At 45.2% G+C, this 57,671-nt stretch carries 48 protein-coding genes (1 of these 48 only partly in view); 25 read left to right on the forward strand and 23 right to left on the reverse strand.

Annotated features, from left to right (window positions below):
• Nucleotides 1–95: 95 nt before the first annotated feature.
• The 3 genes from R7O13_RS05520 to R7O13_RS05530 all read left to right on the forward strand — a co-directional run bounded on the left by R7O13_RS05520 (nucleotide 96) and on the right by R7O13_RS05530 (nucleotide 4,895).
• The gene (locus R7O13_RS05520; RefSeq protein ID WP_005375484.1) at nucleotides 96–767 is read left to right on the forward strand and encodes a YoaK family protein; all 672 of its coding nucleotides are present in this window, start codon (nucleotides 96–98) and stop codon (nucleotides 765–767) included.
• A 455-nt stretch (nucleotides 768–1,222) separates the two neighbouring features.
• Entirely contained in the window at nucleotides 1,223–2,587 is a 1,365-nt protein-coding gene (locus R7O13_RS05525) for a YjiH family protein (RefSeq protein WP_005385171.1), read from the forward strand.
• A gap of 436 nt (nucleotides 2,588–3,023) precedes the next feature.
• Entirely contained in the window at nucleotides 3,024–4,895 is a 1,872-nt protein-coding gene (locus tag R7O13_RS05530) for a methyl-accepting chemotaxis protein (protein WP_318303238.1), read from the forward strand.
• Between the two features lie 144 nt (nucleotides 4,896–5,039).
• Here R7O13_RS05530 and R7O13_RS05535 read toward each other — a convergent pair whose 3' ends face one another.
• The 3 genes from R7O13_RS05535 to R7O13_RS05545 form a co-directional block, all read right to left on the reverse strand.
• Entirely contained in the window at nucleotides 5,040–5,387 is a 348-nt protein-coding gene (locus R7O13_RS05535) for a hypothetical protein (protein ID WP_017821612.1), read from the reverse strand.
• 232 nt (nucleotides 5,388–5,619) lie between these two features.
• Nucleotides 5,620–6,777 carry an amino acid permease gene (locus R7O13_RS05540; protein ID WP_053303777.1) on the reverse strand — a complete coding sequence of 386 codons (1,158 nt, stop codon included), beginning with the start codon at nucleotides 6,775–6,777 and terminating at the stop codon, nucleotides 5,620–5,622.
• A gap of 722 nt (nucleotides 6,778–7,499) precedes the next feature.
• Nucleotides 7,500–7,811 (reverse strand): hypothetical protein, encoded by a 312-nt coding sequence (locus R7O13_RS05545; protein WP_005375472.1) that lies wholly within the window; start codon nucleotides 7,809–7,811, stop codon nucleotides 7,500–7,502.
• A gap of 141 nt (nucleotides 7,812–7,952) precedes the next feature.
• On the opposite strand from R7O13_RS05545, the gene R7O13_RS05550 reads away from it, so the two are divergent.
• Complete coding sequence (locus R7O13_RS05550; protein WP_005375470.1) at nucleotides 7,953–8,285, forward strand: helix-turn-helix transcriptional regulator; 333 nt, start codon at nucleotides 7,953–7,955, stop codon at nucleotides 8,283–8,285.
• A 110-nt stretch (nucleotides 8,286–8,395) separates the two neighbouring features.
• Here R7O13_RS05550 and R7O13_RS05555 read toward each other — a convergent pair whose 3' ends face one another.
• The 3 genes from R7O13_RS05555 to R7O13_RS05565 form a co-directional block, all read right to left on the reverse strand.
• Complete coding sequence (locus R7O13_RS05555) at nucleotides 8,396–8,776, reverse strand: hypothetical protein (protein WP_005375467.1); 381 nt, start codon at nucleotides 8,774–8,776, stop codon at nucleotides 8,396–8,398.
• Nucleotides 8,777–8,924: 148 nt separating this feature from the next.
• Nucleotides 8,925–9,329 carry a GlcG/HbpS family heme-binding protein gene (locus R7O13_RS05560; protein ID WP_005385161.1) on the reverse strand — a complete coding sequence of 135 codons (405 nt, stop codon included), beginning with the start codon at nucleotides 9,327–9,329 and terminating at the stop codon, nucleotides 8,925–8,927.
• A gap of 9 nt (nucleotides 9,330–9,338) precedes the next feature.
• Entirely contained in the window at nucleotides 9,339–10,307 is a 969-nt protein-coding gene (locus R7O13_RS05565) for an aldo/keto reductase (protein WP_318303241.1), read from the reverse strand.
• A 141-nt stretch (nucleotides 10,308–10,448) separates the two neighbouring features.
• Between R7O13_RS05565 and R7O13_RS05570 the strand changes: the two genes are divergently transcribed.
• Nucleotides 10,449–11,324, forward strand: coding sequence for a LysR family transcriptional regulator (locus tag R7O13_RS05570; protein ID WP_318303242.1), 876 nt, complete (start codon nucleotides 10,449–10,451; stop codon nucleotides 11,322–11,324).
• A gap of 9 nt (nucleotides 11,325–11,333) precedes the next feature.
• Here the strand turns inward: R7O13_RS05570 and R7O13_RS05575 are convergent, their stop codons facing one another.
• Nucleotides 11,334–13,091, reverse strand: a complete 1,758-nt coding sequence (locus R7O13_RS05575) for an SgrR family transcriptional regulator (protein ID WP_318303244.1) — start codon at nucleotides 13,089–13,091, stop codon at nucleotides 11,334–11,336.
• 564 nt (nucleotides 13,092–13,655) lie between these two features.
• Between R7O13_RS05575 and R7O13_RS05580 the strand changes: the two genes are divergently transcribed.
• The gene (locus tag R7O13_RS05580; RefSeq protein ID WP_104980833.1) at nucleotides 13,656–14,195 is read left to right on the forward strand and encodes a redoxin domain-containing protein; all 540 of its coding nucleotides are present in this window, start codon (nucleotides 13,656–13,658) and stop codon (nucleotides 14,193–14,195) included.
• Between the two features lie 511 nt (nucleotides 14,196–14,706).
• Nucleotides 14,707–15,390, forward strand: coding sequence for a hypothetical protein (locus R7O13_RS05585; RefSeq protein WP_054865852.1), 684 nt, complete (start codon nucleotides 14,707–14,709; stop codon nucleotides 15,388–15,390).
• Nucleotides 15,391–15,585: 195 nt separating this feature from the next.
• Here R7O13_RS05585 and R7O13_RS05590 read toward each other — a convergent pair whose 3' ends face one another.
• Together R7O13_RS05590 and R7O13_RS05595 are read right to left on the reverse strand one after the other, a co-directional pair.
• Complete coding sequence (locus R7O13_RS05590) at nucleotides 15,586–15,951, reverse strand: winged helix-turn-helix transcriptional regulator (protein WP_005375456.1); 366 nt, start codon at nucleotides 15,949–15,951, stop codon at nucleotides 15,586–15,588.
• Nucleotides 15,952–16,118: 167 nt separating this feature from the next.
• Entirely contained in the window at nucleotides 16,119–16,703 is a 585-nt protein-coding gene (locus tag R7O13_RS05595) for an NAD(P)H-dependent oxidoreductase (RefSeq protein WP_318303246.1), read from the reverse strand.
• A gap of 270 nt (nucleotides 16,704–16,973) precedes the next feature.
• Here R7O13_RS05595 and R7O13_RS05600 point away from each other — a divergent pair, with 270 nt between their 5' ends.
• Nucleotides 16,974–17,315, forward strand: coding sequence for an ArsR/SmtB family transcription factor (locus R7O13_RS05600; protein ID WP_064354579.1), 342 nt, complete (start codon nucleotides 16,974–16,976; stop codon nucleotides 17,313–17,315).
• Between the two features lie 85 nt (nucleotides 17,316–17,400).
• Nucleotides 17,401–18,456, forward strand: a complete 1,056-nt coding sequence (arsB, locus tag R7O13_RS05605) for an ACR3 family arsenite efflux transporter (RefSeq protein ID WP_005385145.1) — start codon at nucleotides 17,401–17,403, stop codon at nucleotides 18,454–18,456.
• 36 nt (nucleotides 18,457–18,492) lie between these two features.
• Here the strand turns inward: arsB and R7O13_RS05610 are convergent, their stop codons facing one another.
• Nucleotides 18,493–19,272 (reverse strand): AraC family transcriptional regulator, encoded by a 780-nt coding sequence (locus tag R7O13_RS05610; RefSeq protein WP_017635229.1) that lies wholly within the window; start codon nucleotides 19,270–19,272, stop codon nucleotides 18,493–18,495.
• A 19-nt stretch (nucleotides 19,273–19,291) separates the two neighbouring features.
• Nucleotides 19,292–19,825, reverse strand: coding sequence for a YbhB/YbcL family Raf kinase inhibitor-like protein (locus tag R7O13_RS05615; RefSeq protein WP_017635230.1), 534 nt, complete (start codon nucleotides 19,823–19,825; stop codon nucleotides 19,292–19,294).
• A gap of 187 nt (nucleotides 19,826–20,012) precedes the next feature.
• Here R7O13_RS05615 and R7O13_RS05620 point away from each other — a divergent pair, with 187 nt between their 5' ends.
• The 4 genes from R7O13_RS05620 to R7O13_RS05635 all read left to right on the forward strand — a co-directional run bounded on the left by R7O13_RS05620 (nucleotide 20,013) and on the right by R7O13_RS05635 (nucleotide 23,990).
• Nucleotides 20,013–20,804, forward strand: a complete 792-nt coding sequence (locus R7O13_RS05620; protein WP_115386742.1) for a PhzF family phenazine biosynthesis protein — start codon at nucleotides 20,013–20,015, stop codon at nucleotides 20,802–20,804.
• Between the two features lie 207 nt (nucleotides 20,805–21,011).
• Nucleotides 21,012–21,962 carry an HlyD family secretion protein gene (locus R7O13_RS05625; RefSeq protein WP_373417462.1) on the forward strand — a complete coding sequence of 317 codons (951 nt, stop codon included), beginning with the start codon at nucleotides 21,012–21,014 and terminating at the stop codon, nucleotides 21,960–21,962.
• A 4-nt stretch (nucleotides 21,963–21,966) separates the two neighbouring features.
• Nucleotides 21,967–22,893, forward strand: coding sequence for an ABC transporter ATP-binding protein (locus R7O13_RS05630; RefSeq protein ID WP_041056887.1), 927 nt, complete (start codon nucleotides 21,967–21,969; stop codon nucleotides 22,891–22,893).
• On the forward strand, nucleotides 22,893–23,990 hold the full coding sequence (locus R7O13_RS05635) for an ABC transporter permease (protein WP_318088624.1): 1,098 nt from the start codon (nucleotides 22,893–22,895) through the stop codon (nucleotides 23,988–23,990). Before R7O13_RS05630 ends, R7O13_RS05635 begins: the two co-directional genes overlap by 1 nt.
• A 109-nt stretch (nucleotides 23,991–24,099) precedes the next feature.
• Here R7O13_RS05635 and R7O13_RS05640 read toward each other — a convergent pair whose 3' ends face one another.
• Both R7O13_RS05640 and fdhF read right to left on the reverse strand, forming a co-directional pair.
• Entirely contained in the window at nucleotides 24,100–24,471 is a 372-nt protein-coding gene (locus tag R7O13_RS05640) for a hypothetical protein (RefSeq protein ID WP_248486213.1), read from the reverse strand.
• 383 nt (nucleotides 24,472–24,854) lie between these two features.
• Entirely contained in the window at nucleotides 24,855–29,093 is a 4,239-nt protein-coding gene (gene fdhF, locus R7O13_RS05645; RefSeq protein WP_318303251.1) for a formate dehydrogenase subunit alpha, read from the reverse strand.
• Between the two features lie 315 nt (nucleotides 29,094–29,408).
• Here fdhF and R7O13_RS05650 point away from each other — a divergent pair, with 315 nt between their 5' ends.
• The 7 genes from R7O13_RS05650 (at nucleotide 29,409) to R7O13_RS05680 (ending at nucleotide 39,418) form a co-directional block, all read left to right on the forward strand.
• A complete protein-coding gene (locus R7O13_RS05650) occupies nucleotides 29,409–29,831 on the forward strand; it encodes a hypothetical protein (protein WP_222711935.1) in 423 nt (140 codons plus the stop codon).
• Between the two features lie 135 nt (nucleotides 29,832–29,966).
• On the forward strand, nucleotides 29,967–31,355 hold the full coding sequence (locus R7O13_RS05655; RefSeq protein ID WP_318303252.1) for a TolC family protein: 1,389 nt from the start codon (nucleotides 29,967–29,969) through the stop codon (nucleotides 31,353–31,355).
• A gap of 12 nt (nucleotides 31,356–31,367) precedes the next feature.
• Complete coding sequence (locus R7O13_RS05660) at nucleotides 31,368–33,086, forward strand: efflux RND transporter periplasmic adaptor subunit (RefSeq protein WP_222711937.1); 1,719 nt, start codon at nucleotides 31,368–31,370, stop codon at nucleotides 33,084–33,086.
• A 2-nt stretch (nucleotides 33,087–33,088) separates the two neighbouring features.
• Nucleotides 33,089–36,268, forward strand: coding sequence for an efflux RND transporter permease subunit (locus R7O13_RS05665; protein ID WP_318303253.1), 3,180 nt, complete (start codon nucleotides 33,089–33,091; stop codon nucleotides 36,266–36,268).
• 76 nt (nucleotides 36,269–36,344) lie between these two features.
• The gene (gene copI / locus R7O13_RS05670; RefSeq protein ID WP_213969321.1) at nucleotides 36,345–36,911 is read left to right on the forward strand and encodes a copper-resistant cuproprotein CopI; all 567 of its coding nucleotides are present in this window, start codon (nucleotides 36,345–36,347) and stop codon (nucleotides 36,909–36,911) included.
• A 324-nt stretch (nucleotides 36,912–37,235) separates the two neighbouring features.
• Nucleotides 37,236–38,087, forward strand: a complete 852-nt coding sequence (locus tag R7O13_RS05675; protein ID WP_005375420.1) for a carbenicillin-hydrolyzing class A beta-lactamase CARB-42 — start codon at nucleotides 37,236–37,238, stop codon at nucleotides 38,085–38,087.
• Nucleotides 38,088–38,434: 347 nt separating this feature from the next.
• On the forward strand, nucleotides 38,435–39,418 hold the full coding sequence (locus tag R7O13_RS05680; RefSeq protein ID WP_017635242.1) for a diguanylate cyclase: 984 nt from the start codon (nucleotides 38,435–38,437) through the stop codon (nucleotides 39,416–39,418).
• 112 nt (nucleotides 39,419–39,530) lie between these two features.
• On the opposite strand, the gene R7O13_RS05685 is transcribed toward R7O13_RS05680, so the two are convergent.
• Entirely contained in the window at nucleotides 39,531–39,683 is a 153-nt protein-coding gene (locus tag R7O13_RS05685) for a hypothetical protein (RefSeq protein WP_005375418.1), read from the reverse strand.
• 246 nt (nucleotides 39,684–39,929) lie between these two features.
• Between R7O13_RS05685 and speG the strand changes: the two genes are divergently transcribed.
• Nucleotides 39,930–40,469: a spermidine N1-acetyltransferase gene (gene speG / locus R7O13_RS05690; protein WP_005375417.1), complete on the forward strand. Its 540-nt coding sequence runs from the start codon at nucleotides 39,930–39,932 to the stop codon at nucleotides 40,467–40,469.
• Nucleotides 40,470–40,516: 47 nt separating this feature from the next.
• On the opposite strand, the gene R7O13_RS05695 is transcribed toward speG, so the two are convergent.
• The 7 genes from R7O13_RS05695 to R7O13_RS05725 form a co-directional block, all read right to left on the reverse strand.
• Entirely contained in the window at nucleotides 40,517–41,314 is a 798-nt protein-coding gene (locus R7O13_RS05695) for a hypothetical protein (RefSeq protein WP_005385112.1), read from the reverse strand.
• Nucleotides 41,315–41,490: 176 nt separating this feature from the next.
• Nucleotides 41,491–42,576, reverse strand: coding sequence for an OmpP1/FadL family transporter (locus R7O13_RS05700; RefSeq protein ID WP_318303255.1), 1,086 nt, complete (start codon nucleotides 42,574–42,576; stop codon nucleotides 41,491–41,493).
• A gap of 120 nt (nucleotides 42,577–42,696) precedes the next feature.
• Nucleotides 42,697–45,837 carry an efflux RND transporter permease subunit VmeQ gene (vmeQ, locus tag R7O13_RS05705; RefSeq protein ID WP_053350523.1) on the reverse strand — a complete coding sequence of 1,047 codons (3,141 nt, stop codon included), beginning with the start codon at nucleotides 45,835–45,837 and terminating at the stop codon, nucleotides 42,697–42,699.
• A gap of 10 nt (nucleotides 45,838–45,847) precedes the next feature.
• Nucleotides 45,848–46,990, reverse strand: a complete 1,143-nt coding sequence (vmeP, locus tag R7O13_RS05710) for an efflux RND transporter periplasmic adaptor subunit (protein ID WP_213893308.1) — start codon at nucleotides 46,988–46,990, stop codon at nucleotides 45,848–45,850.
• Nucleotides 46,991–47,080: 90 nt separating this feature from the next.
• Nucleotides 47,081–47,872, reverse strand: a complete 792-nt coding sequence (locus R7O13_RS05715) for a hypothetical protein (RefSeq protein WP_213873891.1) — start codon at nucleotides 47,870–47,872, stop codon at nucleotides 47,081–47,083.
• Nucleotides 47,873–48,401: 529 nt separating this feature from the next.
• Nucleotides 48,402–50,561, reverse strand: coding sequence for a prolyl oligopeptidase family serine peptidase (locus tag R7O13_RS05720; RefSeq protein WP_318303257.1), 2,160 nt, complete (start codon nucleotides 50,559–50,561; stop codon nucleotides 48,402–48,404).
• Between the two features lie 206 nt (nucleotides 50,562–50,767).
• Nucleotides 50,768–52,339 carry an ATP-binding cassette domain-containing protein gene (locus tag R7O13_RS05725; protein ID WP_033906795.1) on the reverse strand — a complete coding sequence of 524 codons (1,572 nt, stop codon included), beginning with the start codon at nucleotides 52,337–52,339 and terminating at the stop codon, nucleotides 50,768–50,770.
• Nucleotides 52,340–52,784: 445 nt separating this feature from the next.
• Here R7O13_RS05725 and R7O13_RS05730 point away from each other — a divergent pair, with 445 nt between their 5' ends.
• The 3 genes from R7O13_RS05730 to R7O13_RS05740 all read left to right on the forward strand — a co-directional run bounded on the left by R7O13_RS05730 (nucleotide 52,785) and on the right by R7O13_RS05740 (nucleotide 55,955).
• Nucleotides 52,785–53,210, forward strand: a complete 426-nt coding sequence (locus tag R7O13_RS05730) for a universal stress protein (protein ID WP_005375398.1) — start codon at nucleotides 52,785–52,787, stop codon at nucleotides 53,208–53,210.
• Nucleotides 53,211–53,376: 166 nt separating this feature from the next.
• A complete protein-coding gene (locus tag R7O13_RS05735; RefSeq protein WP_005375391.1) occupies nucleotides 53,377–53,994 on the forward strand; it encodes an NAD(P)H-dependent oxidoreductase in 618 nt (205 codons plus the stop codon).
• Nucleotides 53,991–55,955 carry a monovalent cation:proton antiporter-2 (CPA2) family protein gene (locus R7O13_RS05740; RefSeq protein WP_318303259.1) on the forward strand — a complete coding sequence of 655 codons (1,965 nt, stop codon included), beginning with the start codon at nucleotides 53,991–53,993 and terminating at the stop codon, nucleotides 55,953–55,955. The genes R7O13_RS05735 and R7O13_RS05740 overlap by 4 nt, the downstream gene beginning before the upstream one ends.
• 92 nt (nucleotides 55,956–56,047) lie before the next feature.
• On the opposite strand, the gene R7O13_RS05745 is transcribed toward R7O13_RS05740, so the two are convergent.
• A complete protein-coding gene (locus tag R7O13_RS05745; RefSeq protein ID WP_213885188.1) occupies nucleotides 56,048–56,341 on the reverse strand; it encodes a hypothetical protein in 294 nt (97 codons plus the stop codon).
• A gap of 245 nt (nucleotides 56,342–56,586) precedes the next feature.
• On the opposite strand from R7O13_RS05745, the gene R7O13_RS05750 reads away from it, so the two are divergent.
• Nucleotides 56,587–56,880, forward strand: coding sequence for an ArsR/SmtB family transcription factor (locus R7O13_RS05750; RefSeq protein WP_005375388.1), 294 nt, complete (start codon nucleotides 56,587–56,589; stop codon nucleotides 56,878–56,880).
• 108 nt (nucleotides 56,881–56,988) lie between these two features.
• Here the strand turns inward: R7O13_RS05750 and R7O13_RS05755 are convergent, their stop codons facing one another.
• Nucleotides 56,989–57,671 carry the 3' portion of an alpha-amylase family protein gene (locus R7O13_RS05755; protein WP_258515296.1) on the reverse strand. It continues 667 nt past the right edge of the window, so the window shows 683 of its 1,350 coding nt (coding positions 668–1,350); its start codon lies beyond the right edge, outside the window; the stop codon is at nucleotides 56,989–56,991.

Here is a 57,671-nt window from a genome sequence, read left to right on the forward strand (position 1 = left end):
TTTTTTGAGAATGATCAATCGAGTTTTACTGTAAAGGGTTTCGTAACTCGGTGTGAGCGTTATAATCGGCTCCTAATATTTGGTTGGGGTTTATTGTGATTTCCAGACTTCCTCGTTGGGTGGAATATGGCGCGTTTCTACTAGCTCTTCTCGCGGGCTGCGTCAACGCCGTTGGTCTTCTCGGCTTTCAACACCAAGCGATAACTCATCTTTCGGGAACCGTAACTCAGCTAGGGAACAGCTTGCTAACAGGTGTGGATAGCTCCATTCACCTGCTCTTCATCGTATTTAGCTTTTTGATTGGCGCTGCCTTTAGCGGCTTTTTTATTGAAAGCAGTGCGTTAAAGCTAGGACGAAGATATGGTGTTGCACTGTGCATAGAAGGAAGCTTGCTCTTACTCAGCTTGGGCTTTTTGGTGCAAGGGGATTTGTACGGCCAATATCTAGCATCAGCAGCATGTGGATTACAAAACGCAATGATCACCACGTTTAGCGGCGCAGTAGTCAGAACCACACATATGACCGGAATCATCACCGATCTAGGGATTATGATTGGAGAGAGCTTGAGAGGTCGTCAATTTGACCGACGTAAAGCAAAATTATTCCTATTCATTTTCTTTGGCTTTTTGTTTGGCGGCGTCGCGGGAGCGGCTCTATTTACGGTATATGGTTTATATACGCTGGTTTTCCCAGCAATATTGGCTTTTTCTACAGCTCTGATTTACTGGAGTTACCTATACATACTTAGCCGTCAACAAAAAGCATAAAATTTCGATCCGATTGAAGCGACATGCTTCAATCGGATTTGGCTCAATAGGTTCACACTGCAACGGTACAAGAAACGCTGAACGGTATTTTGACACCACTAAAAACCTTAAAATAGATAAGGCTAACTGAATTTCTGGCAAAGAAGTTAGTTAGATCAAAATCACATTTGTTTACCATTTTATTATTCCAGTCACAATGCGCCCCATAATTCACTGCGCAATTCGCCTCTCGTGCTACAATTTTCTAACACAAGCAACATATTCGCATACACTTAGACGTTATTTGACCAATTACCCGACAAATCGGCTGAATAACTAGATGTATTTAATGAATAGTATTGCAATGGATGCAGTTTGCGGGTACCCTCCGCAAAACTGTGATTAAATACGGATGTTTAGTGAATATTTATGTCATGGAAATGGCAAGTATTGACTAGTAGTAACACGAGACAACTATGCATAACACCACTAATGCTACTGAAGCTCCTAAGGGCAACTTTTGGATGTTTTTCATCCCCTCCCTAATTGGTCTTCTACTCTTTATGGCTCCGATCTCTTACGATGGCGGCCTAACCATTCCCGTTGCCGTGATGGCAAAAGTCATCCCAGCGGTGTTAGGCGATACCTTGATTGCTATCGTCACCAGTATCATCGCTTTCATGGCCGTTGCTTCTGTTCTTTGCAAAATTTTTAAGCCAGCTGCAATTTTACGTAATGGTTTTTTAAACGGTCTCTTCAACCCATCTCCACTTTGGCTCGTTGTTCGTTTAATCGGCGGCGCTGCCGTGTTAATGACGTTTTTCCAAGTGGGTCCAAAAGCAATTTGGGAAGAGAACACTGGCGGGCTTGTTCTTACTGGTCTCCTACCTACTCTGTTTGCCGTTTTCATTTTCGCGGGTTTACTGCTTCCGCTTCTTTTGAACTTCGGTCTTCTGGAGCTATTTGGTGCGTTACTCAGTAAAATAATGCGTCCGGTATTCAACCTACCTGGCCGCAGTGCAATTGACTGTATGGCATCTTGGTTAGGCGACGGAAGTGTTGGTATCTTGCTAACCAGCAAGCAATACGAAAATAAGTTCTATACTCAGCGTGAAGCGGCTGTTGTCGGGACCACTTTCTCAGCAGTATCGATCACGTTTAGCTTAGTTGTTATCGCTCAGGTAAAACTAGAGCACTTATTTTTGCCTTTCTACGGCGCTATCTGTCTAGCTGGTATCGTAGCTGCGATTGTCATTCCTCGCCTGCCTCCGCTTAGTCTGAAGAAAGATCGCTACATTGACGGCAGCAACCCAGATAAAGACGCAGATGCAGTGCCAGAAGGCCACACCACATTCTCTTGGGGTATGGATCTAGCTCTTAAGCGTGCTGGTCAAGTCACATCGGTTCAGTCTGTATTTAAAGAAGGCGTACACAACGCAGTCGACATGGTATTTGGCGTACTACCTGTAGTTATGGGTCTTGGTACCGTCGCATTGGTGATTGCAGAATACACGCCTGTATTTGCAATTCTGGGTCAACCGTTTATCCCATACCTAGAGCTACTGCAAGTCCCTGAAGCTGTTGCAGCATCACAGACAATCGTTGTTGGCTTTGCAGATATGTTTATTCCAGCAATTTTAGCGGCCTCAATAGATAACGAAATGACACGTTTTGTTATTGCTGCAATGTCAGTAACTCAGCTTATCTACATGTCGGAAGTAGGTGCCCTACTGTTAGGCAGCAAAATTCCAGTAAACATTGTAGAGCTCTTCGTAATTTTCATTTTACGTACGTTAATCACGTTACCTGTGATTGCTGGCGTTGCTCATCTTATTTTCTAAAATCGAGACGTCAATTAACAAAGGCTCCGCATCGTCGGGGCCTTTTTTATACCTAAAACTCCGTCCACATTAGGCTTTTAGTAAAAAGCTCATAATTTACAAAGACAAAACTTCAACAAAACACCTGTCAGCACCAACAAAATTTTCATCACCTCACCTGTAAAGCCAGTTGATGCCACTGTTTGTTAAGCAATTCTTTTCATTATGACGATTTCATTAATTGAGATCGCAAATATGATCACACTCACAAGTTTTAACGTAAATTGTCGGTTTGTTTAAATTTAGTTAAAAAAGACGACAAATGAGTTCATGTTTTTGACAAAGATGTCGATAAAAATATAACCAAACACAATAGGTTTCTCTTTATGCCCAATTCGCTCGGTTTAAAAGAGGCGAAAGCAAAGTGGAACCAACCGGGAGAATCAGAGGAAAGCTCATGAAATTCAGACATAAGGTTGTCACAGCCTCTTCATTTTTGCTGCTAATTACCGTGTCGTTATTGTCGACACAACAAGTTATGACCATCCGCTCCCAAACTCAGGAGCAAATCGACTCAAGTGTAAACGAGATATTGACCAGTGTTGGTAACACTGTGCAATCAGAAATGAATGCAAAGAAGGATCTCGCTCGCTCCATTACTGAAGTGATTGAGCTTGACCCCAGTTCACATAGCTATGTTCAAAAAATACTTGAAAGACCCACACCAAAAAGCAGCTTCCTTGCCATCGGTTTTGGTTATGAAAGTAATGGCTTTGTGATTGAAAATGACGACGGCTGGGATGCGGGTCCAGACTACGACCCACGTCAGCGTCCTTGGTTTATTGCAGCTAAGAGCAAAGGCGATTTGGTCGTAACCGATCCGTACGTCGATGCGTCTTCGAAAAACGTTATCATCTCTGTTGGTACGCCAGTAAAAGAAAATGGCCAGTTTTTAGCCGGTATGTTTTATGACCTCGAATTAACTACCCTTTCTGATCTCGTCAACCAAGTGAATCTGTTTGATGCTGGTTACTTATTTCTGGTCACCGCTGATGGCACAACCATTGCTCACCCTCAAAGTAAATACAACGGTGAGAAAGTCGGTAGCTACCTCCCACAAATCGAACTTACGCAATCAGCACAACATGTTGAGATTGATGGCAACCGCTACATGGTTAACCTGACTCACATTCCTGGCGAGAACTGGTACGTAGGTTCGGTGATCGATGAAGCTGTTGCCTATTCTGCCGTAGGAGAGCTCCGTAACAACGCTATTATTTATTCAATCATTGCCGTGATTGCATCTATTATCGCCCTAACTCTGTTGATTCGCACTCTCATGCGTCCTTTGGACACGCTAAACAATGCGATTAAAGATGTAGCATCAGGGAAAGGCGACCTTACACAACGCCTCGAAACAGATACTGACCAAGAGTTTTCTGAGCTTGCCACAAACTTCAATACGTTCATGGAGAACTTACAACAGCAAATCATTGAGTCAAAACGTATTTCTGATCAAATTTTAAACGGAACTCAAATCACCGCTGAGGGCGCAAAAGACTCGGCAGGCGCAATTCACACTCAGCTGCAAGAGCTAGAACAACTTGCTACCGCGATGCATGAGATGTCTGTCACCGCGACAGAGGTTGCTAATAATGCGCAAGGTGCGGCAAGTGCAGCCAAAGAAGCCGACCAAGCAACGGTTGAGGGGTCTTCTATCGTTGGTGAATCGACACAAACGATAAACATGCTTTCCGATAGCATTGACCTTGCAGTCGAAGAAGTACAAGTGTTGGAATCTGCTACCGCCAATATCGAAACGATTCTAAAAGTCATCAACGATATTGCGGACCAAACAAACTTACTCGCGTTGAATGCCGCAATCGAGGCTGCACGTGCGGGAGAATCTGGCCGAGGCTTCGCCGTTGTTGCAGATGAAGTACGTACACTCGCACAACGTACTCAAGAGTCGACAACAGAGATTCGTACTATGATTGAGCAACTACAATCTGGCGCTTCATCTGTGGCAAATGCCATGCATCAAAGCAAAGGTAGTGCTATAGAGGCCGTTGAAAAAGCGGGTTTAGCAAATAGTGCGTTACAACGCATTCGTGACGCGATTCAGCGTATTTCCGATATGAACTTGCAAATTGCCTCAGCAGCGGAAGAGCAAAGCCTTGTCGCTGAAGAGATCAACAACAATACGGTGAATATTAAAGACCTATCGACTCAAGTCGCCGAATCGGCAAATCGAACCAACGACGCGATGCAGGCGCAACAAGAAGATGTACATAAACAAGATCAAATCTTAAATAGATTTACTGTCTAACACTCATTTAAGCGAAAACAGCGAGCACCGGCTCGCTGTTTTTGTTTTTAACCCTCTACCCTAGTATTGGTCGATGTTACATGTGCCATGTTGGTGCTATTAAGCTCAACATTACAAGAACGCCGACTATGTGTCCTTTCAAATTTAATTGAACTCGACATGGATATAGCGATCATTAGAACGACGATAATAGCGGTCGTCCACTTTTAGATAAGTGAAATCTCCAATCTTTATGTAGGTACTATTCCGAGGAATTCGGTCATGGTAATAGTAACTGCGCCTTGGTCGTCGGGTCTCCACATAAATAACGTCACGATGTTTGTGTTTATGTTTATGCTTGTGCTTGCGCTTGTGTTTATGATGGTGGTGATGCGCATGATGGTGATCGTACCGATGTCCATGCTTATGCTTCGGGTCAGCCACCGCTTCTGTACTCAACACACCTAAAGACAACATAACGCCAACCATGGCAAAAGATAATTGCTTTGACACAACAGAGCCTCTTATTCATATCAACATCGATATAATAGAAGGGTGAATCACTGTACATGTCAGCCTTTCGCTAAGGAGTTTTACTAAAAAGTCAGCGCTAACCGTGATTATCAGAGAAACGTCAAACATCACAAATGCTGATGACTTCGAGTGGCCTGGGTTCGGCTATGAATACAAAAAAGCCGCCCGTTTGACTACGAGCGGCTCAGTTTTTAAATAAGCTAGCGTGATTTTATACTGCTTGGGCAAACAGCAAGAAACAGCCGAATAGGAAGATCATGCTCATTCCCATTGCGCCGCCACCAGCTTCATAAATATTGTCATCTTCTACCGGCACTCGGCGCACTTTCATGGTCATTGATAATGGGACAAAGACCGCGAGAAACACAAGAATAATCCCCGCGTAGCTGAGAATAGCTAGGAAGTGTTCTGGCGCAAATACAGCACCTAATAGTGGTAGCACAAAAGTAGTAACAAAAATCACTGGCTTACTTGCTTTCAGTAGGTCTGCATTTTGATCATATAGCGCCATTGCAACACCTAAGAACGACGTTAGCAGTGCCAAACCAGTAAACATGGATAGGATGAACTCTAAGCCCTCGTATTGCTGACCTAGTACCGAGATCAACTCTGTTACGTTGGAGTATTGAACAAGCTCATGAGGTGGTAGATTGCCGACAACCGCTAACAACCATAATAGGTAACAAACAAGCGGAATAGTTGAGCCCACGATAATCATATTACGCAGCTGTGTTTTACTCGCTTCTTTGTTGTAAGTTACAAGCGATGGGATCACGACCATAAAACCGAAACTGGTGAAAAGCACCGAACTGGTTTTGATAAGTGCCATTTTATCGTCGCTCACAACCTCATCAAGTCCTTCAAACGAGACGCTTGGTGCAAGCGCAAAAAGTGTCAGGATCAGCGCTACGATCATGCCTAGGAACAAACCGCGATTCAGCTTATCTACTACCCCTGTACCTGCCGAGACAATGATACCAACTAAAAGAGTAAAACCGACTTGGCTTGAGATCGTAGATGTTGGAAGCCCAAATGAGGCTGTTACTTTTTGTACGAGATCACCCGCACCAATGATGTAAGCCATTAATAGACAAACTAACAGGGCGTAAAGCAAGCTGTTGGTTACCAACTGGCCTCCTTTACCAAGCGTTTCGCGAGCAATTGCATTCATGCTCACACCACCACCTACTTTGCAACTGGCTTCAAGAAGGAGCAGCGCAGCATAAGTCGTTCCAGCCCAGATGAACAACATAAGAAGAGTGCCCCAAAGGAGGCCAAATTGAGCAAGCACCATTGGTATAGCAAGCATACCAGCGCCAAGAGCAGTACCTGCAACGATCAGGGAGCTGCCGACAAGTTTTAGGTTCACGGTTAATACCTCTAAATTCAATCCGTTAATTTCTCGCCAGTTGTGCTTTATCTAAAGCACACAACAAAACGCTCCGACTTAGTCAAAATTTGGTTACAAGAGCACTATGTTACAAGAGCCCTGTATGGCTAAGAAAACACGCAACAAAAGGTGGTTAATCATTTGCACATGAACACTTGAGAGTCGTTTTTGGCGATGTCATCGTTGATGAAATGTGCGCAACTTTGGGTTCGAAGCAAAATTGTTCATTTTAATTCATCAACCCCATTCGTTATGAATGGATTTGGTTCGAAAAGATTGTAAGGCATAAGCAGGACGATTGAAAAGCAAAAGGTCAATCTTATAGCGATATATTTTAACAACTCTTATCTTTTACCTAAGATGTGTTGTTTTTTTCGTCACTAATTAGTCTTTTATCGCTTGAAGAGAAGGAAGAACGTGCTCAATGGCTCAATTTGGCTGGGTGTACAGATTAATTTACAGTTTAAGTGAAGGTGTTAGATTCCAAGGACGTAGCCTAGATCGGACAATATCGCTATTATTCGCTGCGTACCGACACGTTCGGTTCACATACCTCTAAACACTGATTTACGGTTCGAAAATATAGGTAAATGAGTGTCCGAATGCTGGGTGTGGTTCCCCAGCATTTGCATCCTTTCTTTTAGATGTCATCAATTGATCGAAATTGCATAAATCTTGTATCGCCCGACGTTACGATTGTGTTAATACGCTTTATCTAGCGCGCCAATGATATAAGTTAACACTGGAATACCCATATCGGCGACCTGCTTCTCAGTCTCACTCATATTTTCATGCGCCATCCGCAGCTCTACTTCACTTATCGATTCTTTGTGAAGGTAAAGCTCTTTGTAGTTCATCAATCGCTGTTGTGACTGTTGAATCAGTGTCACAACATTCTCTTTAGTCTCACGATGTTGCTGATCAATTTCACTAAATAAATGATCTAAAATGCGTTGCATTTTGCGAATAGAAGCTTTCGTTTCTATTGATTTGTATGATTGATACTTTTCCATTGAGTTAATAACTGACTAAAATATTTACGTTTTTATAAGACAGTTATTTTTATACTGATTGCAAAGCAGGTAAATATGTGGTGGTTAAACTGGTCCACTTCTTGCTCCGTTTAGGTCAAAACTGTCCTTTCAGGAGAGCACATGCAGGTAGACCCTATAATTCAAGCACTGATCGCAAGACGAAAATCGAATGGCCTCTCCCGTGAGCAAATGGCAAACATCGCTGGAATGAGCGTAAAAACATATCAAAGGATCGAGCGCGGAGAGTCCGATCTTAAACTCTCACAATATCGTGCCATATTGCGTTCGCTTCATTTGACTGACCTAGATATTGCCTTAGATGTACGTGATGTTCAGCATGTCACAGCAAATGACTTAACGGCCGTGGCGCGATTGCTCTCACCGGAAGCTCAGTCCCTGCTCGTTCGCCTGTTATCGTTAATCCTTGAACAAAAGAACAAGAAAGGTGATTAACGACATTACTCATACCCAAACGTGAATGTCCTGTTGAGCGTTGAAACATGAATCGTTTAGACAAAAATAAAACTCGTCAAATGACGAGTTTTATTCTTTATATCAGTCCGTTACTCTAGGCTTTTTAATTCCGATGTATCAACGCCTTTTATTGCATCTTTCGCCACTTTATCAGGATCAAATACATCACGTTCTTCATACGAATTATCAATCATGCCTTGTCCTATCGCGGTCGCCTGCTTTTGTAACTTATTACCCTCTACCTCACCAGCATCCCAGCCTTGTCGATAATCTGAGTCGGTTTGATACCTTGTTTCGTCCTTAATATAGTGTTCAAAATCATTCCCTGCCTCTTGCATACCACTATGCCGACCGTCATGAAAGCCTTGGATATAAGCTTCATCATAACCGCTCTCTTTTAACGCGCTGTCACTCGTACCACAGCCTGAGAGGAGAACAAAAAATAGCGAAACGAATACCTTATGAAACATATTTAGGCCTCAAAGCTTTCAAATAAATTAATCATAGTTCGCGATTTCAACTTCTGCTTACTTCAGGCTATTAGATAGCATTGTGACTCGACGAAGCCTGTGAACTTGAGTCCCTACAGTGAGTACAAAGCTGGACAAAGCATCACACCTACTGATAAACGTTATACTCACGCGCGTTTAATACTTCCATCGCCAGTGCTTCATCATCTTGCTCAGCTAAACCGCTAATGCCAATTGCACCGACGACTTTCTCCTCTTGTTCTACAGGTACACCACCCATAAAGCCAGTGATCTTTGGGTCAGTCCAATAACTCAACTGCTTACCTGTCTCACGAGCCCAAGCGCCCAGATTGCCACTAGGCTGACGGTCTCTAGCCGAGGTGTAAGCTTTGTTCTGTGCCAACAAACCTGCTTGCACACTCACATCATCCATTCGGGCAAAACCGAGCAATTCTCCATGTGTATCAACCACGGCAACCGCAATGTTTTGCTTGCGAGCAGTCGCAATTTCCAATGCCGTTTGAATCAAAGTTTGAACTTGTACGTATTTCATTTTTCTCTCCTACGGGATCTCATGACCAAGGGTTTTCTCGAACAAGCCATACCAATGGCTACGTGATAGCGTGACGTTCTCTACTTGAGCACAAGCGCGAATACGCTGTGGGTTTGCAGTACCAATAACAGGCTGAATTTGGTTTGGATGACGCGTCAGGAAAGCTAAAACAATCGCCTCAGACGACACGCCATATTCAGCTGCTAGCGCCATTACCATCTCCGCCGTCTGTCTGGTGTTGTGATCATCAGAATGTAAACCACGCTCTGAGAATCTTCCCTGCGCCATACTGCCCCACGCTTGCAGTTGGATATTATGCTTACGGGCATGTTCCAGTGTTCCCGCAACGTAGTCAGATTCCGACGAAGGAAGCCCCATGCCTTGCTTAATAAAGTCAGACTTAGCCAGACTCATTTCCAACTGGTTCGCCACAACAACTTCGCCCGTTGCTTGTTGAAGAAGGTCAATTTGAGCACTGTTCATGTTAGAAACACCGAAGTGGTTAACTTTGCCAGCTTGTTTCAGTGCTTTTAGCGCTGTGCCCAGTTCTTCAAATTCAACCAGAGGATCAGGACGATGCAGCATCAAAACATCAAGGTTTTCCACGCCAAGGCGCTCAAGAATGCCCTCAACAGAAGCCGTCACCCATTTGGCAGAGAAGTCATACTGCTTAACACCTTGCTCATCTCCTAGACGGATGCCGCACTTGGATTGCAGATAAATTCGCTCTCGTAAGGTTGAGTCATTGGCTAAGATGCACCCAAACACTTCTTCAGCCTTACCGAATTTGTAGATATCCGCATGATCAAAGAGATTGATGCCAACCTCTAATGCTGCCTCTACAGCGGCATAAGCTTGGTTTTCATCTTGGGCGGTTAATGGGTTGCGATTCCACTCCCCTCCAAGCCCCATGCAGCCGAAGACCAAGCGGCTAACGTTAGGTAAGGTTTTGGCGAGCGGTAGTGTTGGATTGTTCATCGTTATTCTCACTTTTCCGATTTCTGCATCTTCAATTTCTTAAGTTAACTCTAACCATCTTACCGTTCGTAAAAATTAGTTTAATACCGTAAAATCGAATTCATTATCCTCGCTACCGAACAATAAAGACGAGCAATCAAGATGGCAGATTATAAGAGAATCGAAAAACTGATGCTGTTTGCCGAAGTGGCTCAAACACTCAATTTTTCTAGAGCAGCGGAGCAACTTGGCATTTCTAAAAGTTACCTGTCGGAACAAATCAAGCGCTTAGAATCGGAACTCGCCACGCCTTTGATTGTTCGAACCACACGCAGCGTGAGATTGACGGCAGAAGGTGAATCGATCTTTGCACAAGCGGAAGATCTCAAACGCCGCGTAATGGAAATGGAAAAGAGTTTAAGTCAGCAATCTGAGCAAGTAGACGGTCTGATTCGTCTTACTGCTCCCAAGATGTTTGCCGAAGCGGTGCTGCATGATTTGTGTGTGGCGTTTCGCGCTTTACATCCAAACGTAGAGTTCGAGATTCTTTCTAGCTATCAAGCGTTTAATCTGACGGAAACCAGCGTCGACTTTGCGTTTCGAGCAACAAGAACGCCGCCCGAGAATATGATTGCGCAGCACCTTTTGGACTACCACCACTGGCTGGTTGCCTCTCCTCAGTATCTGCAAGAAGAAGGTACGCCAGAGACGTTAGCAGATTTAAAACAGCATCAATGCTTAACCACATTGCATCAAAAAGAGTGGCCGTTAAAAACGGGAACAGTTCAAACCCGAGGTTGGCTTTCAAGCAATGAAAACCGCTTACTCAAAGAATCAGCCCTGTCAGGCAATGGCGTTGCTCGGTTAGCAAGTTACTTTGTCGAACAAGACGTTGAACATGGTCGTCTAATGCAGGTTCTATCGGAAGAAACGGACCACCAGCACAACGCAGTATACTTAGTGTATCCGCAACTCATCTATCAATCGGCGAAAACCAAAGCCTTCATTGAATTCGTGAAGCAGTACTTTGCTCAATAACTGAGGCAGTTAATCCGCTGACCACACCGAGCGAATATCTGGCCAACCCCAGTTGGTTAAAGCTACGTCTTCTAAAACACCTTGGAAGCGCAAAGTTTGTGTATGGTGGAACATAGGTGCAATCCAATACTCGCTGATCAACGTCGATGCAATTGGCTCCAATGCATTAAGGTAGCCCTCAAGTGGAACGAAAGATCTGACTCTCTGTAGTTGTTCATCTAACCATTGTGCGTTCTTCTCTCCCAAAGTGTGGAATAGCACAGCGTTGCTGAAGAAGTTCGTGAACGCTGAGGCATGACGATTATCATCTAGGTTTATGTTCGTCACGACCATCGTCTCATTTAGCTCACCATTCTTAGCTTTCTCGTTCAGCTCACGATAGGAATACATAACAATTTCTACTTTACTGCCAACACTCACCAAACGATTAGAAATAGCCCGCGCACAGCGACGCAACGCGGTATAGTTATATCCGGCTATCGTAATGTGTTTAGGTAACTTAAGCGGCTCACTGAACGGACGGAGCACTGGCTTCCAACCTGGTAGCAGGTTATGAGCGGGTATACTCCCAAATACAATATTCTCGCGGCGCATCACTTCGGCCAAGAGCTCAGGTTGAATTAGCTCACTAATATAACGGCGCTGCGCTAAAGAGAGTTTGTGCTTAGCGTGCTGATTAAATAAGGCGAATAAGCAACCATCTTCTATTCGACTACGCTTGCTCGCCGATGAGTTTTCTCGGTTTTGCGTCGACATATAGTGTCCACACAAATCCTCCTCGGGCGAAGTATCCCTTTGCAACGTATTTGCTGCCAATGACGGGTTCTCCATTTGCTCGTCATCAACAATCCAGATAGTCACCAAATCCGTTAGAACTCTACATGCATAGTAACCATTAAATGCTTGCAGTTTTAAACGACTTTCATTGTGCTCGACAACAGAGAATGGGCCACTTCCGACCACCAGCTTGTTATTCGCTACGTTAACTTGGCTTACTGGTTGAATGCCGTATTTCACACCAGAAATAAGTCCAGCAAAGCCCAAGTCAGCTCGATTAAGCTTAAAAACAACCTTCAATGGCGTTGGCGCAGTAATGTTAGCAACATGTGCCAACTCTTTTTCGTAATACTGTAGTGAACTCAACTTTGCAAACAAGCTAACCACTGTTTCTGCATCAATGGAATTACCATTATGAAAAGTCAGACCTGGACGAAGGTAGAAAGTCCATTCGTAGGTGTCTTCGTCATAACGCCAGTGATGTGCGAGTTCTGGTTGCACTTTCCCATTGTGATCACTCGAAACTAAGCAACAATAGATTTGCCTTAATAAGAAACGTTCGCTGCTACGCTGAAGTTGATGTGGAACGACGCGCTCAAACATTCGCTTATAGGTTAATTGAATATTGAGCTGTCCTTCTTGAACAGAAGCACCAGACGTTGTTTTTAACAAACGGCCAAATGCCATTTCGTCTTCATCTAATATCGCCAGTGCTTTTTCATACTTGCCTAACTTGATACGTTCAAGAGCCAAGCTCTCTTTTAAAACGTCTAACTCCATATTCAGAATAAGAGTCGATCGTTGGTTCCGCCCAGCTTTCGGGTGCCAGCTCAACCACGCCTTCTGCTGCATCTGCGTTAGCAAGCTACGAGCATGCCGAGAAGAAGTGAACATGATGTCGGCAATGTCCTGTAACGTGGTTTTTGTTTCATCACCAACGCTAAACGAGAGTAATCGTTGGTAATAGCGAAACAAATTGAGATCAGACACTGAATCAACCTTAGATCTGTGAAGTTTGTGGATAGGAATAGTTTACTTAAGTTGGCGGTAATAAAATAAGAAAACTTCCTAATTATCTGTTCCCCTTTTCCACAATTAACCTCCAAATTCGGCTTTAAAGCCCCATATATTTACGTTATTAGGAAAAAAGCCAACAAAAGCACTCTCTTTTTTATATCCCCTTTTATACACATAATTTACTCGTCAGCTAAAGGAGGAAGAAATGAAGAAGCCAATGATGGCGTACTTTTTTCAGCAACGCCTAGCTCAATCGAGTAATAAAATAGAAGTGATGACTCTGGTTTATCTTAACGATATGTTCCAGTGGTCATAGCCTAACCTCAAGCAGAACTTAGCTCCTGATACTACACCCCCACTTCGTTGTATCTTAAGTTCTGCTTTTTCATCTTTTGCACTCTACTACCTTATTGCAGGTTACTAAAAGTTAACTAGTTGAAACACCGCAAAACAGAGTCTACATTGAAGTCTCATCCCCCAATCGCTTTGTTGAGAAAGGGGCATTCATGGATATACACCACCAATTCGGGAGTCAATATGGCAACTTCAGTGAAACTTAAAGCGGGCGACAGCTTCCCTCATCTTCAAGCCACTTTGCTAGATGGTTCAAGCGTAACGTTGGGTCAGCCGCAAGGTGATGCGACTTGGCAAGCAGTATTCGTTTATCGTGGTAAACACTGCCCTCTTTGTACTAAGTACCTCAACGAGCTTGAGAGTTACAAACAGGCTTTCGCTGATGCTGGCGTCGATATTCTTGCCGTTTCTGGCGACTCAAAAGCACAGCTAGAGGGGCATCTAGAGAAACTCGAAATCAGCTTCTCTATCGCTTACGGCCTGACCGAAGAACAAATGAAAACGCTAGGCTTGTATGTATCTATTCCTCGATCTGAACAGGAAACCGATCATAATTTCGCAGAACCAGGTCTGTTTGTGGTGAATGAACACGGCGACTTACACGTGGTGGATATTTCAAACAACCCGTTTGTTCGCCCTGAGCTTGGCGCGCTATCACGCGGATTGGCATGGATTCGCGATCCAAACAATAACTACCCTATCCGTGGCACATTGGATTACTAATATCTTCTACACCCAAGTAAACTTTCTATCCTTAAATAAGCTAGGATTCTTGCCTTAGTGAGAATAACTTGGAATGCATATCAGATCCGTGAGATCTGATATGTATCAACAAGTTGGAAATAGAGTCCTTGTTCATTATACAACGTCTTGATGAAAAACAAGATCAGTGAAGTCCAGGCTCCCCTCAAACGACGTTAAGTATTTACTTCTAAGTCACTTTCACGATAAATACATGAAATTAAGACTAAAAACTTAGACTTAACGGATACATAAATCATAACGGTACCTACACAAGTAGTTGGCTAGCGATTATTATCCTATTGCAACTCACAATTGTGCAATTCTAATAATTCATACCATAAATGAAAACATAGATACCGTAAGAGACAAAATAAAAGCAAACGATTAAATTATCAATAAAACACCGTTCAATTAAAAATAAAAATTTTCACTTTATATAAATATAATTAATCGTTATTTGCAATCACACATCTTAATTGAGAAATACAGTATGAATAAAATCTCTTTGCTTTATATGGCCGTTTGTATCGGATTAGTTGGATGCGGTTCAGGAGGAAGCGACAACGATCCAGCAAAAGATATACATCCCACCATTTCAAATCCGGAACAAGTCAACGCAATGACGGTGGACAAAGGTCATTTCTATTGTTCTGTAAACCAACAAAAACTGGAACACGGAGGGACATCTGCAACCTTGTCCTACCTGATTGAAAAGAAAAGAAATTCTACGGTTGTCGACGATTATGAATGTACCGAATACGGTTTAAAGAAAGGTGAGTCAATTATCGTCACTAAAAGTGCAATTGAAAACTTTTCATACTCAAAACATTATAAAAGCACGAAGAAGAATGACATTAATGGGTTTAAAATCATCTACCCTACAGGGCTTACGACTCCGATTAATAAAGATTATGAAAAAATTACGATCACGTATAATACGGAGAGACCTGACGTTAACATTAAGATAATTCAATATTTTGACGAAAAGTCTAAATTATATACCATCAAAAAATATGAAAGCCACGTTAACGACAACTCACCAATAGGTTTAGTTGAGAAAGAGGAATTCGATAAATATTCCGATTTTGAAAAGAAACTGGAATTAAATAGTGCTTTTTTAAATTCAACTGAAGTGAGTGATTTATTCTACAACTTATTAAGTATGATAAAATAATAACTAAAAATCAAAAACTTAAAAAGTACGATTATGCTCAAGTAGCTTCGATATGCCTGACTCGAAAGAGTACGTTGTTTTACGAAACAAATTACGATTTGAATGAAGCACATCTAAGTTACTTGGGTATAAACGGCGATGTATTGTTAATCAGCTTTCAAAAGAGAGTGACGTTTGCGATTAGCTACTTTGGTCTTAACGAAGCTCAATTTGATGCTTTTCAGACCAAATTCGCAAATCATCAAGAATCTTAAGTGCGGTACGGCCGAACTCTGTTAGTTCATAGCTGACTGCAATTGGGCGGTCGCTGATCACTTTACGCACCACCATCCCTTCCGCTTCTAGCTCTTTAAGACGTTGGTCGATCATCTTTTTACTTGCACCGCCTAGCATGCGTGCTAAGTCATTGAAACGAACTGGGCCGTCTTTCAAATGATAAATCAGAGAACCTTTCCATTTACCACCAATTAGACGCATCCCTTTCTCGATAGCACATGGCTCCGCACATACGTTCGCCACTGACTTACGACCTTTGCTATCTACACTGATTCTGCTTTCCACAATACACCTCAAGATACGCACCTAATCTAGGTAACGAAAAGTAAGCTAGATACATTTAGTGCTTTAGAGTAATAAAAACGTCACCTCCCCGCAAACAAATAAAAATGGACCGCATGTAGCAGTCCATCTCAATTCATCATTCAGTTCGCACTATCTTTCTAAAAGGATTAGAAGTTTTCGTTAATGTGAGCTTCGAAACGAACAAAATCGTTTTCGATATCTGCGTTCTTCATCACGTCGTAACAAGCGAATGTAGGCAGTGCTGACATACCAAAGAAGCGGAAGTTAGCGTGCATGTGGAACATCAAATCGTCCACGCCTTTACCTTGGAATAGGTATTCGTTCTCATCATCAAACGATTCTTCTGGCGCGTTGAATGTCAGTGACAGCATGTATTTGCTGTTGGTTTGAGTGCCGCCTGTACCATAGTTTTTCTTTGGTTCTTCTGCGCTACGGCCATCGAATGCACATAGTGCGCCGCCCATACCCGCAGTAAACACGTCGTCCATGTATTTTTTGAATGACCAAGGCACAGACATCCAGTTGACTGGGCTTTGGATGATCACGCGATCAGCCCACTCAAAGTGTGCGAGTTGCTCATCTACGTTGATCTCATCTTGCATTGTCACAACGCGAACCTCATGGCCTTTTGCTTGCAGAAGCGTCTGTGCTTTGTCGACAAGAGAAGCATTTAGACGACCTTCTGAATATGGTGATGGTTCGTGTGCATTGATGATCAGTACGTTGCTCATGGGATTACCTTTAAATAAGTTCACAAGATGACGCAGTAACCATTGTGCGTCGGATGTGGTTTATTATGGTAACCTAGAAATATAGTGCAATTAGTTAACTTTTAGTAACCTGCTTAATTTTTAATTATATCACTGTTTTTAAAAGATATATTTTTTCAACTTTTTATTCATCGTTATTTCACGATTAATTTTTTCATCGATTTGTTGCATCTTCCACAGAGCAGGCGTACACTTTATCGCAATTCGACGATTAACTATTAAGGCCAGCGAATGAGTGATAAGTGCAAGGACACGTGCGAAGTCGTTTTTCAGACAACGCAACAACAGCTCGAGAAAGAACAAACTCTAGCAGCGCAAGCAAAAGCTTTGTCGCATCCAGCACGTTTGCGCATTCTGCATATCCTGCACACGCTCGATACCATGGGCGGTTGTTTGAACAGTGATTTGGTTTCTGAACTGGGTCTTGCGCAATCTACTGTTTCCGAGCACTTGCGTATTCTCAAGCAAGCAGGCTTTATCAGCGCCGAGCCAAACCCACCTAAGGTGTGTTACCGCATTCAACGCGACGCGTTTGATCAGTTCAATCTAGGATTTTCCAAGTTCTTTGATTAATGCCCTTTGCACGCTGGTCAGGCGTGCAGAGATAAACTATACCTTTAACCATCGCCTTTCGACGATAAACGAATAAGAGAACACTATGACTACTCAAGTTTTAAATAGTGCCAGCGACAAAATGAGCTTCTTGGACCGTTACTTAACGGTGTGGATTTTTGTTGCAATGGCAATCGGTGTAGGTATTGGCGCAGCATTCCCTCAAGTTGCTGAGTGGAACGAGTCAATGTCAGTTGGTAGCACAAACGTACCGCTAGCGATTGGTTTGATTTTGATGATGTACCCGCCACTCGCAAAGGTGAACTACAACCTGCTAGGCACAGTGACGAAAGATAAAAAAGCAATCACGCTGTCTTTGGTCATGAACTGGATTGTCGGCCCTATTTTGATGTTCATCCTTGCATTGACTTTCCTAGGTGATCATCCGGGTTACATGGTTGGTATCATTCTGATCGGTCTTGCTCGTTGTATTGCGATGGTATTGGTATGGAACGATATCGGTGGTGGTAACAAAGAATACGGCGCAGCCCTAGTTGCATTAAACAGCGCTTTCCAAATCGTGACTTACAGTGTGATGGCATGGTTGTTTATCACTGTGTTGCCACCAGTCTTTGGTTACGAAGGTTTCGTGGTTGATATCTCGATGATGGACATCGCGGAAAGCGTTCTTATTTACCTTGGTATCCCATTCCTAGCGGGCTTCCTAAGCCGCAAATGGCTGGTCGCTGCGAAAGGTGAACAATGGTACAACGACGTATTCATCCCACGCATTTCACCAATTACGCTTATCGCCCTGCTTGCGACCATCGTACTGATGTTCAGCTTGAAAGGTGAAATGATTCTTGAACTGCCAATGGATGTATTCCGTGTAGCAATTCCACTGGCTATCTACTTTGTGTTGATGTTCTTTGTCAGCTTCTTCGTTGGTAAGAAAATGGGCATCGACTACGACAAAAATGCGTCGATTGCCTTCACAGCAACAGGCAACAACTTTGAATTGGCTATTGCGGTTTCTATCGCGGTGTTTGGACTAAACTCAGACCAAGCTTTTGCTGGTGTCATTGGCCCGCTGATCGAAGTGCCTGTGTTGATTGCTTTGGTGAATGTAGCATTGCGAATGAAAGCCAAATATTATGGCTAACCTAAAAAGCACAAAAAATACAAAAGCGGTAAAACATTAACTCACTACCGTTTTAATATACTCGCTGGGCGTTAGGCCGAACTTACTTTTAAAGCGTTGGCTAAAACGCCCCTCTGACTGATAACCACACAACTGTGCGAGCATAGCAACGTTATACGAGCCATTTTGCATCAAGTAAAGTGCGTGATTTAAGCGCACTTCTGCCAATACTTCACGATACTGGGTACCTTCTTGTTTCAGTTTGCGTATCAATGTTGCTCGGCTCATAGCAAAGTGCCCCGCGACCATGTCTAATGGATGCTCCTCCCCTGGAGAGCGCGATAAGTAACGACTAAGTTTCTGACTAAAAGAGATATGTGAACTCGAGAACAACCGATGCAATAACCCTCTCTCAGCTAGCTGCTGATATAGGCCCATAATCCAATAGCGTTGTGTCGCTTCACTTAAGCTTTCCCGCTCAAACGAAAACAAAGCATTTAACGTCGCTTTCAATGCTTTATCTGTCTCAACAACGGGTACATAGTTTCCTAATGCGTTGCTCATGCTTAGCTCCAACATTTCATCGCTAGGCACACAGTGAAAACTGAACATTCGAGAAAGAAATCGCCCTTGTAGAGGAAGGTTTTCAAAATTTAGGGATGCATTTGCTTCACAAAGCATGATATTTGGATCATGGATGTCGAGTACTTCATCTTTCCAGAAAAGATGTTTACTCCCCTTAACAATCTGAATAAGGCTTGGGGAGTGAATCCTGACATTACGAAGCTTCTGCTGCTGCTCCGCACGAAACAGCGTAACCTGATATTGGTGACCCATTCTCTCCCCTTATATTCAATTATCGCGTGTAAGTCGTGGTTAATGTCGCTTTACCCAAAGCAACACTATTCAAAGTAAACCCTACAATGGCTGGTGGCGTGTTTTCATCCAAGTTCAGTTCTTCAGTTGGCAATGCCCACACCGTAAACTGGTAACGATGCATCCCATCATTCTTTGGAGGACACGCGCCGCCGAACCCCGTTGTGCCGTAGTCAATACGAGATTCTTTGCCGCCTAACTTGTTCATATCAATGCCTCGAGGTAGCTCGCTAACGGTGGATGGAATATTAAACGCTATCCAATGCCAAAAACCACTGCCTGTTGGTGCATCGGGGTCATACACGGTGATCGCAAAACTTTTTGTGCCCTTTGGAGCTTCTTTCCACATCAATTGTGGTGATTGATTCCCGCCATCACATCCCCAACCAGAGTATTCAAATGTCTTCGCCATCGGGTGGCCTTCTTGAATATCTCTACTCACGAGTTCAAATGCATGGGCAGAACCGACCGCAAAAACACTCAATACCAAAACTGACTTGTATATCGCTTTCATGTTTTTCTTCCTTTCAATGAATTCAACACTAGTCTAAATACCCAGCAGTCCGAATCCTTGTCAGTAAGTATCAAAAACCACAAAATAATCTATAATTTTGACACTTTAAGATTCTAACACAAACTTCTTACTCTCTTAATTGCACTTGGTTTATGCTAATTAATCGCTCACGGAATAAGGAAGGAAAATGGAATTGGATATCTACGTGGTGGACGCCTTCACCGATACGCAATTCAAAGGCAACTCAGCAGCGGTGATACCTTTAGAGGAATGGCTAGCCCCAGAATTGATGCAAAATATCGCGACAGAAAACAACTTGTCGGAAACGGCTTTTCTAAAATCCATTGGCGCAAACCGATATGAGATTCGTTGGTTCTCTCCGATTACTGAAATCGATTTCTGTGGACACGCGACACTGGCCTCGTCGTTAGTTCTGTTTGATGAGTTTGGCATTAATGGCACGATTGAATTTCATACTCTGGAAGTAGGAACCCTCACCGTAGAGAAGAATGCGCAAGGTAAGATCGAGATGACGTTCCCTGCTCGTCCTCCAAAAGCCGTTTCTGATATTCCCTCGGCATTGATTGAAGGCCTAAGTTGCGATGTGGAACGCGTACTGCTTAGCCCTCAAGCGTATTTTGTGGTGGTCGGCAACCAGCAGGAGGTACTTGAGGTTCAATACCGTTCAGAGCACCTCAAGACACTCGCTCCTTACGATGTGGTCGTTACCGCAAAAGGCGATCAACAAGACTTTGTATCTCGTTACTTTTGGCCTGCAAATGGTGGTGACGAAGACCCCGTAACTGGCTCGATTCACGCTGGATTAGCACCGTTCTGGACAGAAGAATTAGGCAAGACGTCACTGGTCGCTTACCAAGCTTCTCAGCGCGGAGGTATTTTGCACTGTGAAGTTACTGGCGAACAAGTAAGAGTATCTGGCGACGGCGTGCTCTACATGAAAGGCAAGATTTTTGTTTAAATGATATTCATGTAATCAACTTAAAAGAGCCAAGTAAAGCACGGCTTCCGCAGGATCAAGCCAGCTTCAATAATTAATCAATTGATGAATATTGAAGGAATTAACTTCCTAGCCGGACAAAACTGACTCACGTTACACTGAATGCAGTCCCACACTCTTCTATAGCTTGATACGATTTCGAGCTCACCTTCTTAGAGGAAGCGTCGCATGATGAAGCGAATCATTCTTTGCACCCTAGCCCTGACTCTTTTAACTGCCTGTTCCAAAGATGACGGACAGCAAGCCCTTGGTACGCTTGAGCGTGACCGCGTAACTTTTACTGCAACCTCTAGCGAGATAATTCGTGCCCTACCCATTAAGGAAGGCAGCCAAGTCACCGAAGGAGAAGTGCTGGTTCAGCTCGATACAAAGAACCAAGAAGCCGTTTTAGCTCACGCCGTTGCCGAACAAGCCAAGGCTGACGCCTATCTTTTGAAATTGACCAATGGTGAGCGACCAGAAGACATTGCCGCAGCGCAAGCTCGCGTTGCCAGAGCGGAAGCTCAATTGATTGAAGCGCAAAAGAACTACCAACGTAAAGCGGAATTAGTTCGTAAAAAGCTCATCAGCCAATCAGAAAAAGACACCGCTTTAGCAGCCAGAGATTCTGCCCGTGCAGAGCTAGACTCCTCACAAGAAGAGTTCAGCAAACTGACCGCTGGCTCTCGTCCTGAAGATATTGAACAAGCGAAAGCCGCACTCATGGCAGCAAAAGCCGATGTGGCACTGCAAGAACAGAAACTGGCAGAACTCACCATCACGGCCACGCGAGATGGCTTGTTAGATAACCTACCGTTTAACCTTGGCGAACGCGTTCCTGTGAATGGTGTGGTTGCTGTAATACAAGCCAGCCGCGTCCCATACGCTCGCGTTTATGTTCCTGCTAACTATCGAGTCGACTTTGTGCCTGGTAAAACGGTTAACGTGCATGTAGATGGCGTTGAGCAACCATATAGCGGCACCGTTCGTTGGGTAGCGACTGAGCCTTCATTTACGCCTTATTTCGCGCTTACCGAGGAAGAACGCTCGCGTTTGATGTACTTAGCAGAAGTCGACCTTCAAGACTCAGCACAACCCTTGCCTTCGGGCATTCCAGCGCAAGTGGATTTGGTGGAGTAAGCCAATGACCGAATACGCGATTCAAGCTGAAAATGTAGTGAAGAAGTTTGGTGACTTCACCGCCATCAACAACATCACGCTTAATGTGCCCAAAGGCAGTATTTATGGTTTTCTTGGCCCTAACGGTTGCGGTAAATCGACAACCATTCGTGTGTTGACTGGCTTGCTTAGCCCAAGTGAGGGCAATGTCGATGTACTCGGGCTAGAGATCCCAAAACAATCTGAGCTTCTGCGCCTCAAGATTGGCTACATGACACAAAAGTTCTCGCTTTATGATGACCTGACGGTTCAAGAGAATCTTGAGTTTATTGGACAAATCTTTGGTATGGAAACCAAGGCCCTGAAAGCTCGCATCGAAGAACAACTAGCCACCTACGGTCTCGACCAGTTGCGTAAACAGCGCGTCGGCGGAATGAGTGGCGGCCAGAAACAACGCTTGTCTCTCGCCGCAGCCACTATGCACAAGCCAGAACTGTTGTTTCTCGATGAGCCCACATCTGCGGTTGACCCAGAGAACCGACGCGATTTCTGGGAGCAGTTGTTTGATCTCTCTGACCAAGGCACGACGATTTTAGTCACAACGCACTACATGGATGAAGCAGAGCGCTGTCATCGTCTGGCTATTATGGAAGCGGGCGAAATTCGCGCCGATGGTGAGCCAGAAGAACTCATGGCGCAAATGGGCGTTAACATCGTCGAAGTCAAAGCGGATAACTTGCGCGAGCTCAAAGAGAAAGTCATTCAGCGCGAAGAAGTCCGTTCTGCCGCACAGCTCGGCATTCGCTTACGCATTTTGATCCACCAGCACATCGAACAACCGATCGAATGGTTAACCCAAACCTTTCCTGAGCTTGAGGGCTGCGAGATGAACATTGCTCGTCCTAGCTTGGAAGATGTGTTTGTCAGTGTTACGGGAGAAGGTCGCCAATGATGAAATCTATTGCCCGTATGAAAGCGGTAATGATCAAAGAGATCCGTCAGCTTTCACGTGACCGCATTACCTTTGGCATGGTCGTGATGATCCCGCTAATTCAGCTTCTGCTGTTCGGCTTCGCTATTAATACCGATATTCGCAATATTCCCGTTGGTGTCGTTGATCAAAGTGGCAGTACCGCCGGGCGCGTGATTACCGAGTCCGTTAAAGTAACGCAAGTGGTCGATGTGGTTGAAACCTTTGCTACCGCTTCAGAAGCCGAACAAGCCATTCAAGACGGTTTGGTGCGAGCGGCTTTAATTCTACCTAGCGACTTAACCCAACGTATGGTGAAAGGTCGAGAACTTGGCCAGTGGATTGTGGATGGTTCAGACACCATGATCAGTTCTGCGATTCTCTCGCTACAAACCATGCCGTTAACGGATTTTGATTTTGAGATACGTCCTGCTCCAACCAAAACCTTTGAAGTTGCGCTGTATTACAACCCGAGTCGGCGCTCAGCGGTGAACATTGTCCCTGGTTTGTTGGGCGTGATTCTAACCATGACGATGATCTTGTTCACCAGTGCAGCCATTGTTCGAGAACGGGAGCGTGGCAATTTAGAGTTACTGATTACTACGCCAATCCACTCCATAGAACTCATGGTGGCGAAGATCATCCCTTACATCTTTGTTGGTCTGATACAGGTGTTTATCATTTTAGGCTTGGGGCACTGGATATTTGGTGTGCCGATAAACGGCGCCATTAGTCAGATACTGTTTGGTACGCTGCTGTTTATCGCCGCGAGTTTAACCTTAGGTTTGGTGATATCCACCATTGCGACGACGCAGCTTCAAGCAATGCAGATGACGGTGTTTATTCTTTTGCCATCGATTCTTCTTTCCGGATTTATGTTCCCTTATGAAGGAATGCCCATCGCGGCACAATGGATATCCGAAGCGCTGCCTGCCACCCACTTTATGCGAATTATTCGTGGTGTGGTGCTGCGTGGTGCAGACCTAATAGAGCTATGGCGAGATACAGTTTGGTTACTTGGATTCACCGTTATCGGCCTTATTGTCGCTTCATTTCGCTTCAAAAAATCACTCGACTAATCCCACGATATTGCGTTCATTCCTTAAAAACAAAAATAGCCCCAACGAAGGGCTATTTTTTGTTTGTGTATTAATACACTGTGCTATCGAGCTCAACTCTCAGACAATATTAATAGTACTCACCGTAGGAACAATCTCGTAAATCGGAAATATCGTAGTTTTTCAAAGAGTTTATTTTAAAGTTGAACACTACCTGTTTACAGACAACGCCTTCGCGATCCGTGTACGTGATAATACCTTCACTGTACGCTCGCTGACCATCAGAGGATGTCACGTCAGCAACAAGTTCCAAATGGCCCTTATGCGCGTCTACGCGATTCATCATCTCAAACACATCTACCCACTCTTCGCGATTTGCCATTTGTATTAGCATCGACTTCGCCTGTGTTTCCAACTGCTGGGGGTATACATAATAACGGTTGTAACCAAAGTATGCGCACATAAGTAATAAAACGAGTGCAAATGAGGTTGTTCTTGTCATACAAGCTTCCTCTTGTTGTTATAAAAATCTTGCTTCGTTAATTCAGTATAGGAAGCGAGCAAAGTTTAGGTTATAGAACTTGCCCAAATAACAGGGGACAGTCAGAGACAGTCAATTCTATGACAAGCTCAACAACAAACTTTATTGCACTCTCATCATGGGCTTGAACAAAAATACGCCACAGAGACAGTAAGAAGTAAGAAGTAAGAAGTAAGAAGTAAGAAAGGAAAACTAACCGGAGCGCGGTGATAACAGAAAAGTAAAAGGAGTTTGAAGAAAAAGACAATCGAGTGAATGTAGTGAGAGCGGAAATCAAGAGTAGATTATCCGCCCATCAACTAGGCTCAAATTGTCAGTGCCCACAACAACGTGACTCGCCGAATTTAAACGTGTTGGTAACTATCTTCGAGAGACTCTGTCTGCGTTGTCTTTTCGCTCACTTCCACTTTAACCGCAGCGACCTTGAACTCAGGGATCTTCGCATGCGGGTCAGTTGCCGTTGTCGTTAGGCGGTTGACTGGCGATTCAACAAAGTGGAATGGAATGAACACCACTCCTTTTTGAATACGCTTAGTCACAAAAGCATCAATCTCAATGCTGCCGCGACGTGTAGACACCGTCAGACGCTGACCATTACTGATGCCAAGCGCTTCTGCGTCTTCCACGCTCACCATCGCACGAGGGCCAGCAAGATTATCCAACCCTTTGGTTTTGCGCGTCATGGTGCCGGTGTGGAACTGCTCAAGCACACGACCAGTCGTTAACACAAGCGGATACTCCTCATCTGGCAGTTCAGCCGCATAACGGAACGGTACGCCCACCATTTGCCCTTTACCACGAGTAAACTGGGTTTGGTGCATGATGCGAGTACCCGCAGGGTTGTTCTTATTGCTCGGCCATTGCACACCGTTTGGCGTAATGGCGTCCCAACGAAGACCCGCGTATTGAGGTGTCACTCGTGCAATTTCGTTAGTGATATCAGACACACAGTGGTAGTCCCAATCACTGCCCATGGCATTGGCGATTTCTTGAATAATCCACCAATCTTCTTTTGCCTCACCCGGTGCCGTGACAACCGGATTCACACGCTGAACACGACGCTCCGTATTGGTGAAGTGCCCCGCTTTCTCTGCAAACGAGCAAGAAGGCAGAACCACATCCGCGTATTGAGCGGTTTCCGTTAGGAAGATGTCTTGAACAACCAAGAAGTCGAGCGCTTCTAAACCTTCAATCACATGCGCTTGGTTCGGGTCACTCAATACTGGGTTCTCACCCATGATGTACATACCACGAACGTCACGATGGCAAGCCGCGTCAATGATTTCTGTCAGGGTTAAACCTTGCTCAGAAGGCAGATTTGGTGCGTTCCATTCAATAGCAAACTTCTGTCGCACAATTGGGTTGTATACCTTTTGATAGCCCGGGAAGCTGTTTGGCAAAGCGCCCATATCACACGCGCCTTGCACGTTAGATTGACCACGTAGCGGGTTAATACCACCACCTTCAATACCGATGTTGCCACACAGCAATTGCAGGTTAGCGATAGAACGCACGTTGTCATGACCTGTCGTGTGCTGAGTAATCCCCATCGAGTAGTAAACAGCCGTACGATCTGCTGTACCGATCATGCGCGCCATTGCTTGAATGTCTTCGGCTTTTACGCCCGTAACCAACTCCACTTTATCGAGGTTATAAGCTGGTGACATCACTTCTTGCAGTAAGGTATCAAAGCCGTCGACACGTTCTTCGATGTACTCTTGATCGTACCAGCCGTTCTTAATGATCTGCTGCATGACACCGTTTAGGAGCATCACATCCGTACCCGGACGATGCGCCATATACAGCTCAGCATGCTCTGCCATATCGACACGTTTCGGGTCAGCCACAATCAAGCGAGCGCCGTGGTGACGAATTGCTTGTTTGATGTGTGAAGCGATGATCGGGTGCGCCGATGTGGTATCCGAACCGATAATAAAGATCACATCCGAGTGCTTAATGCTTGGAATGTCGTTGGTCATTGCACCACTACCGAGTGATGCCTCAAGACCGGTTACACTCGATGCGTGACACAAGCGCGCACAGTGATCGACGTTATTGGTGCCTAGTTCACGACGGACAAATTTTTGGAACGCGTAGTTGTCTTCGTTGGTGGTTTTCGCTGAAGAGAAACCCGCCAATGCGTTGCTGCCAAAATCTTGCTTGATGCCAGAGAACTTGCTTGCAATCAGTTGAATCGCCTCTTCCCAACTCGCAGGCTGCAACCAACCGTCTTTACGAATCAAAGGCGTGGTAAGACGCTCTTCACTGCCGATGAAATCAAAACCAAAGCGCCCTTTCACACACAGCATGCCTTGGTTCACTGGCGAGTCACCGCCCTTCACGTAACGAATCGTATTGGTTGCTTCGTCCACGAACATAGTCAACTTACAACCCACACCACAGTACGTACAAATGGTGTCGACCGCTTTCAGATCTTCAGTACGGCCTTGCGAACGGTCACGACTATCGACCATTGCGCCCGTTGGACACACTTGAACGCACGCGCCACATTGCACGCAGTTCGAATCACCCATTAGGGTTAAGCCATTCTTGTTACTTCCAAAGTGTGGACGATCGTCAGGACGTAATGCCGGACGACCTTGTTTATCGCACACGAAGTTCAGTACACCGTGTACGGCTTTGTCGCGGCACGCTTGGATGCACTGACCACAGCTAATACAGCGGTTAGCATCAAACTCAATAAACTCAGAGCTGCGGTCAACTTCGTACTTATGACGCAAGTCTTTCGCACGAAGATCTAACCAATCTTGATGCGATTTAATCTGCAAAGAGAAGTCAAAGCTTTGCTCAGCCTCATATTCGGTGGAGTAATCACGCAGCGCACAATCAGTATTTGCCTGACAGCCACATTCTAGACAGCGCGCAGCTTCCTTCATTGCTTCTTCGTTATCAAAGCCCAACTCCACTTCAGCGAAGCTTTGCTCGCGTTGTGCTGGAGTCAGCTCAGGCATGATAGATCGAGCAACTTTCTGGATGTTCTCGAAGTGAAGCGGATCGACTTGAGAGAGCTTCTTCTCTTTGCGCGAGTTGAACGCCGCCTTTGGCATGTCTGCCATATCACCATTCAAAAACAGGTCAATGGCTTTTGCCGCAACGCGACCATCACCCACCGCTTCAACTGCCGTTGCTGGGCCGCGGCGGAAATCACCAATACTGAAGATGTTGCCCGTGCCAGTGTGCATGGTCTTTTCATCTGCATCTGAGGTGTTCCAACGCGTAAGCGGAATCGACAAATCTTCACCTTCGAGGAAGCTCAGGTCTGGCTTTTGCGATACTGCTGCAATCACGGTGTCGAACTCTTCGGTGAAGAACTCGCCAGTTGGTTTAGGGCTTCGACGACCAGATGCATCCGGCTCACCCAACGCCATGCGCTCTAGGCGAATCGCACTCACGCGTCCAGTTTCATCGGCAAGGTTTTCTGCCGGGTTGGTCAAGAAGTGGAATTTCACCCCTTCGTGTTCCGCTTCGACAATCTCGTAGTCTTCTGCCGGCATTTCGTCACGGGTACGACGGTAAATCAACGTGGTGTCTGCACCAGCACGACGCGCAGTACGAGCACAGTCAATTGCCGTGTTACCACCACCGATCACCGCGACTTTCTGACCCGTTACATAGTTTTGCTCGGTAACGTAATCTTTTAGGTAATCAACGCCTAAGTAGCAACCTTCAAGGTCACTGCCTGTGTAATGCATTTCGACCGCTTGAGACGCGCCGACCGCCAAACACACCGCGTCGTATTCTTCGCTCAATTGAGAAAGCGTGAAATCCACACCTAGCTTTTGATTGGTGTGAACTTGCATACCGTTGCGGCACATCAATTCGATTTCTTTATCGAGAATGTCTTTTGGTAAACGGTATTCAGGAATACCGTAACGCAACCAACCGCCCGCTTTTGGCATGGATTCAAAGACCGTAACGTCGTAGCCTTCGTTCGATAAGTAATAGCCAGCCGTTAGACCACCAGGGCCACTGCCGACGACGGCAATGTTCAAACCTTTACTTGGTTTCTTTTCTGGTACATAGGCTTCATGCGCAGACAAATCCGCATCCGCGGCATGACGTTTTAGCTGGCGAATTGCAATAGGCTCATCGACTAACGAGCGGCGACATTCACTCTCACAAAATGCCGGGCACACACGACCGATCGATAGCGGCATAGGAAGCGTACGCTTAATCACTTCAATCGCTTTTTGATGATCGCTCTGTGCGATGTGATAAAGGTACGATTGGATATCCACGCCCGCTGGACACGCGGTTTTACATGGCGCTTCACAATCGGCGTAATGGTCCGTCATGATGCAGTTGAGTGCTTTTCTGCGGTGCTCGCTTAATTGTTCTGATTGCGTGACCACATTAAGGCCGCGGTAAACTTCAAGTTCACACGCACGCTTAGTACCGCCGCTTTCGACTTCAACCACACACAAGTCACACGGTACTTTTTCATTACTTTTGTTCATTCCGCACAGCGATGGGATCTCGACCCCACACACTTTTGCTGCTTCTAAAAGGGTTAGACCCTCTTCTACAATTCTATATTTTCCATCGATGACAATTTCTATCATGCAACCCCCGCAGCAAAGCAAATCCAAATCTGCATAAGTAAAACCATGCATTCTATAAGGATAATCATTTGTAAGACAAGTTAGTGTGATGTAAAACTTATAAACCACATTTTTCACGTGTCATAAAAAGCGAGGGCTTCTTTCGCTAACTTTCAACACTCGGTGTTTAACAAACGTTTTACTCCCTCGAAAGTGCGAAAACAGAAGGGTTGGACTATTTTGATAATAAGAGTAATAAATGATTGACCTTACCCTTAGGTTAACCTTTAGAATCGAAGGGTTTTCATCATTTTCATCAAACACATGGGAAAGGGTATGCACTTAAAATCGCTGCATACAATCTGGTTAACTCTCTTCACGACGCTAGTGCTATTGGTATCTAGTGTGGCGAACAGTGAGCCGTTGATGAATATTCAAATGATGTCTACTGGCATGGCTCACCATCCTTCTATGATGGGTGACAGCGAACACTGCGGTATGCCTGGCATGATGGACGTCTCTATGACTGACGGTTCTATGTCCGAAGATGGCGATGCAAGAGAAACCAGCATGAACTGTGGTGGAGGCTCTGGCATGATTCATACCTGCTGCACTGCCGCGTGTACGATAGTTTTCGTCCCCCTACCGAATCCTATCAATAGCCCAATGCCCGTTGTCTATCGCGCAACCATTACTCCTGAAGTTGCTTCCCCAGTCGTACACGTCAGCCGCGACCTATATCGACCTCCTATAGCCTAAATCCGTCCTAGCATTCGACCCTGCGCGTATATCGCAGGTTGTTTTAATGCGCCTGAACGATGAGGTAACAAGGCTTTACTGTTCCCGCAATAAAACCCGCACCTCCATCGATCCGGCGAACACTGGATTTAGATTATGGATATCAAACCATACCGCTTAGCTGCACCTATTTTTATGGTGGCTCTGGTCGCTGCGCCAACCTTGGTTAACGCCGCAGGTAAAGAGACGCACGCAGCGCAAAATTCCGCTTCAAGTGAGCGAGCTTCAACGACCAAGCTTGCCCAACTGATCAACGTCGCTTTGAGTAACGATGGCAATCGTAAGCAATACTCTGCGCAATCTGCTGCCATGCGTGAAACGGGCGTCGCAAGTGCAACCTTGATGGACCCAAAACTGAAAGTGGGTTTTGGTGGCTTGCCTGTCGACAGCTTCAAATTCGATGAAGATCCAATGACCAACATCTCCGTTGGTTTAATGCAACAGTTTGAGCGTGGCTCTACCCTTGATTTACAGCAGAAGAAAGCCAATCAACAAGCCGACGGCCTTGGGCTTCAAGTGCATGCTCGTGAGCTTGAGGTAGCCAACAGCATGACTCAACTTTGGTTAGAGCTTGGTTACCAGCAACGCGCTGAGCAAATCTTGCTTGAGAACCGCAAGTTGATGAAGGAGATGGAAAGCTTTATTCAAACCAACTATTCGATTGGTAAGAGTGAAGCGCAAGACCTACTCAACGCTCAATTACAAGTCAGCAAGTTGGATGAGAAACTGCAAGCCAATGCACAAATGCAACGTCGTCTTATCTCTCAACTCTCCGAATGGTTGGGGTCAGATTGGTTGGCAAACGAACAGGCTCTGCACGCGAGCAATCAATTGAACTGGGACACACTGAACAACAAACTTGCTGCGAGTCAGGGTTCCACCAAGCATTATCAGCAACTCAGCCAACACCCGATGGTTAAGATGGCCGACGTCAGCATTTCTGCCAATAAAACTCAGGTGGAAATTGCTGAGCAAGCCTACAACCCACAATTTGGCGTCGAAGTAATGTACGCCTACCGCCAAGCCGACAACATGATGGGTGAACCTGCCTCCGATTTGGTCAGCGCTTACCTCACAATGGACATTCCGTTGTTTACGGGTGACCGCCAAGATCGCAATCTCGCGGCCGCTCAATACCAAGTTGGCGCGGCACAATCACAAAAAGACACCTTACTAACGCAGATGAATGCCAAGGTGAACACTTTGCTGGTTGATCGCGGCAACTTAACCCAACGCTTAGAACGTTATCAATCCACCTTATTGCCTCAAGCGAAAGCGCGCATTCAAGCCGTTGAGCGGGGTTATCAAAACAACACAGCGCAGTTTAACGATGTGATTTCTGCCACGACTGACGAGTTGGCTCTGCAATTAGAGCAACAACGTCTGGTGACCGATCTCAACATCGCAAACAGCAATTTAGCCACCCTACTCGGTGGTTTCGACTATCAAGTCGAGCAACCAGAACTGTCTGAATTTAAAAAATAATAAGGTAAAACAATGAAAACATTACAAGTTGCAACCATCGCGCTGATTGTTGGTGGTGCTTTAGGGTTTGGTGCTAATCATTTTCTTACGGGCTCGGCTCACGACATGAGTGCGATGGGTGGTGATTCTGCTGCAAGCTCTAATGATCCGCTTTACTGGGTTGCCCCAATGGATCCGAATTACAAACGCGACAAGCCGGGTAAATCCCCAATGGGCATGGATTTGATTCCGGTTTACGCAGAAGACCTATCCGGTGAACAAGACGCACCGGGTACTGTGACTATCGACCCTTCAGTAGAAAACAACCTCGGGGTTAAAACCGCAAACGCGACACTACAACAGCTATCACCACGCATCGAAACGGTTGGCTATATTGCCTTTGATGAAAGTCTGTTATGGCAAACCAACGTTCGTGTTGCGGGTTGGGTAGAAAAACTCTACATCAATGCTGTGGGTGAGAAAGTGAAGAAAGGCGATGTGCTTTTCACGCTCTACTCTCCTGAACTGGTTAAAGCACAAGAAGAATTGCTGAATGCGTACCGTACTGGCCGCAAAGGTCTTGTAAAAGGGGCGACCGAACGCTTGGTAACGCTTGGGGTTGACCGTGCTCAAATCAAATCCATTACTCGTAGTGGTAAAGCATCGCAAACCATTGAAATCAAAGCGCCTGCTGATGGCGTTATCGCGAGCTTAAATGTGCGTGAAGGTGGCTATTTGTCCCCTGCTCAAGCGGTGATCAGTGCAGGTCCTTTGGACAATGTTTGGGTTGATGCGGAAGTCTTTGAGCGTCAAGCACACTGGATGAAAGCGGGCTCTCAAGCCACGATGACCCTTGACGCGATTCCGGGCAATGAATGGCAAGGTGTCGTGGATTACGTGTACCCAATCCTCGATCCGAAAACACGTACGTTGCGTGTGCGCCTTAAATTCCCTAATCCAGATGGCGCATTGAAGCCAAACATGTTCGCCAATATTGCCTTGCAGCCTGTCACTGACGACGCAGTATTAACGATTCCTAAATCATCTGTTATTCGCTCTGGCGGTATGACTCGCGTTGTTCTGGCGGAAGGTGATGGCAAATACCGCTCAGCTCGAATTGAAGTTGGCCGTGAAGCTGGCGAACAAATCGAAGTATTACAAGGACTTAAACAAGGCGATAAGATCGTTACTTCATCTCACTTCATGCTCGATTCTGAATCAAGCCAGTCGGCGGATCTGTCTCGCATCAATGGTGTAGAAGCAGCGGCAGAAACAGCATGGGCCAAAGGTGAGGTCACGGATGTGATGAAAGAGCACCGCATGCTGACCATCAACCACCAACCTGTACCAGAATGGGATTGGCCGGGCATGGTAATGAACTTCACTTTTGCAGATGGCGTTGAGATGGGTGACTTGAAAAAAGGTCAGGCTATCGAATTTGAAATGCAAAAGACGGAGTCCGGTCAGTACCAAATCGTTGACTATAAGGCAGACAACAGCGTCATTGCAGCAGAAGTTTGGCTAACTGGTGACATTAGCATGCTGATGGCTGATTTTGGCATGATCACCTTAAACCACCTACCGGTTGCAGAATGGAACTGGGATGCTGGCGAGATGAACTTCTCTGTGGGAGAAGACGTTGATCTATCGGGTTTTGAAGAAGGACAGAAAGTTCGGTTTCTAGTTGAAAAACAAGGATCTGACTACGTTCTTAAACAGCTAGTTCCTGCAACAACAGCCGTCGAGGGTTAATTATGATCAATGCTATTATTCGTTGGTCACTGAGCAACCGATTCCTAGTGTTGGTCGCGACCTTAGCTCTTATATTAGTCGGACTTTACAGTGTAAAGAATACGCCTGTTGATGCGATTCCGGATCTTTCTGATGTGCAAGTGATCATCAAGACAAGCTATCCGGGTCAGGCTCCTCAAGTCGTCGAGGATCAAGTCACTTACCCACTCACCACCGCCATGCTTGCCGTGCCGGGTGCTGAGACAGTTCGTGGCTACTCTTTCTTTGGTGACTCTTACGTTTATATCATTTTCAACGATGATACCGACATGTACTGGGCACGTTCACGCGTGTTGGAGTACTTGAGCCAAGTAGCACCAAAGCTGCCACCGAACGCAAAACCAACCCTAGGTCCTGATGCAACGGGCGTGGGCTGGGTTTACAGCTACGTATTACAAGACAAAACTGGCAAACATGATTTGGCGGATCTTCGCAGCCTGCAAGATTGGTTCTTGAAGTACGAATTGCAAACCGTTGATGGCGTTTCTGAAGTTGCGACCGTGGGCGGTATGGTGAAGCAGTATCAAGTGCAGATTGATCCTGCCAAGCTGCGTGCGTACAACCTCACTTTGCAACAAGTGAACATGGCAATCCAAAACGGCAACCAAGAAACCGGCGCGTCTGTTATCGAAGTTGCGGAAGCCGAACACATGGTTCGTACCACGGGTTACCTAACCAGCATTGAAGACATCAAATCACTGCCTCTCAAAGTCACCGAGAAAGGCACGCCGTTGCTATTAGGTGATATCGCAGACATTAACCTTGGTCCACAAATGCGCCGTGGTATCTCAGAGCTGAATGGCGAAGGTGAAGCGGTAGGTGGTGTTATCGTGATGCGCTTTGGTGAGAACGCCAGTGAAGTGATTGCGAAAGTCAAAGACAAACTCGCAGACCTACAACGCAGCCTGCCAGAAGGCGTGGAAATTGTCGCAACCTACGACCGCTCTACCCTTATCGATTCAGCGGTAGAAAACCTATGGAAAAAGCTTGCAGAAGAGTTCATCGTCGTTGCGATTGTGTGTGCGCTGTTCTTGTTCCACATTCGTTCTTCATTGGTTATCGCTCTGAGTCTACCGGTTGGCATTCTCACTGCGTTTATCGTAATGCATTGGCAAGGCATCAACGCCAACATCATGTCCTTGGGCGGTATTGCGATTGCCATCGGTGCCATGGTGGATGGTGCAATCGTGATGATCGAAAACGTTCATAAGCACATTGAACGAACACCACTAACCGACAAGAACCGCTGGCAAGTAATAGGTAAAGCCGCAGAAGAGGTCGGCGCACCGCTGTTCTTCTCGTTGCTGATCATTACTCTTAGCTTCGTACCGGTGTTCGCCTTAGAAGGTCAAGAAGGCAAGATGTTCTCGCCGCTTGCGTTCACTAAGACTTACGCCATGGCAGCGGCAGCAGGTTTGGCAATCACACTCGTGCCCGTGCTTATGGGCTACTTCATTCGCGGTAAGGTGTTACCGGAGCACAAAAACCCGGTTAACCGCGGTTTGGTCGCGTTGTACCGTCCGCTGTTGAACACCAGCTTAAAATACCCTAAGACCATGATTGTTATCGCATTAGGTCTGATGGCGTCGGCTTACTATCCAACCAGTAAACTGGGTAGCGAGTTCATCCCGCCGCTGGATGAAGGCGACTTGATGTACATGCCAACGACCTATCCGGGTATCTCGATTGGTAAAGCGCGCGAGCTTCTACAACAGACCAACAAGCTGATCAAAACCGTTCCAGAAGTGAAAACCGTATGGGGCAAGATTGGCCGGGCTGAGACCGCAACCGATCCAGCGCCACTCACCATGATTGAAACCGTGATTCAGTTGAAGCCACGCGATCAATGGCGTGAAGGGGTAACAACCGAGTCACTGCGCAAAGAGTTCGACAAGTTGGTTCAGTTCCCTGGTCTTACTAACGCTTGGGTAATGCCGATCAAAACGCGTATCGACATGCTGGCAACGGGTATCAAAACCCCTATCGGCATTAAGATCGCCGGACCCGATCTGAAAGTGATTGAGAAGATCGGCTCTCAGTTGGAGCCAATTCTTAATGGCGTACAAGGCACGGCATCGGTTTACGCAGAACGTGTAGCAGGTGGTCGTTATGTCACGATCGACATTAAACGTCGTGCAGCAGCGCGTTACGGCTTGAGCATCAAAGACGTTCAACAGGTGATCTCGACCGCGGTGGGCGGCATGAATGTAGGTGAAACCATCGAAGGCTTGGAGCGTTACCCAATCAACGTTCGTTACCCACAAGACTACCGAGATTCAGTGGTTAAACTGCAAAACCTACCATTGGTGACACCAAATGGCGCTCGTATTGCGCTGGCTGACGTAGCGGACATTCGTTACGAAGATGGTCCTCCAATGATCAAGACGGAAAACGCACGTCCAAACGGCTGGGTATTTGTCGACATTGATGGGCGTGACCTTGGCTCTTACGTCGTGGAAGCACAGCAAGTCGTGGCTGATCAATTGGAACTTCCTGCGGGTTACTCGCTGGCTTGGTCTGGTCAATACGAATACATGGAGCGTGCGAAAGATCGCTTGAGTGTCGTGGTACCAATCACCATCGCCATCATTATGCTGCTGCTTTACTTCAGCTTCCGTCGTGTCGGTGAAGTGATGATCATCATGCTTACCCTACCACTCGCTATGGTTGGTGGTTTGTGGCTCATGCATATCCTCAACTACAACTTCTCGATTGCCGTTGGGGTCGGCTTTATTGCCCTAGCAGGCGTCGCGGTTGAAATTGGGGTCATCATGCTCGTCTACCTCAACCAAGCGTGGCACTACAAAAAACTCGATGCAGAAGAGAGCCAACAGAAGCTTGAGGCGAAAGACCTAACTGATGCCATTCGTGAAGGTGCAGGCCTGCGTGTTCGCCCAGTAATGATGACGGTACTGACGGTCATTATTGGTCTGATTCCGATCATGTACGGCGAAGGGACAGGATCAGAAGTAATGCAACGTATCGCCGCACCAATGATTGGTGGTATGGCATCAGCGCTGCTGCTGACGCTGTTGGTACTTCCAGCCATCTTCAAGCTGTGGAAACAACGTGAGTTGCGTCAAAGCAATGCGACTAATCACCAAGCTAGCACTCAAGCTAGTGACGTAAACAACAAGGCTTAATCCCTACCTTCCTCTCAAACATGCCGTTTGAGGGGAAGCAACCAAGTTATTAATGAATTAAAACAAGGATATAAAAATGAAAAAGACACTAATCACTCTTGCTCTAGCCCTAACAACAACGACTGCGTTTGCTCAAATGGATCATTCAAACATGGACCACGCGAACATGGATCATAGCAATATGAAGCATGAAAACATGGACCACAGCAGCATGAAGATGGACCACAGTAAAATGGACCATTCAAACATGATGGATATGCCGGGCATGTCGGCAGTAGGTATGCCAGCGAAAGGGGCAAAGCCAGACAAGGTGGTACACGTTATCTTGGGTGATGACATGACCATCAAGTTCAAGAAAGACGTTAAGATTGAGCCAAACGATGTGGTGCAGTTTGTAGTCATGAACACCGGTAAGATCAACCACGAGTTTACGATTGGTTCGGCTAAAGAGCAGCTAGAACATCGTGAAATGATGAAGACAATGAGCGGCGATCACATGCATGACTCAGGCAACGCAGTTACGGTGGAACCAGGCAAAGCGAAGCAATTACTGTGGCACTTCCACGGTGACAACAAGGTTGAGTTCGCGTGCAACATTCCGGGCCATGCAGAATCGGGCATGGTTAAAAAGATTGAACTGTAAGTAATTATCCAAATAGACAAAGGAGCTGATGATTCAGCTCCTTTTATTTCTGGATCAAACTATTCGTTAGCTCATGATAAGAAATTCTGAGCCAGTGTCTCTCGCTAAGATATTTTTGTGACCGAATCACCGACGTAATATATAAGCCAAACTACAGGCCTTGATAGCAACACTCTTCTCCCCATATTGAGACCGTTTAAGCGTATTGCAAAGAATCCTACATAAAATAGACATAGATTTAACAGTGTTTAGAGTATTGGCTCGTTATAGTTTACGTGACATCGCTACCGTGCGAACTAAAACTAAAATTGAAGAACACGATCCATGAAAAAGTTATTTTTGTTGGCTGGGCTAATGGTTTGCTCAACCCTAAGTTACGCGTCCCAATTGAATGAGGACATTTCTCTCCTCGAGCAACAAACCTCAAGCAGAATTGGGGTGTCAGTTTGGGATACCCAAGCAGACGAGCGTTGGGATTACCGTGGCGATGAACGCTTCCCACTCATGAGCACATTCAAAACCCTAGCTTGTGCCAAAATGCTAAGTGATATGGACAGCGGTAAGCTAAGTAAAAATGCGACCGCAAAAGTCGATGAGCGCAGTATCGTTGTATGGTCTCCAGTGATGGATAAGCTCGCAGGCCAAAACACACGCATAGAGCACGCGTGTGAAGCCGCTATGTTAATGAGTGATAATACCGCAGCCAACTTAGTATTAAATGAAATTGGCGGCCCTAAGGCCGTAACAATGTTTCTGCGAACAATTGGAGATAAAGCAACGCGCCTAGACAGAATAGAACCTCGCTTGAACGAAGCCACACCAGGCGACAGCCGCGACACAACCACACCTAACGCCATACTAAACACTCTTCGAACTTTGGTCGAAGGCGAAACGTTGTCTTATGAGTCTCGTGTACAATTAAAAATCTGGATGCAGGACAACAAAGTTTCAGACTCGTTAATGCGTTCTGTATTACCAACAGGTTGGTCTATTGCAGACCGTTCTGGTGCGGGAGGTCATGGTTCGCGTGGCATTAACGCGATTATATGGAAGGAAAATCATCGACCTGTTTACATTAGTATTTATGTCACAGAAACCGAGCTCTCACTTCAAGCTAGGGACCAACTCGTTGCGCAGATAAGTCAGCTGATTTTACAAAAGTACAAAGACAATTAAGTCACCACTCACCTGACCCTATTTGTATCCTTTTCTAGCCCTTCTCTTCCAGAAGGGCTCATTCTGTACTTCCATCTTAAAAACACCACTTATTGAGTAATGACTTACTTATAAATAGGTATAAGATTTACTTATTTAGGGTGAGTTAACGCCCACATTAAGCAACCAAATGCACACAAACGGCGATAATTGAACCATACTCTTACCAAGAAGCACATTTTCTACAAAATAGCTTCACGTAATTTATTGTTGGTATTTGCAACATTGCCAAGGAGATGTCTATTGAGACTTGAAAGAACTTTAACCCTGATGACTTATCGATGCAAAACATGGAAAGTCCGATATGTATGCCGATAGGGTTTGTTCACTTTTTAGCTCAATCGGAAACACTACAGCAAGTACTTGATACGGTGGCAGAATGGATAAATCGTATATTTAATTCTGACCGTGCGAGTATCACACTTTATGAAAACAATGATCATTTAAAGGTCTACTCTTTCTCTGGTAGTAAAGCGATTCCTGCTGAATTTTTAGTGCCCATTCATCAAGCGTTTGTTGGCCGAGTGTTCAAAAAGCAACAACTGATGATCTGCGACGATGTTACGCAATCTGATGAGATCGATTGTGTGATGCTCGCATCCAATGGTATGGGTACGTGTATGGACGCGCCTTTAATGCACGGTAAAGTCTGCCTAGGAACGCTTAATGTTGCGCATCATCAAACGCACATTTACACAAACGAACAAGCGGCACAGCTTCAGTGCATCGCTAATTGGATTGCTTTAAACATTGCCCTTCATATACAGATTATGAAAATGGAACACCTCGCCACGACGGATGATCTAACAGGTATTCCAAACCGCAGAGAGTTCATGCGACAAATCGAAAGCCGCCTAAATGAATACCGAACCCTGGGCATTGACTTCCATGTTGCTATTTTAGATCTCGACAATTTTAAAAGCCTCAATGACCGATTTGGTCATGACGCAGGCGATAAATCACTGATCCATGCAGTTAATACTATTAAAAGTCATCTACTTGATTGTGACTTACTTGCCAGAGTTGGTGGTGAAGAGTTTGCCATCGTATTAAGAAGTCGCTCATCACAGCAAGCTCTAGACACATTAGAAACGATTCGTAATGCACTAGAAACGACGACCGTTCAACATTCAGGTTGTGATATGAGCTTCACCGCGAGTATTGGGGTAACTCAAGTCTGTCGTCTCGACGACTCATTTGAACCACTTGTTAAACGCGCCGACTTAGCACTTTACAAGGCAAAGGAAACCGGAAGAAATCGCGTTGAGTTTCATATTGGTGAAGAAAGGTAGAAAAAATAAAAAAAGGTAGCGACTCATTGCGCTACCTTTTATCGGTTCTAACCCGCTTAAAATAACTAATACGAACTTTAAGCCAGTTAAAAATAAGAATGAGCAAATTTAATTATGCTTTCTTAAGATCTTTAGCTGGGTAAGTTAGTGTTTTTTCGCCTGCTTTTACATGTGTGTAAAAACCGCCACTGCTTAAACCTGTAACAACCATTTCGCCAAGATCGATACCTTTAGTCGCTACTACTACGTCACCGATTGAAAACATATTGAATACCTTGTTTGTTTAGATTAAGACACTAAGTCGTTGCGCGGTATTTAATACGATATTAGGCAAAGCACCTAATCGAGTTTTTTATCGTAAAGATTAATTTATATTTGTCGTGAACTCTAAGTTTCCACATTGAAAATCACAGGATATTTTCCAAAAAAAGATGCGCGATTCTTGTGAAATACGGTAATATTTTCTAGCATCAAGTGCGGAGGTATTCTCCGCCCTCATTGGAGAAAAATGATGAAGAAAGGCCTAAAAATGCGTGCATTAGAGCGTTCTGATTTGCGCTTTATTCATGAACTGAATAACAACCGAAATATCATGGCCTACTGGTTCGAAGAGCCTTACGAATCTTATGACGAGCTCGAAGAACTTTATCGAAAACATATACATGATGACGCTGAAAGGCGTTTTGTCGTCGAAGATGAAGACGGCATCGTAATTGGCTTAGTTGAGCTGATCGAGATTAACTACATTCACCGCAGCGCGGAATTTCAGATAATCATCGCCCCAGAGCATCAAGGCCGAGGTTATGCGACAGAGATGATTAATCGTGCGTTAGATTACTCATTCTCAATTCTTAATCTACGTAAAATCTACTTATTAGTCGCAGTGGATAACGAAGTCGCTATTCACTTATACAAAAAGTGCGGCTTTATCGAAGAAGGTCACCTTGTAGAAGAATACTTTATTAACGGCGCTTACAGCGATGTTAAGCGCATGTATATATTAAAACACCAGTACCAGAAAAAGATCGAAGAAAACAACTCAATTCACTAGTTCATTCTATCAAAGTAAAAACGCAGCTATTTGGGCTGCGTTTTTATTTATTCAAATTGATATTGATATGATAATACGATGCGCTTGTCTGCTTCATCCAAATAGGTGTTGTTGTCCATGACAAACGTCATTACGTTAAAAGAGTGGCGTTTGCTCACGAGGTAACCAAGACCAATACCACCAAAGAAGCCTTTGTAGTTCTCTCCTTCACTGTTTTCTGAGCCGTAAGTGCCTGCTGCGAAGCTGATTAACGTCAGCTCTTTGGTAAACGATTTCAGCGCAAATGCACCAACGTAACCGCTACTGCCTGAAGAGCTCATCATATTGAAGCCATTCTCTGCACTTGGCGTACCCGTAAAGTTAGGCTCGCTACAGAGACTACTTTCTGCACCGTCACAAACAGGAACATCACCAGTGTTGTACGTATAGCCTGCCATTGGGAAAATTTGGAAGCCTGCTGGCTCAATCCCGAAATAACTTAGCGGCATAAAGGTACCAACGCTGTAGTTGGTTTGATCCGCGCCGTTTACGTATTCATTTTTACCGAAGTTGAAGTTCACGATACCGACCGGAAACAACCACGAGCCACCAATACGCCACTCGCTCGCATCATCATTGATACGCAGGTTGATTTTGCGCGCTTGGTCAAGCGCAAGTGAGCCCGAGAATGAGATGTTTTGATCATCAAAATCGTAGTTGTTTGCGTACGACGCGCCAAATTTCGTGATGACTTTTGTTGGGTCATCCGCCAACTTGTTTTTATTGTCTTTTACTCGATGCTCGGCACCATGAGCCAGCGTACTGACCAACAAAGTCGTACACACTAACGCTAGTTTGTTTTTCATTTTTTAGTCCTTTGAGATGTTGAATACCCGCACTTAGCTGCGCAGATATTTTTTGAATCATCACTCACTGGATGTGACAAAAGCGCCCTAACTACCTTAGATGGTGTGACAGCATCCAGTGCAGGTAGTTAGGGTAGAATGGCCTGTAAGGAAGGCGTTTTAGCGATTAGGAATGATTAGTTTTTCCAGTTGTAGCTCATGCTCATGAAGTACAGAGCAGGCCCATCAAAACCAGCTTGTAAGCGTGGCGTTTCTGACGATTCCATCAAGATCGCTTCAAACGCGAAACCAATTGAGTTTTCTGAATCCAATTTGTAATCAATGCCTGTACCAATGCGGTACGCCTTGCCAGTAGGAACGGTAATGTCACCGTTTGATTGACTTTCATACATGCTGGTATCGAATGCAAAACCTGCATTCCACATCATTTTTTCATTCAGTTTGTACTGAGTACCCAATGCGATTTGGTAAGTGTCTTGTGTCTCTACGTTCAGCGTGGTTGTGTATTCGCTCCAGTCTTGCCAGTTCACGTTCCACATCACCGCTAGGTCATCATTCACTTCGTGGTAAGCACTGAAGATCAGTTGTTGCGGAGCAATGGAGTTACTATTGTCGAATTCAAATTCGGTTTCAGAAGAGTAAGACAGACCAAGACGCGTGCCTGGTGTTGCTTCATAAAGCACACCTACTCGGCCGTTGAGCTGAGTATCTTGGTCTTCGTCATTGAAGTTCAAGGCTCCCTTCGTTTCCACTTCATACATACCGTACTGAATGCCAAGCGCCGCACCCACAGACCAGTGATCATTGATGCGGTAAGAAGCGGAAGGTTGAATGGTCAAGGCTTGCGTCGTTGCTGTAGGAATATCTACATGATCACCCAAAAGACCTTCGTACTCGAGGCCAAGACCGTAGTTGCCATACAGACCAATACCCAGCGTCCATTTGTCGTTCACTTGTTGGCTGTAAAATGCCGACGCCATAGGAACAAAACCAATCACGTTGCCTGCATCGCCAGTCATCGTGTCTAGTTGCGCGTCACCGTAAAGGCCAATCAGGTTACCAGAGAAAGATTTACCAGAAACATTCGCCAGACCAGCCGGGTTTGCTGCCATTACTGAGGCATCTTGCGCACGAGCCGCCATACCAGCGGATGCCAAACCAATATCCGATGCTGTGGTTTCGTAAAGGTATAACCCACCCGCTTGCGCAGCAGCACAAGTCAGTAGAGAACTCGCTACGACGATTTTTGAAAGATTTTTCATGTTAAAACCTATTATTGTTAGGGGAACCCACGCTGCGACGGTGGTTGTATATCAATGAAAGGCATTGGCCAATCGCACACAGCGTGGGGGTGTTGTGGAGTCAGTCAGTTGAAATCAGCGTTATTGCTCGCTCACCTCAAGTTCAGTGGGTTTCTTTCGCTTAAACTTCTCGCGCAGAGATTGCATCATCACGAAGAACACTGGCGTCAGTAACGTGCCAACAAACGTAGAGAGAATCATGCCGCCGAATACCGCAAAGCCCAGTGAGTGACGAGATGCCGCACCGGCACCCGATGCAATCACCAACGGGAATACCCCCCAGATGAAGGCGAATGCGGTCATCTGTACTGCTCGGAAACGGATTCGAGCAGCTTCTTTGGCAGCATCAATGATGGATAAGCCCTTTTCTTCTCGCAGAACTTTGGCAAATTCCACGATAAGAATCGCCACTTTGGCGGACATACCAATCAAGATGACCACACCAATCTGCACGTACAAATCGAACGGTTGCCCCACCAGCAGTAGCGTGCCCATTGCGCCGAGAATAGCGACTGGAACCGCCATCATTACCGCAGCAGGAATAGTCCAACTTTCGTACTGAGCCACCAAGAACAAGTAGGTGAACAGCAAAGACAATGCGAACGCGATTGGCGCCATGTTGCCTGCTTTCATCTCTTGGTAAGTCATGCCTGACCACTCGTACGAGTAACCACTTGGCAAAGATTCCGCAGCCAGTTTTTCAATGGCTTTTACAACATCACCCGAGCTGTAACCTGGCGCTGGCGCACCGTTCACGGTTGCAGAACTGAACATGTTGTAGTTCGACAAGGTATCTGGGCCGAAGATCGGCTTCACTTTCACTAGCGTTGCCAGTGACACCATTTTTCCAGAGCTTGAGCGAACAAACAGATGGTTGATGTCGTCGATATTGTCACGGTATTGCTCTTCTGCTTGCACTTTCACTTGGTACGAACGACCAAACAAGTTGAAGTCAGAAATGTAGGCACCGCCCAACTGTGCTTGCAGTGTGCTGAAGATTTCATTCAACGGTACGCCCATCGAAATCGCTTTATCGCGATCAATATCGATGTAACGTTGCGGAATATTCGCACGGAAAATCGAGAACGCACGTGCCACTTCAGGCAGTTGGTTGATTTGGGCAACAAAATCAGCGGTTGTTTTTGCCAACTCTTGTGGAGAACGGCCCAAGTTGTCTTGCAGCACAAGGTTGAAACCATCCACCGCACCCATGCCTTTGATTGCCGGCGTCGCGAAAACGAACGAAGCGGCATCTGGCGTTGAGTTCAGCATTTGGTTAACTTTGTTCATCAACGCACGTTGGTGTAGCTCAGGGTCTTTACGTTTGCTCCAGTTATCCAGTTTGATGATCAACATGCCCGAGTTTGGAATCGACGCCATGTTAATTACCGAGAAGCCCGCAACCGAAACCACGTTCTCCACACCTTCCATCTGTTTTAGCTCATCAACGTACTTCTTCATTAATGGTGCAGTACGCTGCAATGCTGCTGCGTCTGGCAAACGCATTTCGACCATGAACACGCCTTTATCTTCGTTCGGTACGAAAGAGGAAGGTACGGTCATGAACGCAAATGCCAGCACCGCAATAAGCGCGCCATAAACACCGATACTCAGCACAATGCGACGGCTCAAGAAGCCAACTAAACCTTGGTATTTGCGCGTTATTGCCTCAAAACCTCGGTTAAACGCACGCAAAGGCGCAATAGGCTGAGAGTGAGTTGATTTCAACATCAACGCACAAAGCGCTGGCGTTAACGTTAATGCGTTGATCGCAGAGATCAGCACCGACACACAGATGGTGACTGCGAACTGGTTGAACATTCGACCGGAAATACCCGGCAATAGCGCAACCGGTACGAATACCGCCAACAAAATAAGCGTTGTTGCCAATACTGGCCCCGTCACTTCTTTCATAGCTTGGATCGTGGCCGGAATCGGGTCTAAATGCTCTTCATGGATAACCCGCTCCACGTTCTCTACCACGATGATCGCATCGTCCACCACGATACCGATGGCGAGGATCAAGCCAAACAACGAGATCGTGTTAATGGTCATGCCCATCACGCCCATGATTGCGAACGTCGCAATGATGGAAACCGGAATCGCTAAGGTTGGAATGATAGTCGCTCGCCAGTTCTGCAAGAAAACATACACAACGAAGGTGACAAGAAGTACCGCAATCACCAATGTCTCGTACACTTCATCAATCGATGTCTCTACGTATTCGGTAGAGTCATACGCGATGTCATAGACCAAATCATCTGGGAACGATTTCTCGTACTCTTTCATTGCCTCTTTCACGCGTTCCATCACGTCTAGCGCGTTCGCTGTCGGCAACTGGTACAATGCCAGAACGGCGGCTGGTTCGTTATTCATACGACCATCAGCTTCGTAACCTTGTGCGCCAACTTCCACACGAGCCACATCTTTCAAGCGAATCAAAGAACCTTTCTTGCTCGCACGAATGATGATGTTCTCGAACTCTTCCGCAGAAGTGAGTCGACCTTTGGTTTGCAAAACATATTGATATTGCTGATCACCTGGAGCTGGCATACCACCGATCTTACCCGCCGCCACTTGGATGTTTTGCGTTTTAATTGCGCCAATAACATCGCTAGCAGAAAGCTTCAAGGTAGCCAGTTTATTTGGGTTTAACCAAATACGCATTGAGTAGTCTTTCTTACCCAGCAGCGTAATGTCACTCATACCTTCGATACGTTTTAGACGCTCGACAATATTGAGATCCGCGTAGTTAGAAAGGTAGATACTGTCGTGAGACTGTTTCGGAGAACGCAGTGTGATAACGCCCAGCATGTCGGAAGATTTCTTCTTAACCGTCACACCGATTTGGTTTACTTCTTGTGGTAGAGACGACGTCGCCTGTGCCACCAAGTTGTTCACACGAACCTGCGCCATATCGCCATCTGCGCCCACTCGGAAGTAAATACGCAATGTGTATGAGCCATCGTTACCAATCACAGAAGACATGTAAATCATGTCTTCAACGCCGTTGACTTTGGCTTCTATCGGTTGTGCTACGGTCTTTTTAACCACGTCCGCGTTTGCACCCGGATACATGGTGCTCACCGTAATTACCGTTGGAGAGATTTGAGGATACTCAGAAATTGGCAAGACTTTCAGGGCGATCATACCCATCAATGTCATCGCCAGTGAGATCACCAAAGCAAACTTCGGCCGGTGAATGAAAAATTTACTTAACATCAGTACTCACTCAGCCTTGTTCACTCTGTAGTTCAACGTCTTTCACCGTTGCACCCGGACGCACTTTTTGTAGACCATTGACGATGACTTTTTCGTTAGCCGCCAAGCCAGTCAGCACAGCACGTTTCACACCGTAGGTCTGACCGAGTTCAACGTTACGACGTGACACCACGTGATCATCACCAACCACCATGACGTAGTCACCCGCTTGGTCTTGCTGAACAGCCGCCGATGGGATAAGCAAACCATCAATGGTTTTGTTGCGCAGCTTGATGGTCAAGTTGCCATATTCACCCGGCATAAGCGCGTAAGTTGGATTATCGAATTGTGCTTCTGCTCGAATTGAGCCTGTTTCTAAATCGATCTTATTGCCAACGGCGTAGATCTTGCCATCAAGCGGATACAATGAACCGTCTGAAAGGGTCAGTGTTAAATCAACATCCAGTTTGTCATCGTTACGATGAGCCACATCAATCGCACTTCTTACGCGGCGGTAGAGCTTCTCATCCACATCAAAGCCAAAGCGAATTGGGTCTACTTGAGTGATCGAAACAAGAGGAACGAGTTGAATTTTCGAAATACGGTCACCTACTCGGAAGTTGCTGAAACCCACACGACCAGAGAAAGGAGCACGCACAGAGCTAAATTCAAGATCGAGCCTTGCTGAAACCAGCGTCGCTTTCGCCTCTTCTACCGAAGCAATCGCTGCGGCGTGCGCAGCAATGGCGTCATCGTATCGCTGCTCACTGATGCTTTTATCTTTGATGAGTTTCTTCACACGTTCTGCATCACGCGTAGTTTGAACGAGTTGTGCTTTTGCTTTTTGCAACGACGCTTTTGCATACGCCAGTGCCGCTTTGTAAGGACGGTCGTCGATTTCAAACAGCAATTGGCCTTTTTCGACCATATCGCCATCTTTAAAATGAATCGCGGTTAATTCGCCACCGACTCGCGGCATAATATCAACGTCATTTACCGCTTCAGTTCGACCGATAAAATTATGATAAGGAGTGATTTTTGTTTCGGTTAGGGTAACGGTTTCAACAGAGGGTGCTTGGGCTGTTTTCGTTGCGATATCGCCAGTTTTGCATCCTGATAGTAATGCAGAAGATATAGCAATAGATACCAACGCAAATTTATATTTGGCTTTCATGATAAACCTACTTTATGTAGAAAGTGCTTTGGCCTAAATATTTAAATATATGGATAAACACACTTTCTATTCTGGAAATAAACGAGGGAGTTAGAATTGGTAGTTAAATTCGATGCGGTGATCACCATCACCGAAATTAACGTGATCATTCCAGTTTGCAAAGTAACGAATATTTGCGCGAGGATTAATTTGATAAGACAACGCAAACTCATGAGCCAAGATATTATCTTCACCCGCATAATAAGTATCTTTATATTGACTAGACCCTGACAACGTATGCATATACATTGGGTTGTAGTTAATCCAGATTTTATCGGTTAATTCAATTTTTGAGTACATACCCACAACAGTGAAAGTACCTGGAATTTCATAACCTTTGTCATCACCACTAAAATCATTAGCAATAGTGACACCCGCACCAGCTAAAGGAAATAGCTGCAACATACCAAACTTAGGTAGACCTTGAATAAAGCTATAAGATGCATCTAATTTATCGTTATCAACGTCGTAGTTTACATCTAATTGACGGCCTAGACCTTTTGCGACTTCTACTTGGAAATTACGTAGTCGGAAAGAGTCAATGCTGTCATCAACGTTGCCATATATTGGATCGTCATTGTCGCGAATGCCAAATAGCTCACCACCAATGCCTTTCATTTCAATGATGTTCATCGCCATGGTACCAGGCTGGCTAGATTGGTAAGTTTGACCGATTTTGATGTTCGCGCCTTTATCAGTAATACCAAAGCCAGCTTGGGTGTATACCGCAAGTGGGTCAGACATATCTTGTAGTTCTTCGTTATTGTTTGTCTGCGCATAGGCAGAAGACGCGAGTTGTAGGGCTGCAACCATAATGGCAACAGACGGTTTCACTAAATTCATAAAACTGTATCCATTTTAATGATTATAAAATTATTCACGTCATGAGGTCATCATAAATAGCAAGCAACACAACTCGCTTTGGATAACATAAATTATCAAAGCAAATTCAATAATGACGAAACATTCGACGCTTTAATTAAAATAAAATAAAGCATCGTAAAAGTTCAATCACCGCTACTTATATCTTATATAACTTGAAATTTGGTAATACTAACGAAGAAGGAAATATTAAAACTTATTAAAATTCAATTATCATTAGAACAAATGATTAATTAATCTTACCATATAAATAGAGAGTGCAATGGATTTATGTGATCACGTTCAATGTTTCATTTCGATCGTACAACACTCTTCATATTAATTAGAAAATTATAATAATTTAAAAAAACCTTAGTTTGATTAGCCCCGCATCAGATTAGAATAGTAGCCCTATAATAAATAAAAAGGGAATCACTCTCTGTGATTCCCTTTTATTATCGAGCGATAAAGCGCCGATGCATTTCGATAACTAAAACGCAAACAATTCGCACTATTGCAGTTTCTCTATTCCCATATTGAACAGTGCAAAACTATAAATATCTGCATTTGTCTCAATTATTTTACGCGTTGGTGTGCCTGCACCATGTCCTGCATTGGTTTCGATGCGAATTAAGGTCGGATTTGAACCCGCTTGCTTCGATTGCAACTCAGCAGCAAATTTGTATGAGTGAGCAGGAACAACACGGTCATCATGATCACCGGTTGTAATCAATGTTGCTGGGTATTCCACCCCCGCCTTTACATTGTGCACTGGCGAATAATCTTTCAGATATTGGAACATCTCTTTACTTTGCTCTGCCGTGCCGTAGTCATACGCCCAACCAGCACCTGCGGTAAAAGTATGGTAACGCAGCATATCCAGTACGCCGACTGCTGGCAGCGCCACTTTAAACAGCTCTGGACGTTGCGTCATAACGGCCCCCACTAACAAGCCACCATTCGATCCACCGTTAATGGCTAACTTGTTTGATGACGTTACCTTTTCATCAATTAGGAATTCAGCCGCAGCAATAAAGTCATCAAACACATTTTGCTTTTGCATTTGAATGCCAGCGTTGTGCCATTCTTTGCCATATTCCCCACCACCACGAATGTTCGCTACCGCGTAAACACCACCAAGCTCTAACCAAGCCGCACGTGTCGGGCTAAAAGATGGCGTGAGGCTAATGTTGAAACCGCCATAACCATATAGGATTGTTGGTGCACTGCCGTCCATCGGTGTCCCTTTTTTATAGGTGATGATCATCGGCACTTTTGTTCCGTCTTTTGAGGTGTAAAACACCTGGCGAGATTCATATAAAGCTGGATCAAATGGCGCTTTAGATTTGTAGTACACCTCGCTATCACCATCTTTGATGTTCAGACGATAGGTAGTGCTTGGCATCTTGTAGTTGGTGAAAGAGTAGTAGACTTCGGTTTCTTCTTTTTTCCCCGAGAAACCGTATGCGCTGCCAATATCAGGCAATTTGATTTCTCGGATGAGTTTGCCGTTCATGTCGTATTGCTTCACCATCGAGATCACATCAACAATATAGCTCGCAAACAAATTGCCACCCGCGGTAGAAACACGTAACACGTTCTTTGTTTCAGGAATCACATCTTTCCAGTTTTTGGGCTGCGGCTGACTTGCATCCACCGTCACGACGCGTTTGTTCGGCGCATTAAGGTTCGTAACCAAGTACAGTTTCGTGCCTTGGTTGTCTATCACCCAAGTATCAGAACTGGTGTTATCTAAAATGGTTTTGAGCGAGCTATTTGGCTTACTCAGGTCTTTGAAGAACAGTTTGTTGCCCGACGTCGATACGCTGGCTGAGATAAACAAGTAGCGTTCATCTTCCGACGTGTAACCCCCAACGTAGCGATACTTTTCGTCCTTTACACCACCGAAAATTAATTGGTCTTCACTTTGTTTCGTCCCTAGTTTATGAAAGTAGAGCTTGTGTTGGTCTGTCTTCGCGGAAAGTTCACTCCCTTTTGGCTTGTCATAACTTGAGTAATAGAAACCTTGATTGCCGAGCCAACTGATGCCGCTGAACTTAATATCCACCAGCGTTTCGCCGACGGGCTTTTTGGTTTCTGTGTCTAACACAATGACTTTGCGCCAATCGCTACCGCCTTCCGAAATGCTGTATGCAACCAAAGAACCATCACGTGAAAAGCTCACTCCCGCTAACGATGTGGTGCCATCTTCACTAAAAGTATTTGGATCGAGGAAAATTTCTGCTTCGCCATCACCTAACTGCCGATAAAGCACATCTTGGTTTTGTAGCCCGTCATTTTTGTAGAAATAAGTGAACTTACCCTCTTTGAACGGTTGGCTTTGCTTTTCGTAGTCCATGAGCTTAGTGATGCGCTCTTCAATCTGCTCGCGGTAAGGGATTTTCGACAGATAATCAAACGTCACTGCATTTTGTGCCTTAACCCATTCTGCGGTTTCTGGGCTGAGATCGTCTTCCAACCAGCGATAAGGATCACTCACTTTTGTACCAAAGTAGTCATCGACAACATCCACTTTTTGTGTGGTTGGATACGTGATGGTTTTCAGGGTTACCTGTTCAACCGACGATTGCGCCGCTTCATTTGCATACGCCACAGACAACACACTTCCGAGTGCGAGAGCCGTTGTGAGTGCTAGGGTGTTCTTTTTCATGAAATTCCTTTTTATTTTTCTGTTGTCTTTTTGTGCAATACATCAGAACTCTACTATATATCGACAAAATGAATCTAATTTCATTAAACGAGTTGTGAAAGCCATCCTAACTCCCTCATTTACTTCCAGTTCTACAAACTAGTAAGTGGAAGTGTAGAACTTGGGAACAATACTGAAGAGCTACGATGACGTTTACTCTCTTTCGTCTAAGTCAGCTCGATTTGGCGCAAAACCCCAGACTCAGAAGCGAAATCTTGGTCGTGACTAATCAGAACAAATCCACCTTTGTATACATTTAACGCCTGACTAAGCATTATTTTTGACTCGAGGTCGAGATGGTTATCTGGTTCATCAAGCAGCAGCAAAGGCTGAGAATTTTGGTGGCTGACTATCAGCATCGCGAGCTTCATCTTCTCGCCACCGCTCAGTAGGCGCCCCAATCGAAACACTGCATCTCGACGAAAACCGATCCCGGCCAATAAGGTCCTCGCTTCACTTTCCGTCATCTCTTGGCAGCTCTCCATTACGTTCTCAAGTAACGAAAGATTTGGATTCACTGCACCAAAATGTTGGTCGAGATAATACAAAGGCGTATTCACTTGCAACTCACCACTCTGCAACGATAACTCGCCAAGCAACGTCTTTAACAAGGTTGATTTTCCGCAGCCATTTCTCCCTTTGAGATGGACTTTGTCGTTCGCAAAAATCTGCAACGTGATAGGCGTAGAATTCCCAAAAGGTAATATACCTTCTTGTATCGACAACACTTTTCGCGAACGGTTCGGATTATCTGTAAGATAAAGCTTTTGCGCCTTGAGTTGCTCATGTCGCGATTGCAACGCCTGTTCTTTGGCTTGTAAATGCGCTTGTCTGAGTTGCTCATTCTTATTGCGATTTGAAGCGCTGGCGGTCGCGCTATCCTTTTTTCCATCAAGCAAAATTTTGGGCTGACTGCCGTCTTTGCGCAGTTTGTTCCCTTGCGCGGCGCGTTGGTCTGCTTTTTCGCGATTTTTCTGGGCTTGCTCGGCTAACCGTTTTTTCTGTTTATCGACTTGCGCTAACTGCCTCTCGACCGCTTGCAGTTCAGTGCGTTTTTTCTCGGCGTACACATCGTAATTTCCACCAAAAGCCTGTAAACCTAGGCCCGAGAGTTCCCAAATTTCCTCCATCTCTCGCAACAGCTCACGATCGTGACTGATGAGTAAAATCGCGCCGCTGAAATGCGTCATAGACTCTATCAACCATTGTTTCGCCTCGGTATCGAGGTGATTGGATGGTTCGTCGAGAATCAAAAGATCCGTTTCGTTTTCAAATAACTGCCATAACTGCAAACGCGCCAACTGACCACCACTGAGCCGAGCACAAGAGAAATCAGGGTCTTGCGGCAAGCCCATCGCAGCAAGCTGCTGTTTGAGTTTCAGTTCAATATCCCACTGTTCGCCAACCAGTTCGAACCAATGCTCAGAAACATCACCTTGTTCAATCTGCTTCAAAGCATGTAAGGCCGAGTCTGTTCCCAGAAATTGGGCGATCGATTGCTGACCTGAAAGCAGATCAGACGGCTGCTGGCGATACATCATGAAAGAAGAGGGAGCAGTCACAACACCGCTGGCAGGCTGAATTTCTCCCGCTAAAATGGAAGCCAAAAGCGACTTGCCGATGCCATTGCGCCCAACCAAACCAACACGTCGTTTAGTCATGGAACAAGAAATAGACTGGAATAGCGTATCGCCATTATCAAACTGATGGCTAACATTAAAAGCTTGTAAAACCGGCATAATTTGCCTCCTGTATGACAGGGACAACAGCCGTAGCTATGATTTGAAATTGCAACAAAACGCGTGCACAAACGCATTAAGCTCTATGTAAAGTTCGACGATATACGTCAAATCAAAAAGTCGTCTTGTTGCAAAGAAATATCGGAAAGTGAGCTACGCCTACTAACCCTGCAGATCCAAAAAATAAGTAAAAATATGGATGACAGGTTTAGTTCTTCATGTTGGCGTAATCTCCTAGAGAAATGATGCGCAGAGTGTAGCCGCTTTTTTGTTCAAAAAGCAAGCTTTCTAACCAAATGTGAACAAAAAGAAAGTTTCACAGTAAGTTGTTATATCACATTAACTTTTTAACAAGTCTTTGAACAATTTCGAGATCTTAGCAACACAATTTTTATCCAAGCCATACTATGCTTAGAGTAAAGATAATCCACATAAGGGCGTGGTTATGAAATACAAACATATCCTTGTTGCACTCGAACTGTCAGATGAAAGCACCGTGCTTATCGACAGAGCGGTATCAATGGCAAACTATCTCGACTCCGATATATCCTTTATTCATATTGATGGTACGCACGGAGAAATCTATCGTGAGCTTGTAGACATCAAAGAAAACCCGGATCAAAGGCCGTTGAATGAGCATTCAATGGAATGTTTAAAAACATTTAGTGATTACATGGATTACCCACTTAAACATTTCTTCGTAGGTACTGGCGACTTGGCTGATAAATTAGAGGTTACCATTAAAGAGCAAGAAGTGGATCTTCTGATTTGTGGTCACCACCAAGATTTCTGGAGCAAGATTATTTCTTACTCCAGACACTTAATTAACAAGTCACCGGTGGATATTCTAGTCGTCCCTATTCATGATTAGTAAAACGTAACGCTTCCCAAAACCACCAATTTATTTGGTGGTTTTTTATTGATATTGAAACAGCTTAAACAGTTTTCCAAACTAGCTTGGCGATCATTTATGAGTTACATTTTCTAACCAACCCGCGCTCCTACTGGGCATGGTTATTTAGATAGCAAGGATCCCTATGGCAAATAAAAAAGTACTCATTCTCTTTGCTCATCCTTCCCAGCATCGTTCAGAAGTGAATACTCCACTTTTCAAAGAAGCTCAAAAAATTGAAGGCGTGACATGTGTTGATCTCTATGGCGAATACCCTCGTTTCGATATTAATATCGACCGTGAGCAGCAACGCTTACGTGAGCATGACGTGGTGATTTTCCAATTCCCACTATATTGGTATTCAACGCCTGCGATTTTAAAAGAGTGGCAAGATCTGGTTTTGGAATATGGCTTTGCTTACGGTACAGATGGCACAGCACTGCAAGGCAAGACCATGCTTTGTGTGCTGTCTGCAGGGGGCAAAGAAGAAGCTTATAAGGCAGAGGGCTACAACCACTTTACGATTCGTCAACTGCTTGCGCCCATTGAACAAATGTCCGCACTGACCGGCATGAACTACATTGCCCCTCTCGCGATGTTTGGCGCACGTACAGCAGATGAAGAAGGGCGAATCCCTCGTCATGTTGAGCGGTACAAGAGCCTGCTAACAGCTTTAGTCGAAGATAGGTTGGATGTTGAAGCTGCGGCGTCATTAATCAAGCTTAACAGCGCATTGCCAGAGCTCATTAAGGAGGCTTCATGACAGGAATATTCTTACAAGCCTTCGTATATTTGATTGCTGCTGTAATTGCAGTCCCACTTGCTAAGCGTTTGGGACTTGGGTCCGTTTTAGGCTATCTCATCGCAGGTGTGGTCATTGGCCCAATTATCGGTTTAGTCGGTGAAGAAACAACAACAATCCAGCACTTTGCCGAGTTTGGCGTGGTGATGATGCTGTTTCTCGTTGGCTTAGAGCTCGAACCCAAAATGTTGTGGGCGATGCGCAATCGCTTAATGGGTTTAGGAGGTCTGCAAGTCGGCGGTACCGTCGCGGCGATTATGGGTATTGCCTTGTACTTTGACCAGCCTTGGACCATAGCCTTAGCCATAGGTTTGATCTTCGCCCTCTCTTCTACTGCGATTGTTTTGCAAACTTTTAGCGAAAAAGGATTAACGAAGACGGAAGGTGGACAAAACGCTTTCTCCGTGTTGCTTTTTCAAGATATTGCAGTGATACCAATGTTGGCGTTCATTCCCCTATTGGCCTTACCTGAATTAATTGAACAGGCACAGTCCGCGGCTCAAACAGCCGCAGCGCACCATGAAGAATTAAGCCTCGTTGCGGGGTTGCCAGGCTGGGCATACGGCATCGTAATCACAGCATCGATTGCAATCGTCGTCGTTGGTGGACACTTTTTAAGTCGACCGCTGCTCAATTATGTGGCTAGCTCTGGTTTGCGAGAAATCTTTACCGCAACTGCACTCATGCTTGTCATTGGTATCGCTGCACTGATGAGTTTAGTGGGCTTATCTCCTGCCTTAGGAACCTTCTTGGCTGGCGTTGTATTGGCGAACAGTGAATTCCGCCACGAGTTAGAGTCCAACATCGAACCATTTAAAGGCTTATTGTTAGGTCTGTTCTTTATTACCGTTGGCGCAGGGATCAACTTCTCGGTTCTATTTGGTGATTTCTGGCTGATCATGGCGCTGACCATTGGCGTGATGGTATTGAAAGCCTTGGTGCTGTTTATTCTTGCACTGATATTTAGGGTGAAAGGCAGCAACCGCTGGCTGTTTACCCTAAGCTTGGCTCAAGCAGGTGAATTCGGCTTTGTGCTTCTAAGCTTTTCAGTGCAAAACCACGTCATCCCATTTGAACTCTCACAAACTCTTGCGTTAGTGGTTGCGATTTCGATGTTCCTGACACCAGGTTTGTTTATTCTGTTTGATAGAGTGATTCTGCCGCGCTTTGAAAGCCAGTCAAATGGACGCGAAAGCGATACGATTGAGGAAACAGGCACGGTGATCATCGCCGGCATCGGCCGCTTTGGACAAATAGTGAATCGCCTATTGGTATCAAACGGCGTGACTACCGTGGTACTTGACCATCAATCTGACCAAGTCGATAACATGCGCCAGATTGGCACTCGCGCCTATTTTGGCGACGCGACTCGACCAGATATGCTACATACAGCCGGCATTGAGCACGCCGCTGCGTTGGTTGTGGCGATTGATAACCAAGAATCGAGTGTAGAACTGGTGAAGTACGTTAAGCACACGTACCCAAAAGTAACAGTGATTGCACGTGCCTTTGACCGTGGACATGGCTATCTTTTGCGTCAAGCGGGGGCTGATATTATTGAATCAGAGACCTACCATTCTGCATTGGAGATGGGCGGTCACACAATGAAAGCCCTTGGCATTCACCCCTTCTTTGTTGAACAACAGAAGACGACATATAAGCGTGTTGAAGCACGTAAGTCAGAAATACTTTACAAAGCTTGGGAAGATGATTCTGAAGGTGAACGCTATGACAACAATTTCCGACAACTGTTTATTCAGTTAGAGGAGAAAATGGCGGAAGAGATGCAAAAAGATCGTCATGACAAACTATCGCGGTCAGAACGTGGTTGGACACCGCCACCTAAAGGTTACGCCGATGACTTTAATGAAGATAACGTCCAAGAGCTAACACCACCAAGAGAAGAGCCTATCCAACGATAACGCACTCCATATTAAAAACCTCCCACTTGGGAGGTTTTTATTTTTTCAGTACAGAGCCACACGCCGTGCAGGATAAAATGATCTTCTCGATATTACATAAGATCATTCATTAAAATCTCATACTCTTCGTTTGCTTCTTCCACTAAATGAGAAAGCTCTAACGCATCAGTAACTGCAAGATTGAACTGCCACGGAGTTGTGTCTTCTTTACCACAGATTCGAGTTTCACACCCACGACTCTCAAAAGACAAATCATCAAACTCTGTGATGTGGCGCTCTTGAAGTTCAACAATCTCAACTTCTAATTTACCGACAGGATTGACTTTAACGTGGGCATGTAACTCCGAACTGTTAGACAAACAATAATCTCTATGAACCGCAATCATGGCCGCCTCCTTGGTCTGCCAACTGACAACTCAACATTGAGTGTAGACGAGGGATTTTGAACGTGGCGTGAAATAATAATGAAGATTGATCTGTCTCATTAGAACAGACAATTGTTGTCATGAAGGCATGAGCCAGTATGAATCTCATCTGATTTAAATTGTTCTGAGATCGTAATAGTTGGCATTTACCGAGACTTTCCCTATTATCGAAACAAAATTACTGTGGTCATTCTTTAGAGGTCAGTATGGAGCTTGAAGCCGTTGCTAAAGCACTAAAAGAGTTAGGGCATCCGACTCGTTTAAGTATTTACAAAGAAGTCGTCAAAGCGGGATACAAAGGTATCGCGGTAGGCGGCGTACAAGAAAAGCTTGGCATTCCAGCATCCACTCTCTCTCATCATATCTCGAGCCTTGCTTCAGCTGGTCTTCTCACCCAGCGCCGCGAGGGTAGAACCCTTTTTTGTGTTGCAGAGTATCAGTGCTTAGATGACGTAATTGGTTTTTTAAAAGCAGAATGTTGCGTTAACGAGTGCTCATAAATTTCTAGCAAAAACGAGAGAGTTTGAGTTTCTATTGAACTTCAGCAGAACGTGAATGACGATGAAAAACATACACACCGAAGTTGCTAAGCTCGGTGTGTACATCTTCTAGTTCGCGACAAGTAACATCGACGACTTAGATGGTACGATTAACTTACCGTCACTTGGAATGATTTGTTCTGTCATCAAATCAACCCAATTACCACCGATTTTTAATGTCAAAGACTGTTGACGCTGTGATTTATTAAGCACCACAATACCTTTGTCACCTCGCTTAAGTACGAGCATGTCATCGTTACCTTCAAGAACACTCATCGGCTCGCCATGCGTCATATTATGGAACTGGATCATTTTTGCCATTCTCGGATCGCTCCATGCACCCTGCCATCTTGGCTGACCATTTTTACCTTTAATACCGCTAGTGTTTAAGTCGGTATAAATCAACGGCACACCACCATCTCGGCCTAGAATATAGGCATAAGCTAACCATTCGTTTTCCTCGTCCATGATGAGATCAAGAAAGACATCATTGTTAGGAATATCATGTGTGATAGCAAATGTAATCGCACGACCAGGCGAAAGGGCCTGACCGAAACAGTATGGGTCAATCAACGACTTGAAACTGCCCTTTTTGGCAAACGCCTTAAAAATGGTCGAGAACAACGGGAAATCGTAAGCGCCTAAGCGAGTTTCCTGTAAATACGGCTCAAGAAACAGCTGATACTCTTCTTCCGTCGCACCGCCATCGGTAATAATTTCGCCAAATATGTGCACATCCCGCGTGATGTCGT

The organism is Vibrio sp. Y176 (assembly GCF_033438945.1).

Bases quoted from the DNA above. Each gene is read 5' to 3' on its own strand.
- R7O13_RS05525 (WP_005385171.1), top strand. From the start codon at position 1,223: ATGCATAACACCACTAATGCTACTGAAGCTCCTAAGGGCAACTTTTGG.
- R7O13_RS05530 (WP_318303238.1), top strand. From the start codon at position 3,024: ATGAAATTCAGACATAAGGTTGTCACAGCCTCTTCATTTTTGCTGCTA.
- R7O13_RS05545 (WP_005375472.1), bottom strand. From the start codon at position 7,811: ATGGAAAAGTATCAATCATACAAATCAATAGAAACGAAAGCTTCTATT.
- R7O13_RS05550 (WP_005375470.1), top strand. From the start codon at position 7,953: ATGCAGGTAGACCCTATAATTCAAGCACTGATCGCAAGACGAAAATCG.
- R7O13_RS05555 (WP_005375467.1), bottom strand. From the start codon at position 8,776: ATGTTTCATAAGGTATTCGTTTCGCTATTTTTTGTTCTCCTCTCAGGC.
- R7O13_RS05560 (WP_005385161.1), bottom strand. From the start codon at position 9,329: ATGAAATACGTACAAGTTCAAACTTTGATTCAAACGGCATTGGAAATT.
- R7O13_RS05565 (WP_318303241.1), bottom strand. From the start codon at position 10,307: ATGAACAATCCAACACTACCGCTCGCCAAAACCTTACCTAACGTTAGC.
- R7O13_RS05570 (WP_318303242.1), top strand. From the start codon at position 10,449: ATGGCAGATTATAAGAGAATCGAAAAACTGATGCTGTTTGCCGAAGTG.
- R7O13_RS05580 (WP_104980833.1), top strand. From the start codon at position 13,656: ATGGCAACTTCAGTGAAACTTAAAGCGGGCGACAGCTTCCCTCATCTT.
- R7O13_RS05585 (WP_054865852.1), top strand. From the start codon at position 14,707: ATGAATAAAATCTCTTTGCTTTATATGGCCGTTTGTATCGGATTAGTT.
- R7O13_RS05595 (WP_318303246.1), bottom strand. From the start codon at position 16,703: ATGAGCAACGTACTGATCATCAATGCACACGAACCATCACCATATTCA.
- R7O13_RS05600 (WP_064354579.1), top strand. From the start codon at position 16,974: ATGAGTGATAAGTGCAAGGACACGTGCGAAGTCGTTTTTCAGACAACG.
- arsB (WP_005385145.1), top strand. From the start codon at position 17,401: ATGACTACTCAAGTTTTAAATAGTGCCAGCGACAAAATGAGCTTCTTG.
- R7O13_RS05610 (WP_017635229.1), bottom strand. From the start codon at position 19,272: ATGGGTCACCAATATCAGGTTACGCTGTTTCGTGCGGAGCAGCAGCAG.
- R7O13_RS05615 (WP_017635230.1), bottom strand. From the start codon at position 19,825: ATGAAAGCGATATACAAGTCAGTTTTGGTATTGAGTGTTTTTGCGGTC.
- R7O13_RS05620 (WP_115386742.1), top strand. From the start codon at position 20,013: ATGGAATTGGATATCTACGTGGTGGACGCCTTCACCGATACGCAATTC.
- R7O13_RS05625 (WP_373417462.1), top strand. From the start codon at position 21,012: ATGATGAAGCGAATCATTCTTTGCACCCTAGCCCTGACTCTTTTAACT.
- R7O13_RS05630 (WP_041056887.1), top strand. From the start codon at position 21,967: ATGACCGAATACGCGATTCAAGCTGAAAATGTAGTGAAGAAGTTTGGT.
- R7O13_RS05635 (WP_318088624.1), top strand. From the start codon at position 22,893: ATGAAATCTATTGCCCGTATGAAAGCGGTAATGATCAAAGAGATCCGT.
- R7O13_RS05640 (WP_248486213.1), bottom strand. From the start codon at position 24,471: ATGACAAGAACAACCTCATTTGCACTCGTTTTATTACTTATGTGCGCA.
- fdhF (WP_318303251.1), bottom strand. From the start codon at position 29,093: ATGATAGAAATTGTCATCGATGGAAAATATAGAATTGTAGAAGAGGGT.
- R7O13_RS05650 (WP_222711935.1), top strand. From the start codon at position 29,409: ATGCACTTAAAATCGCTGCATACAATCTGGTTAACTCTCTTCACGACG.
- R7O13_RS05655 (WP_318303252.1), top strand. From the start codon at position 29,967: ATGGATATCAAACCATACCGCTTAGCTGCACCTATTTTTATGGTGGCT.
- R7O13_RS05660 (WP_222711937.1), top strand. From the start codon at position 31,368: ATGAAAACATTACAAGTTGCAACCATCGCGCTGATTGTTGGTGGTGCT.
- R7O13_RS05665 (WP_318303253.1), top strand. From the start codon at position 33,089: ATGATCAATGCTATTATTCGTTGGTCACTGAGCAACCGATTCCTAGTG.
- copI (WP_213969321.1), top strand. From the start codon at position 36,345: ATGAAAAAGACACTAATCACTCTTGCTCTAGCCCTAACAACAACGACT.
- R7O13_RS05675 (WP_005375420.1), top strand. From the start codon at position 37,236: ATGAAAAAGTTATTTTTGTTGGCTGGGCTAATGGTTTGCTCAACCCTA.
- R7O13_RS05680 (WP_017635242.1), top strand. From the start codon at position 38,435: ATGCCGATAGGGTTTGTTCACTTTTTAGCTCAATCGGAAACACTACAG.
- R7O13_RS05685 (WP_005375418.1), bottom strand. From the start codon at position 39,683: ATGTTTTCAATCGGTGACGTAGTAGTAGCGACTAAAGGTATCGATCTT.
- speG (WP_005375417.1), top strand. From the start codon at position 39,930: ATGAAGAAAGGCCTAAAAATGCGTGCATTAGAGCGTTCTGATTTGCGC.
- R7O13_RS05695 (WP_005385112.1), bottom strand. From the start codon at position 41,314: ATGAAAAACAAACTAGCGTTAGTGTGTACGACTTTGTTGGTCAGTACG.
- R7O13_RS05700 (WP_318303255.1), bottom strand. From the start codon at position 42,576: ATGAAAAATCTTTCAAAAATCGTCGTAGCGAGTTCTCTACTGACTTGT.
- vmeQ (WP_053350523.1), bottom strand. From the start codon at position 45,837: ATGTTAAGTAAATTTTTCATTCACCGGCCGAAGTTTGCTTTGGTGATC.
- vmeP (WP_213893308.1), bottom strand. From the start codon at position 46,990: ATGAAAGCCAAATATAAATTTGCGTTGGTATCTATTGCTATATCTTCT.
- R7O13_RS05715 (WP_213873891.1), bottom strand. From the start codon at position 47,872: ATGAATTTAGTGAAACCGTCTGTTGCCATTATGGTTGCAGCCCTACAA.
- R7O13_RS05720 (WP_318303257.1), bottom strand. From the start codon at position 50,561: ATGAAAAAGAACACCCTAGCACTCACAACGGCTCTCGCACTCGGAAGT.
- R7O13_RS05725 (WP_033906795.1), bottom strand. From the start codon at position 52,339: ATGCCGGTTTTACAAGCTTTTAATGTTAGCCATCAGTTTGATAATGGC.
- R7O13_RS05730 (WP_005375398.1), top strand. From the start codon at position 52,785: ATGAAATACAAACATATCCTTGTTGCACTCGAACTGTCAGATGAAAGC.
- R7O13_RS05735 (WP_005375391.1), top strand. From the start codon at position 53,377: ATGGCAAATAAAAAAGTACTCATTCTCTTTGCTCATCCTTCCCAGCAT.
- R7O13_RS05740 (WP_318303259.1), top strand. From the start codon at position 53,991: ATGACAGGAATATTCTTACAAGCCTTCGTATATTTGATTGCTGCTGTA.
- R7O13_RS05745 (WP_213885188.1), bottom strand. From the start codon at position 56,341: ATGATTGCGGTTCATAGAGATTATTGTTTGTCTAACAGTTCGGAGTTA.
- R7O13_RS05750 (WP_005375388.1), top strand. From the start codon at position 56,587: ATGGAGCTTGAAGCCGTTGCTAAAGCACTAAAAGAGTTAGGGCATCCG.